This is a genomic window from Corallococcus macrosporus (assembly GCF_017302985.1).
In the GTDB taxonomy this organism is placed as follows: domain Bacteria; phylum Myxococcota; class Myxococcia; order Myxococcales; family Myxococcaceae; genus Corallococcus; species Corallococcus macrosporus_A.
Window position 1 is genome coordinate 1,195,121 of sequence record NZ_JAFIMU010000007.1, and the last position, 57,671, is coordinate 1,252,791.

The window sequence follows — 57,671 nt, forward strand, 5'->3', positions numbered from 1 at the left end:
GAGCGGGATGCCCCGGGGCAGGCGCACGGTGAAGGTGGAGCCCTGCCCCTCCACGCTGCTCACGGCGACCGTGCCGCCGTGCAGCTCCACCATGCGGCGCGCGCTGGCCAGGCCCACGCCGCTGCCGGACACGTCCCGGGACACGTTGCGGCCGCGGTGGAAGCGCTCGAAGACGAAGGGCAGGTCCGCCGCCGGGATGCCGATGCCCTGGTCCGTCACGGTCAGCAGCACGAACTGCTGCGAGTCCGCCTCCTCCACCGACAGGCGCACGGTGACGGTGGAGTCCGCGGCGCTGTACTTCACCGCGTTGCCCATCAGGTTCTCCAGCACGCGCTCCAGGGCGTGGGAGTCCCAGTCGCCGGTGAAGTCGCGCCCGTCCGGGACCTCCAGGACGAAGTGGTGGCGCGACGCATTGGCCTCCAGCTCGCGCACCTTGCCGCGCACCATGGCCAGGAGGTCCAGGGGCTCGCGCTTGAGCGGGCGCTCCTGGCCGCGCGTCACCTCCAGGAAGTGGTCGATGAGCTCGCCCATGCGGTGCGCCGCGCGCACGATGTGGCCCAGGCGCGCCTCCAGCGAGGTCGTCATCGCGGCGGCGGGAATCTGGCGGCGCAGCACCTGGGCGTTGAGCGTCATGATTTGAAGCGGGCCCTTCAGGTCGTGCGTCGCCAGCGAGAAGAGCTCGTCGCGCACGGCCAGGGCCTCGCGGGCGGCGGCCTCGGCACGCTCGGCGCGCAGGCGGCGCTCCTCCAGCTCGCGCGTCATGTGCACCGTCTCCACCGCGGTGCGCAGGCTGCGGCGCAGGCGCTCCGGGCTGAAGGCCTCCTTCACCAGGTAGTCCTGGGCGCCGGCCTTCATGGCGTCCACCGCCACGCGCTCGTTGCCGCTGCCGGTGAGCACCACCACGGCGGGCACCCTCGGCAGCCCCAGCTCCGACAGCTTCTGGAGCAGGGAGACGCCGTTCATGCCGGGCAGGTGGTAGTCCAGCAGCATCGCGTCCACGGGGTGGGCGGACAGGTACGCCAGCGCATCCTCCGCGGAGGACACCGGCACCACCTCCCACTTCATGTCAGGGTCACGCGCCAACGCGCGGCTGACCGCGAGGCGGTCCGCCATGCCGTCGTCCACCAGCAGCACGCGCAGGCTCATGCCTCCGACTCCTGGGCCTCGGGCAGGCGCGCGGCCTTGAACCAGAAGGCGTGCAGGGCTTCCGCGGTGGCCTGGAGCTGGGGGCCGACCTCCGGCTTGAAGAGGTAGCTGTTGGCGCCGCTCGCGTAGGCGCCGTTCACGTCCCCCATATCCAGGGAGGAGGAGAAGATGATGACGGGGATGGAGCGCAGGTCGGGGTCCGCCTTCAGCTGCGCGAGCACGTCGCGACCGCTGATGCCGGGCATGTGCATGTCCAGCAGGATGAGCACCGGGCGCTCCGCGGCCACGTGCTCGCCACGCTGGTAGAGGTAGTCCAGGGCGTTCTCGCCGTCGCGCACGCGCACCACCGGCACGGGCAGCGGCAGACGCTTCGCGATGCGCATCAGCGCCTCGGCGTCCGGATCACTGTCCTCCACCAGCAAGAGCGGCTTCATGAACGCGGTCCTTCCCCCAGCGTGAAGTAGAACGTGGAGCCCTTGCCCTGCGCGGAGTCCACCCAGAGCGCACCGCCATGCAGCGACACCAGCCGGCGCGCGATGGCGAGCCCCGCCCCCGTGCCGCCGCCGTAAGCCTGCGCCGGGTGCAGGCGGCGGAACAGCTCGAAGATGGCTTCGTGGAACTGCGGTGCGATGCCGATGCCGGGGTCTCTCACGAAGAAAAGGTAGGGCGCGGAGATGTGACGCGCCGCCTGCGGCCGCGTTTCTCCCGGCCCCACGAAGCCCACCTCCACCCAGCGCGGCTCGGCTGTCTGGTACTTGGCCGCGTTGCTGATGAGGTTGGCCCACACCTGGCGGATGCGGACGGCGTCACACTCCACCGTGGGCAGGCGGCGAGGCAGGCGGACCTCCACCCTGCCCTCCTGCAGCCGCGCCCCCAGTGTCGTCAGCACGTCCTCCACCAGGGCCTGCTGATCCGTCGCCTCCCACGACAGCTCCAGCCGGCCCAGCCTGCTGTACTCGAAGAGGTCGTCGAGCAGGCCGTGCGTGCGCTTCGCCAGCCACATGAGGGACTCCAGCTGCGCGCGGCCCTCCTCGCCCAGCGTGGGGCCGAAGTCCTCCTGGAGGAAGGAGCTGTACTGGAGGATGCCGCGCAGGGGCTCCTTGAGGTCGTGCGCCACGGTGCCGCCGAACGCGTCCAGCTCCGCGTTGGAGCGGGCCAGCTCCCGCGACAGCTGGGCCAGCTCCTCCGCGTGCCGCAGCACCACGCCCACGAGCGCCCCCTTGAGGGCGCGCGCCGCCTCCAGGTCCTGCAAGGACCATGGTTGGGAAGCGCCCCGCGTCTCCTCGCGCCACACGTCGAAGGACGCGCGAGGGCGCAGCCGCTCATGGCCGGGCTCCGGGCGCACGGGCTTGTTCGGGTTGCCGGCCCACGCCACGGTGCGCGCCACCTCCGGGCGGAACCACAGCGCGAAGTGCGGCACCGCCGGATCCAGGCGCACCGCCAGCAGGCCCGCGGCCACGTCCGCGCGCGAGGCCAGCGGCGGGTACACGTCCCCCAGCCGGTCCACGTGGAGCACGTCGTCCGGCAGCTCCCGCTCCGCCAGCCACGCCACCAGCGCGCGCACCTCGTCCGCGGACGGCGTGCTGCCAAGCAGCAACGGCGATGCATCCGGCCCCGCGCTCGCGCCCAGCACCAGCGCCACGCCATGGGCGCCCGTGAGCTCCATCAAGAGCGGCGCCTGGGCCTCCAGCGCCCGCGCGGGGCTGCGCTCGCCCAGGTTCGGCAGGACCAGCACGTTGAGCAGCGACGCGCGGCGCGCCTGGGCGGCGGCTTCCAGTCCGCGCTCCTCCGCGGCGAGCTGGAGCGACAGCAGCCGCGCCAGCACCTCGCACGCCTGCCGCCGCGCGGCGGACACCTTCCGGGGCGTCAGGTGGTGGCAGGCCATCAGCCCCCAGAGCTGTCCGTCCTTCAGCAGCGACACGCTGAAGGACGCGCCCACGCCCATGTTGCGCAGGTACTCCAGGTGGATCTCGGAGACGCTGCGCAGCGCCGCGCCGGACAAATCCAGCGGGCGCTGGGTGCCGGGCAGGAGCGGGGGCACCAGCCCCACGACCTTCGCGTCCACGTCCGCGATGAGGCGCACCGGGTGGCGCGTGTAGAGGGCGCGCGCCTGCACGGGGATGTCGCTCGCCGGGAAGTGCAGGCCCAGGAAGGAGTCCACGCCCTCGCGCACGCTCTCCGCCACGACCTCGCCGTGGAAGTCCGCGTGGAAGCGGTAGACCATCACCCGGTCGTAGCCGATGACCTCCCGCACCGCTTCCGCGGCGTGCTGGAGCAGCGCGACCGTCCCCTTCGCGCGCGCCAGCGGTGACACCAGCCGCTGCACCGCGCCCAGCGCGGTCTCCTCCGTGCTCGTGCCCGCGTCCTCGTCCGTCAGCGGCTCCAGCTCCAGCACGCGCAGGCCGTCGCTGTCGTGCAGGAGCGCGGAGCAGCGCTGCCCGGACACCTCCACGGTGACAGGTCCCGGGCCCGCGCCGGCCTCCACGCGCGCGAGCAGCCCGTGCGGCAGCACGCGGGAGAGGGGCTGGCCCAGCAGCGCGTCCGGCCCCGCGCCGAGCAGCGCGGCCGCGTTGGCGCTCACGACCGCGACGGCCTCCGTGTCCTGGTGGAAGGCGACGAGCACGCCCCGGGGTTGGATGCCGCCCAGCAGGTGGATGGGCTCACGGTCACAGACGCTGAGGTCGGCATCAGAGACGGACGGGGACATCGTGCTCTCGCATCAGCCAGGCGGCGAAGGTGTCGAAGGTGTCGCGGGCGCCCTGCACGACGGCCGCGTCGAAGGACTCGGAGGCCGCCCGTTCGGACGCCTGGGTGAGGGCTTCACCGAAGGCGCGCCACATGGGGCCCACCTGATCGCCATAGGCCCGGAAGAAGGCGAAGGTCCCCACGCGCGCGTCCGGACCGAAGTGGCGCGTCAGGTGGCGCAGGATGAGCTGGCCGCCCAGCGTGGAGCCCTCCAGCACGTACGCGCAGCCCAGCGCCTCCGCCAGCCCCGGCAGCGCCGGCAGCGGGGACGCACGCGGCAGCCGCGCGAGCGAGGCCGTGTCGTGCCCCATGGCGCGCAGGTCCGCCTCCAGCAGCGGCGCCTTCCAGCGCGCCTCCAGGTTCAGCGCCGGCTCCAGGGCCGACAGGGGCCCCGCGAGCAGCGCCTCCAGGGGCACGTAGAGGCCGTGGAAGGCCTCCAGGTGGCGCTGGTAGTCCGCGGGCGTCAGGTGCGCGTCCATCAGACGCACCACGCCTTCCGTGCGCTCGTGGTGCGGGCGCGTCTCCGTCTTCAACCGCTGCAGCAGGGTCAAGGTCTCGGGAGGATGGGAAGCGCCGCGTCGGGTGGAAAGAACCAATTGCGCTGAATGTTGGCCTTTCATCGCAGGCGACTGTCGCCTTTCCATCCATGCCTGCGGCGTATGGCGCACCGGGTGTGAGGGTTCACGCGGGGCCTGTTTCCCCGGCACCACTCCACGCAGTGATTCAACCCCCTGAGTCACCCTGTCTTTACGGGCTGCGACACGGCGCGTTAGCCTGCATGCTCAACAGCTTGGCTTCCCGCGTCATGCGGGAAAGGGGTCCCGACGATGCCGTTCACCCTCCCTCCGCGCTACGGGCTGTACGAGCCGGAGACCGAGCACGACGCCTGCGGCGTGGGGTTCGTGGCCCACATCCGGGGGCAGCGTTCGCGGGGCATCGTGGAGGACGCGCTGGAGCTGCTCAACCGGCTGAGCCACCGCGCCGCCGCGGGGCGGGACCCGGAGACGGGCGACGGCGCCGGCATCCTGGTCCAACTGCCGCACCGCTTCTTCACCCATGAAGCGCCCAGGCTGGGCTTCGAGCTGCCGCCGCGCCGTCAGTACGGTGTTGCTCAGGTGTTCCTGCCGCCGGAGCCGGAGGCGCGCCGCGCGTGCGAGGCGCTGTTCGAGGACGTGGTGGAGGAGGAGGGGCAGCGGCTGCTCGGCTGGCGTGACGTGCCGGTGGCGCCCGAGGAACTGGGCCCGCTCGCGCGCGAGGCGGCGCCGGTCATCCGGCAGCTCTTCATCGCGCGGCGTCGCGTGGTGCCCAGCGCCTTCGAGCGCAAGCTCTACCGCATCCGCAAGCTGGTGGAGAACCGCGTGCTGGCGCGCGGCGTGGACCCGCAGGGGCGCTTCCACGTGGCCAGCTGTTCGTCGGAGACGCTCATCTACAAGGGGCTCCTGCTGCCCCGGCAGCTGCCGCGCTTCTACGCGGACCTGCGGCACCCGGAGTTCGTCAGCGCGCTGGCGCTGGTGCACTCGCGCTTCTCCACCAACACCTTCCCCACGTGGGAGCTGGCGCAGCCGTTCCGCTTCATCGCGCACAACGGTGAAATCAATACACTGCGTGGCAACCGCAACTGGATGACGGCGCGGCGCGGGCTGCTCCAGACGGCGAAGCTGGGCGGCAGTCTGGAGCCGCTGTGGCCCATCATCGTCCCGGGCAAGAGCGACTCCGCGCAGTTCGACAACATGGTGGAGCTGCTCTACCTGGGCGGCCGCACCCTGCCCCACGCGATGATGATGATGATCCCCGAGGCGTGGGAGGGGAACAAGGAGATGGGCGACGAGCGCCGCGCCTTCTACGAGTACTCCGCGTCCCTGCTGGAGCCGTGGGACGGGCCCGCCGCCATCGCGTTCACGGACGGGCAGCTCATTGGCGCGACGTTGGACCGCAACGGCCTGCGCCCCGCGCGCTACCTGGTGACGGAGGACGACCGCATCATCCTGGCGTCGGAGACGGGCGTCATCGACGTGCCCCCGTCGCAGGTGCGCCGCAAGGGCCGCCTGACGCCGGGCCGCATGCTGCTGGTGGACACGACGGAGGGGCGCATCCTGGAGGACGAGGAGGTGAAGCGGGACATCACGTCGCGCTGGCCCTACCGCCGCTGGCTCCAGCGCAACGTCTTCACCTTCGAGGACCTGCCCGCCGTCCCCGCCCCCGCGCGGCTGAAGGGCGAGGCGCTGTGGCGGCTGCAGCGCGCGTTCGGCTACACGGACGAGGACGTGCGCACCACGCTGGTCCCCATGGCGGAGACGGGCAAGGAGCCCACGGGCTCCATGGGCACGGACACGCCGCTCGCGGTGCTGAGCGACCAGGCCCCCACCCTCTTCAACTACTTCCACCAGCTCTTCGCGCAGGTGACGAACCCGCCCATCGACCCGCTGCGCGAGGCGCTGGTGATGACGCTGGCCACCGCGCTGGGCCCGGAGGGCAACACCTTCGAGGAGACGCCGGAGCAGTGCCACCGGCTGTCCCTGCCCGGCCCCATCCTCACCAACGGGCAACTGGCGCGCCTGGCGAACCTGCGCGGCGACACGGGCCTCTTCGAGCCGCGCCCGTTGAGCCTGCTGTACCCGCACGCGGGCGGCGCGGCCACGGCGCTGGAGGTCGCGGTGGAGCGGCTGTGCACGGCGGCGGTGGACGCCGTGGACGCGGGCGCGAGCATCCTCGTGTTGAGCGACCGGGGCGTGGACTCCGCGCACGCGGCGATTCCGGCGCTGCTGGCCGTGTCCGCGGTGCACCAGCGGCTGGTGCGCGACGGCACGCGCATGTACACGGGCATCGTGCTGGAGACGGCGGAGGCGCGCGAGGTGCACCACTTCGCGTGCCTGTTCGCCTACGGCGTGTCCGCGGTGAACCCGTACCTGGCGCTGGACAGCTTGCGCGCGCTGGCGGACGCGGGGGAGCTGAAGGCGGACGCGGACAAGGCGCAGGCGCAGTACCTCCACGGCCTGGAGGAGGGCCTGCTCAAGGTGATGTCCAAGATGGGCATCTCCACGCTCCAGTCGTACCGCGGCTCGCAGCTCTTCGAGGCGGTGGGCCTGCAGCGAAGCCTCATCGAGAAGCACTTCACCGGCACGTCCTCGCGCGTGGAGGGCGTGGGCCTGCCGGAGCTGGGCCGCGAGGTGGCGGAGCGGCACGCGCGCGGCTTCGGCCCCGGGGCGGACGGCGAGGAGAGCCTGTTGCCGGTGGGCGGGCAGTTCCGCTGGCGCCGGCAGGGCGAGCGGCACAAGTGGAACCCCGCCACGGTGGCGAAGCTCCAGGCGGCGGTGCGCGCGAACGACGCGGCGCAGTTCCAGGAGTACTCGAAGCTGGCGGATGACGAGACGCGCGAGCACAGCAACCTGCGCGGCCTGCTGGACGTGGTGACGGAGGGCTGCACGCCGGTGCCCCTGGAGGAGGTGGAGCCCGCGCTGGAGCTGGCGCGGCGGTTCGTCACCGGCGCCATGTCCTTCGGTTCCATCAGCGCGGAGGCGCACGAGACGCTGGCCATCGCGATGAACCGGCTGGGCGGCAGGTCCAACAGCGGCGAGGGCGGCGAGGAGTCCCGCCGCTACACGAAGGACGCGAACGGCGACTCGCGCCGCAGCGCCATCAAGCAGGTGGCCAGCGCGCGCTTCGGCGTCACCGCCGAGTACCTGGTCAACGCGGACGAGCTTCAAATCAAGATGGCCCAGGGTGCCAAGCCCGGCGAGGGCGGCCAGCTTCCGGGCCACAAGGTGGACGAGCGGATTGCCCGCGTGCGCTGGAGCACGCCGGGCGTGACGCTGATTTCTCCGCCGCCGCACCACGACATCTACTCCATCGAGGACCTGGCGCAGCTCATCTACGACCTCCAGTCCGTCAACGCGAAGGCGCGCGTGAGCGTGAAGCTGGTGAGCGAGGTGGGCGTGGGCACCATCGCGGCGGGAGTCGCCAAGGCCGGCGCGGGCTGCGTGGTGGTGGCGGGCTACGAGGGCGGCACGGGCGCCTCTCCCCTCTCCAGCCTCCAGCACGCGGGCCTGCCGTGGGAGCTGGGGCTGGCGGAGACGCAGCAGGTGCTGGTGCATAACGGCCTGCGCTCGCGCATCCGCGTGCAGGTGGACGGCGGCCTGCGCACCGCGCGCGACGTGCTGGTGGCGGCGCTCTTGGGCGCGGAGGAGTTCGGACTGGCCACGGCGAGCCTCGTGTCCGTGGGCTGCATCATGCTGCGCAAGTGCCACCTCAACACCTGCTCGGCGGGCATCGCCACGCAGGACCCGGCGCTGCGCGAGCGCTACCAGGGCACGCCCGAGAACGTCGTGAGCTTCTTCCTGCTGCTGGCGGAGGACCTGCGCCGGCACATGGCGAAGCTGGGCGCGCGCAAGCTGGATGAGCTGGTGGGCCGCGTGGACCTGCTGCGCCAGCGCGCGGCGGTGGACCACTGGAAGGCGCGCAAGGTGGACCTGTCCTCGCTGCTCACCGCGGCGGCCGCGCCGGCCACCGAGCCGCGCCACTGCCAGACGCCGCACCGCAAGGATGTGTCGGACCACCTGGACCACGAGCTGCTGTCGAAGGCGCAGTCCGTGCTCGCGGGCGGGCCGCCGCTGATGCTGTCCCTGCCGGTGGCGAACACGCACCGCGCGGTGGGCGCCATGCTGTCCGGTGAGATTGCCCGCCGCCACGGCGCGCAGGGGCTGCCGGACGGCAAGCTGCGGGTGAAGCTGAAGGGCTCCGCGGGCCAGAGCTTCGGCGCGTTCCTCGCGGCGGGCGTCACGCTGGAGCTGGAGGGCGACACCAACGACTACCTGGGCAAGGGGCTGTCCGGCGGACGCATCATCGTCTATCCGCCGGAGGGCAGCCGCTTCTCCCCCGAGGAGAACGTGCTCGTCGGCAACACGGTGCTCTACGGCGCCACGGCCGGCGAGGTGTACCTGCGGGGCCTCGCGGGCGAGCGCTTCGCGGTGCGCAACAGCGGCGCGCAGGCGGTGGTGGAGGGCGTGGGCGACCACGGCTGCGAGTACATGACGGGCGGCGTGGTGGTGGTGCTGGGCCAGACGGGCCGCAACTTCGCGGCCGGCATGAGCGGCGGCACCGCGTACGTGCTGGACCGCGAGCGCACCTTCCGCGAGCGCTGCAACCTGGAGATGGTGGAGCTGGAGTCGCTGGTGGACGAGTCGGAGATCTGGCTCGTGCACGGGATGATTGAACGCCACCTGCACCACACCGGCAGCGCGCTGGCGCGGCGGGTCTTGGACAACTGGGAGCTGATGGTGCCGCAGTTCATGAAGGTGATGCCGTCCGACTACAAGCGGGTGCTCCAGGCGCGCCGCGCGGCGCGCAGGCCGCCACCGGCCGCGGGCGTGCAGCAGCTCCACGTCGTCGGCGGGGGGGCCTGAACCATGGGCAAGCCCACGGGTTTCATGGAGTGGCAGCGCGTCCCCGCCCCCAAGCGGGACAAGGCGGAGCGCCTGGAGGACTGGCGCGAGCTGCACCTGCCGCTGGCGGCGGACGAGGCGAAGCGGCAGGCGGGGCGCTGCATGGACTGCGGCATCCCCTTCTGCCACCAGGGCTGTCCCCTGGGGAACCTCATCCCGGACTTCAACGACGCGGTGTACCGGGGCCAGTGGAAGGAGGCGTACCAGGTGCTCAGCCGCACCAACACCTTCCCGGAGTTCACCGGACGGCTGTGCCCCGCGCCGTGCGAGGCCGCGTGCGTGCTGGCCATCGACCGCGACGCGGTCACCATCGAGCAGATGGAGAAGGAGATCTCCGAGCGCGCCTTCGCGGAGGGCTGGGTGAAGCCGAAGCCTCCGGCGCGGCGCTCGGGCAAGCGCGTGGCCGTGGTGGGCTCCGGCCCCGCGGGCCTGGCGGCGGCGGCGCAGCTCAATGCCGCGGGGCACAGCGTGACGGTGTACGAGAAGGACGCTCGCGCCGGAGGCCTGCTGCGCTACGGCATCCCGGACTTCAAGCTGGAGAAGTCGGTGCTGGACCGCCGCATCGCGCTGATGGAGGCGGAGGGCATCGTCTTCCGCACCGGCGAGGACGTGTCCGTGACGCCGGGCTGGCGCGCGCTGCGCGAGCAGTACGACGGCGTGGTGCTGGCCATGGGCGCGCGCAAGGCCCGCGAGCTGGACGTGCCGGGCCGCGAGCTGTCCGGCGTGGTGCAGGCCATGGACTACCTGGAGCACCAGAACCGGGTGGTGACGGCGGGAGCGGCACCGGACGCGCGCCTGGAGGCGCAAGGAAAGCGCGTCATCATCCTGGGCGGCGGCGACACGGGCTCGGACTGCCTGGGCACGGCGCTGCGCCAGGGCGCGGTGAACGTGATGCAGGTGGAGCTGCTCCCCGCGCCGCCGCAGGTGCGCGCGAAGGAGAACCCGTGGCCGCGCTGGCCGCTGGTGTTCCGCACGTCGTCCAGCCAGGAGGAGGGCGGCGAGCGCGCCTTCGCGCTGATGACGAAGCGGCTGGAGGGCGAGGACGGCCAGCTCAAGCGGCTGCACGCGGTGCAGGTGGAGGTGCAGCGCGAGCCGGGCGGCGCGGTGAAGCTGGTGGAGGTGCCGGGCTCCGAGCAGGTCTTCGAGGTGGACCTGCTGGTGCTGGCCATGGGCTTCACCGGCCCCCGGACGGACCGGCTGGCGGAGGAGCTGGGCGTGGCGCTGTCGCCGCGCGGCACGGTGCGGGTGGACGCGAAGTTCGCCACCACCGCGGCGGGCGTGTACTGCGCGGGTGACGCGAGCCGGGGCGCGAGCCTCATCGTCTGGGCGCTCGCGGACGGCCGGGAGGCGGCGCGTGCGTTGGACTCCTGGTTGTCCGGCACCGCCTCCGTGCTGCCCACGCGCGGCCAGGACTGCGCGTTCTAGGCCCTGCGTCCCGTCAGTGGACGAAGGTCTCTGGCGGGCGCAGGAAGTTGAGCGGCAGGTCGCGCGGCTCCTTGGCGAAGCTGGCGCGCGACTCGAACAACCGCTTCACCGTCTCCATGTCGCGGATGGGGCCCACCTTGAACGAGGGCTCCTCCACGCTGCCCGCGATCCTGTCGAAGGGCACCACGCCCGCCAGCTCCTCCATGTGCGCCAGCAGGCCCGCGTCGAGCGCGAAGAACCGGCTGCACGTGCTGCAGCTGGCGATCTGGTAGAGCCGCTGCTGGCGTCGCGCCAGGTCCGCGAACGGCCACGATGCCACCGGGGCCCCGAACTGGGTGTCCGGCACGCTGAACATGAAGCCCACGCCTCCACCGGTGAGGAACTTCGAAGGCTTCGCAGGGATGCCGGACGTGGCGCTGATGTGCATGAAGGCATTGTTGCCGTTGGTGCCGTCCAGGGCGGTGTCCCCGAAGTGGCAGCCGTTGCAGGTGTTGCCGGAGAACTCCTTGCGCGCGCAGACCTGCGGAGCGTCACTCGGGTCCACGGCGAAAGCCTCCCAGTGGGTGGGCGGGTTCACTTGCGCGTGACCGCCCAGGAACGGGTTGCCGTTCACCTTGTGGGGCACCGTGAAGGAGGAGGTGCAAGCGCTGGGCACGATGGTCGGCGAGGAGGTGAGGCCGGGCAGGACGGTGTTCAGCACGGTGTGGTTCACGTCCGGGTCCACCTGGGTGTTGTGGGTGGCGTCGTTGGGCGTGAGCGCCACGGTGTGGGGCCGCAGCAGGCCATTGCTGGAAGTGGTGGTCCCGGCGTCGGGGTCCTCATCCGCCAGCTGGAACTCGCGCAGCTCCCACTTTCCACCGGGGGGCGCCAGGGCAATCTCGTTCGTGCGCAGCTGGTTGAGGGCGCTCCCGTTTCCCTTGGAGGGAGCCTTGTTGGCCAGGACGACGCTCTGGGTGATGGTCTCCAGCTTGGACAGGTAGGCCGCGTCGAAGCTCGAGTGGGTGCCCAGGTCGGCCCACTGCCGGGCATAGTCGATGACCTGCTGGCAGCCGACCCGCGGCACGCCGTACTCCACGATGGTGGTGAAGGGCTTGAGGCCACATGTCGCCTCGGAGCCACCGGGCACGCCCCAGAACTGGGGCTGGGTCACACCGAAGACGAAGCGCAGCTCGCCCGCGGTGGAGGTGCCGCCGTAGCCGCCCGTGTTGCCCGCCAGGTCGATGCGGTTGACGATGGCGAGCAGCCGGAAGGGCGCGATGTCCAGGTTCAGCTCACCGGCGATGCCCACCTGCCACTGGCCGCCGGCGTTCGAGAGGAAGGCGTCCCCGCCGCTGGCCAGGGCCCAGGGCCTGATGACCTGGTCGAACATCTCCTGCCGCCGCTGGGGCACGACGTCGCCGTTGATGGTCTGGTCATTGAGCCAGGTGGACAGCCACTTGAGGACGAACCTATCCGGCGTCACGTTCGGTCCCGCGTTCGTGGCCATCTGCCGCATGAGGTGCCCGAAGGTCCACACGCCGCCCCGCGTGCCCTGGTTGGTGCAGGGGTCCCAGGTGCGCGTGGGGTCCTGCACCACCTGCGGACTCCGGAGGAGCAGCGTCTTGTCCCAGAGCGCCTGGCTGCTCGGGGGACCCGCGGGACACCCGTCGATGAGCGTCATCCCTCCGTTGCGGAAGGCCTGGGCCTGGAACTCCAGCCCCTCGAAGCGGGCGGCCGGGTGGCGCCCGTTGAACAGGATGCGCTCCCGGGTGACCTCCCCGAACGCGCCCGACAGCAGCGCCTCCTCGCTCTGCGTCCGCTGATCCAGGGCTTCGTCCGTCACCTGGGAGAACAGGGTGAAGAACTCCGGGCCCGGGCTCTGCGGGATGACGCCCAGCTCCGCCAGCGCGTCGGAGCGGAACAACACCACGGGGTCGCTCGTGCTGCCCACGACGCGAACGAGGCTCTCGGACAGCTCCGCGTTGGCGGGCGGCGCCAGCTTCACGTGCACCGCCGCCGTCTCCTCCAGGGCCGTGGGCTGCTCCAGCTTCTGGGCGAAGACCCGCGCGACGGAAGCGCCCTCCACCAGGGGCAGGTCACCGAGACTGGAGCCCTGCTCCGCCCGTTGAGCGAGGGCTCCCGATGGTGCCTCCGTGGACTCCGTGGCCTTGGAGCAACCACTGACGGCCAGCAGGGCCCCCAATAGCCAGACCGAACGGCCCTTCCATCCCTTGCGCTGCTCGAACATGCCCACCCCGGCGTGAGGCCATCCTTCCCGGATGGCCGGCACGCACCCTGGGTACGAACCTCCGGAGCAGAAGTGGACACAGCCTTCACACGCCGAGTCAAAGTCAGACGCCACACAGGAATCCCTGGCATCTGACTGTTTTTCCATCCCGGGCCCGTCGGAATCCAGACATGGCCCCCATCCTGAAGGGCCATGCGCCGGACGTAAGGCTTCAGTGGACGCGGGCCGCGGGCGGCTGGAGGAAGTCGAGCGGCCGCTGCTGGAGCCGCGTCCTGAAGCCGGGGCGCAGCTCCAGGAGCTGCTTCACCACGCCCACGTCGCGGATGGGGCCCACCGTGAGCGCCGGGGCCAGCGCGCCGGGCGGCACGTCCAGGGGCACGCTCCCGGCGAGCGCCTCCATCCGGGACAGGTAGCCCGCATCCAGGTCGATGAACCAGCCGCACGAGGTGCAGCCGGCCAGCTCCTGGAGCCGCTGGTGCCGGCGCAGCAGGTCCGCGAACGGCCACGACGTCACCTCCGCCCCGAACTGCGCGTCCGGCACGACGAACATGAAGCCGCTGCCCCCGCCCGTCAGGAACTTCGACAGCCGCGCCGGGATGCCCGACGTGGGACTGACGTGCGTGAAGGCCGTGTTGTTCACGCCCGAGAAGTCATTGGTCCCCGTGTCCTTGAAGTGACAGCCATTGCAGGTGTTCACGGAGAACTCCTTGCGCGCGCAGACCTCCGTCGCGTCCGTGGGATCCACGGAGACGCCCGCCCAGTGCGTGGGCGGCGCCACCTGCGCGTTGGCGCCCACGAAGGCCCTCCCCTGGTGGTTGCGAGGCACGACGAAGCGAGCGGAGCACTGCGTGGGCACGACCACCGGCTGCTCGACGCCGTTCTTCACGAACGTGCGCACGAAGGCGTCCACGTCGGGATCCGTCCGGAAGTCGTGGGTCGCGTCATCGGGGGTCAGCGCCATCGTGTGCACGCGCAGACACCCGTTGGAGGGCGTGTCCTTGCCGGTGACGGGGTGCTCGTCCGCCAGCCGGAACTCCCGCAGCTCCCAGGGGAACCCCAGGGCGACCTCGTTGGTGCGAAGCTGGTTCAGCGCGTTCCCGTTGCCCTTGCCCGGAGCGCGGCCTCGCTGGACGACGCTCTCCGTCATCAAGGCGAGCCGCGCGCGGTAGGCCGCGTTGAAGGTGGTGTAGCTCCCCAGTCCGGTCCACTGCCGCGCCCAGGCGAGGACGGCCGGGCACCCTGCCCCCGGCACGCCGTATTCGAAGATGACGGTGAAGGGCTTGAGGTTGCAGGTCGCCTCCGTCCCGCCGCCCCACGGCGAGGGGCGCGTCAGCCCGAAGAGGAAGCGCAGCTCGCCCGGGTTGGACTGCCGGCCGGGGTCCTCCGCGTTGCCGCCCAGGTCGATGCGGTTGACGATGGCGAGCAGCCGGAAGGGCGCGATGTCCAGGTTCAGCGGCTTGCTGAGCACCACCTCCCAGCGGCCCGTGGAGGCATTGAGCTGGAGGGACGAGGTCGCGCCGCTGGCGGCGGCCCAGGGGGCAATCACCTCGTCATACATCTTGCGGCGCGCGGGCACCGTGTCGCCGTTCGACTGGAAGTCATTGAGCCAGAGCGACAGCCAGTTGAGCACGAAGGCCTCGGGCCTGGAGCCGGACCCCTGGGCCATCTCCCGCATGAGGTACGCGAAGGTCCACACGCCGCCCTTGGTCCCCGCGCCGGTGCACGGGTCCCAGGTGCGCGCCGGGTCGAGCACCACGGCCGGGTCGCGGATCATCAGCGTCCGCTCCCACCAGGCCTGGGTGGAGGCCGGCACCTGGGGGCAGGTCATGAACGGCATCAGCGCGCCCTGCGCGAAAGCGTCGGGGTCCACGGACAGCCCCTCGTAACGGGCGGCCGGGTGGCGGCCGTTGAACAGGACGGTCTCCCGGGTGGGCGTCCCGAACTCGCCCGACGCCATCCGGCGCTCGTTCTCCCTGCGCTGGTGCAGCTCCGAGTCCGGCAGCTGCGAGAAGAGCGTGAAGAACTCCGGGCCGGGGCTCTCTGGAATCACGCCCAGCCGGACCAGCGTGTCGGAGCGGAACAGGACCGTGGGCCGCGCCGGGTCCCCCACCACGCGCACCAGGCTGTCCGTCAGCAGCCGGTTGGCCGGGGGCGGCAGCTTCACGTGCACGGCGGTCGTCTCTCCCAGGGCCGTGGGATGCTCCAGCTTCTGGGCGAACACCTCGGCGACCGACAGGCTCGGCACGAAGGGCAGCTCGCCGATGCTGGAGATGGTGCCCCCCGGGCCAGCTTGCGCCTCGTCCTGGGCCTCCTGCGACGGCGGCGCTTGCGAGGGCGCCGGCTCCTTCGCGCATCCGCTGACCGCCAGCACGGCTCCCAATAAAGCGATTCTCAATTCCTTGCATTCAAGTGACATACAGCTCCCCCGGCGAAGCCAGCCTCATCCAGCCATGGATGGCATTGCCTCAACGCCGTGGGCGCGCGTGCATGAACAAGCGTCCGATACCGGGCCCGCCTCCGTCACTCCCCGGACAGCGGGCTGCCCGCGCGAATGATCCGCGAGGGCCCGGCCCATCCCGTTCCCGACAGCATCCCGGCCTCGCGGGGTCCACACGCTTGGGGCGCGGGCGGCGTGGGCACCGCGAGCGCCACGGTGGGGATCTCGCCCACGGTCTCTCCGTGCTGGCTCAGGTCCAGGCCCAGCTCCTCCTGCTCCGGGGTGACGCGCAGCGGGACGATGCGGTCCACGAGCTTGTAGAGCAGGTAAGAGCCCACGAAGGAGAAGACGGACACGACGACCAGCGCCAGCAGGTGCATGAGGAAGGTGCGCGTGGTGCCGTAGAGCAGGCCCACGTCCTTGGCGAGCACGCCGGTGAGCACCATGCCGACGATGCCGCCCAGGCCGTGGCAGGGGAACACGTCGAGCGTGTCGTCCAGCGCGGTGCGGCTCTTGAAGTGCACGGCGGCGTTGCTGACGAAGCTGGCGACCAGGCCCACCAGGATGCTCTGCCCCACGGTGATGAAGCCCGCGGCGGGCGTGACGGCGACCAGGCCCACCACCGCGCCCACGCAGGCGCCCATGGCGCTGGGCTTGCGGCCGCGCAGCCAGTCAAAGGCGATCCACCCGAGCATCGCGGCGGCGGAGGCCGTGTTGGTGGTGGCGAACGCCAGCGTGGCCAGCGACGAGGCGGACAGCGCGGAGCCCGCGTTGAAGCCGAACCAGCCGAACCACAGCATGCCCGTGCCGAGCATCACGAAGGGCACGTTGGCGGGCGCGTGCGTGGCATGCGTCAGGTGCACCTGGCGGCGGCCCAGGACGATGGCGCCCGCGAGCGCTGCGAGCCCCGCGGACATGTGCACCACGGTGCCGCCCGCGAAGTCGAGCACTCCCCATTGGCGCAGGAAGCCCTCCGGGTGCCACGTCCAGTGGGCCAGCGGCGCGTAGATGAAGAGGCTGAAGAGCACCATGAAGAGCAGGTACGCCTTGAAGCGCACGCGCTCCGCGAACGCGCCGGTGATGAGCGCCGGGGTGATGATGGCGAACTTGAGCTGGAAGAGCGCGAAGAGCAGCAGCGGCACCGTGGGCGCCAGGTCCGGGTGCGTCTCACCGCCCACGCCGCTGAACATGAAGAAGGTGCGCGGGTCGCCGATGAAGCCGTGGAAGCTGTCGCCGAAGCACAGGCTGAAGCCCACCACGACCCACAGCACGCTGATGACGGCCATGGCGATGAAGCTCTGCATCAGCGTGGAGACCACGTTCTTCAGCCGCACCATGCCGCCGTAGAAGAACGACAGGCCGGGCGTCATCAGCAGCACCAGCGCCGTGGCGGTGAGCAGCCACGCGGTGTCCGCCGCGTTGATGGGGCCGCCCTGCTTCACCTGCGCCGCCGGGGTCACCAGCAGGCCCGCCACCCCCACCGCCACCAGCAGGACCATCGCCATCCACTTCTGCATCGCCGCACCTCTCCAGAGAGCTGACGCAACGCAGTGTAGGTCCAGATACGGATATTTTCAATCCACCGGAGCCTAGACTCACGCAGATTAAGCCTAAATTGGACTCCAGAAAGCCCAGAACCTCGGTGTCTCATGGTTCCTGGCCGGTCAGTCCTCGGAGTCGTCGGTCCCGAGTTCCTCAGGAAGCGGGTTGTTCATCAGGGTGAGCCGCCCGGGGAGCTGGACCACGAGGAAGCCCTTGCCGTCGATGCGGATCTGCATGCGGTGGAGGGCCTCACCCGTTTTGAGCCAGGCCTCCGCTTCATCCCGGGTCGCGAAGTCCCGCTCGACCTTGATCTTGAAGTTGGGGTCGAGGCGTTCGCGGTAGTAGTGCTCGAAGTCCTCCAGCTTGTCCGTTTGCTGGACGTAGAGCAGACAGAAGACGGCGGTTTCAAACGCCTTCCACTCCCGAGAGCCCTCCGTTTCGCGCTGCATCGCGGTCCCGAGGACTTCAAGGATGTCCTCCACATTGATTTCCGGATGCTTGCTCACGGCTACACCTCATCGCTCAGATATGGCTGACGACGTAGGTCTTCCGCTCGGGACGCCAGGTGTGCCCGCATGCGGAAGCCATCATCACCACGAGGACGATGACACGGGAGTTCATGCCGGGAACTCCACCAACGAATCCTGCACGCCTTCAATGCGCCGCGGGACTCTGTCCTGCGCCGCTCAGGTCACCTGCGCGAGCGGTCCATCGACTTCCACGTCCTGACCGCTACCTCCTGTCCAGGATGCGTCCCTGCCCATCGATCGCGTAGACGGCGCCTCCATCCAGGATGGGCTCATTCAGGCCACAGCGCGAAGGGTTCGGAGAGAACCACACGAAGAACAGGTCGTCTCCGGATTGGAGGACATGGGTGTTGTAGGAGCTTCGCTTTGAAAGGCACTGCGCCATGCGCTTGTCGGACTCCCGAGTCTGGAGCTCCGACCCCGGAGGCAGGAACTCGTTCATCGCGACCTCGAGGGCGGTCATCATGGGGCCCTCCAGGTGAACACCTTCCTTGAAGGAGTTCGGGAACACCACGGCGGCTGCCTCTTCGGGAGGTGCCCACACGGCCTTCTGGACCTTGTGATACCCGAGCAGCGAGCACCCGGTCAGTGGAACGCAGAGCAGGGCAATCCCCATGGACGTCTTCATCGCGAACCCTCCCTGCGCACGACTACGGCAACCATGACTGCCCCTCGAACAGGTCGAAGCTGAAGTCCCCCGCCGTTCCAGATGCCTTCCCGATGGGGATCCATCTTCCACCTCTCAGTGCCGACACGACCCGGGACGAATAGTTGTAGTCGTACGCAAGGCATCCGCCATTCCGGGGACCATAGAAGAGCAGCAGCTCGTGCTCCCAGACTTGTCCACGAAACGAGCGGAGCCCCAGGGCGACCATCCCGGCTCGTGGTTCGCGCCCATGTCCTCTCGGGAGAACTCCCAATTGTGGGGATGCGGATGCGCGGGGCCCAGGATGACGGGCTCGAGGGTGTTGGCATTCCTGAGCGCCAGCGGCACCTTGCAGTACTTCCTGCCCCCAGGCCCGTCCCCGCCCAGGTCCGAGAAGTAGCTGAGGAAGTAGGCCTCGGCTTGGGGGGAGTATTACCAGAGCGCGCAGTACTCCTTGCCCTGCCGGCCATGCAGGGTCGATGCGCCGGGCATCTGGATCATCCGCTCACAGGCGGTTTGAGCCAGCTCCTCGCGCGTCTTGAAGGGACCCGCCAGGGGCCCGTCGACCTCGTACATGCCATTGGCGAGCTGGCGGACACGGATGTCCGGATGCGGCGCCGAACATCCCAGCGCCACGAACAACACCATCCAGTACAGGTTCGTTGGCATCCACGGTCCCGCGACAAGGTGACCGCGGATGCCTATCAAACCACGCGTGCGCGACTCCAGCGCAGGGGTCAGTTCACCTGCGCGAGCGGTCCATCGACTTCCGCGTCTTCGTTCTCCGGCGCTTCCTCCACCGCGTCCACGCCCTGCGGGATTCCATCCACGTAGGTGACGACGTTGTTCGGTAGCGCGGCCACTCGCGGGCCGGGCGTCACCACGCCCGTGAGGTTCAGCGGATCCACTCCGGACAGCTGGATGCGCACGCCGGACGGGGCCGCGCGCCTCACTGCTCGCGCCATGTCCACCGCTTCCGGTAGCGCGAACTGCTCACCCACGAAGCCCGACACGAAGCGGCCGCCTCGCAGCTCGCCTCGCGCTTCCATGCGCCGGTAGACGAACAGCAGGTCCCGCCACGTGGGCGCCAGCGACTCGCGCATCACCAGGTCCCGCCAGACGATGCCGTAGCGCTGGAGGAACAGCTTCGCCAGCGACTCCGTCACCTCCTCCTGAGACTTCGGCTCCGACGGCGCCAGCAGGGTCCAGCGGCCCGGGCCGCCCCGGTTGAGCAGCTTCTGCCGCTTGCGGTGCGCCGGACTCTGCAGGATGCGCAGGTTCTGCACCGCGTCCGCCGTCACCAGCCCCTTCGCCACCAGCTCCCACAGCGCGTCCTCCACCTCCGCCGGCAGCCGCCGCGCCCGCGTCACCAGGTCCTGGAAGAAGCACGCGCCCCGCCGCTCCAGCACGCCCACCACGTCCTTCGCCGCCGCGCTCAGGTCCGGCGGCGTCCACACGCCACCATCCGCCAGCACCGCGTGCGGACGCGCCGCCGCCAGCATCCACTCCAGGTCCTCGCGCACCGTGAACGTCAACGGCGCGTTGCGCGTGGGCGACGACCGCTTCACCACCACCGGCTCCGGCGGCTCCACCGGCGCACCCCGGCGCGGCCCCGCGGGCTTCGGCGGATCCTTCAGCGTCACCCGCCCCCACGCCACCTCGCCCGCGTAGCACGCGCGCTCCATCAAGTCCGGCGTGTAGCCCCGCATGCGCGCGGGCAACAGGAAGCGCTCCCACGCGGAGGCCGGCGCCTCGTACCCCTGCAGCAGCCGCACCGCCTTGAGCAACCCCGTGGAGCCGCGCAGCGCGTCCACGTCTTCCAGGTGGTGCCACCGGAAGAGGAAGCGCATGAAGTCCTGCGGGCTCAGCGGCTCAATCTCGCGGCGCAGCCGCCCCACCGTCAGCCGGTGGATGCGCTGGAGCAGCCGCCGGTCACACCACTCCAGCACCGGGCTTCCGTCCGCGTCTTGCGCGACCGGCACATCCTCCCGCGCCCGGAACTGGCCACGCAGCACGCTGCCCTGGCTCTCCAGGTTGTGCAGCGCCAGGTTGATGTCGTCCGGATCCAGGAGCGTCAGCCGCGCCAGCTCCGTCACCGTGGTGGGCCCCACCAGCTCCATCCGTCCGCGCACCACCTGGAGCACCGCCGCGTCGCGCTCCACCGGCCGGTCGTACTCCAGCACCGGCAGCACCGGCTGCGTCACCGCGTCCGGGAAGAGCGCGCGCACCGCGTTGCCCCGCTCCGCCGACACCAGGAACCGCCCGCCCTGCCGCTCCAGCCACGCCACGCGGCCCTGCTTGAAGAGCCCTGCCTCCAACCCTCGCGGGACCTCCGACGCGCGCACCAGCACCAACTGCAACAGCGCGTCGTGCAGCTCGTCCTCGTCGCGCATCGGCTGCGCGGCGTCCTCCACCACCTGCCGGATGGCGTTCGCGTCCAGCGCGCCGAACGCCGCCGCGTCCTCGGCCGGCATCGCGCGGCGCAGGGCCACGTTGCGCACGCGGCGCTCCTCGGCCGGCGCGTCGTCCAGGAAGGTGTAGGGCTGGCTGTTGATGAGCGCGTGCGCGAAGACGCTCGGCTCCGGCACGTCGCGCGCGACCAACTGGATGCGCCCGTCCTTCATGCGGCGGAGCACCTCGCGCAGCCCGTCGATGTCCATCGCCTCGCGCAGACAGTCATCCATCGTCTGCTTCACCAGCGGATGGTCCGGCAGCTCCACGTCGCCGCCGCCGTGGTTGTCCTGGCAGCCCACCTGCGCGGGGAACACCGCCGCCAGCAGGTCCTCGCTGCGCGCGCGCTGGAGGTTCGGCGCCACGCGCTTGCCGCCCATCATCCGGTGCAGCGTCAGCGCCCGCGACGCCACCCACCGGAAGCGCGTGCCGAAGATGGGCGCCTGGAGGATGGCCTGCACCAGCACCTCCTCCACGTTGTCCGGGTGCAGGAAGTCGAAGATGTCCGCCAGGGGGAACGAGTGCTGCTCGCCCAGGCTCAGGAGGATGCCGTCCTCCGTGGCCGCCGCCTGCAACTCGAAGTCGAACGAGCGGCAGAAGCGCTTGCGCAGCGCCATGCCCCACGCGCGGTTGATGCGGCTGCCGAACGGCGCGTGGATGATGAGCTGCATGCCGCCCGCCTCGTCGAAGAAGCGCTCGGCGACAACCTGCGTGTGGCTGGGCACCACGTCGCCCAGCATCTTCTTGCCCAGCCGCAGGTAGCCCAGGAGCGCGTCCACCGCGGGCGGCGGCACGCGCAGGAGCTTCTCCAGGAAGCCCGCCGGGTCGTCGTGGCGCAAGAGTTCCTCGCGCAGCCGGCCCACCTGGAGGCTCAGCTCGTCCGTGCGGCCCGGCGCCTCGCCGCGCCAGAAGGGCACGTTGGGCGGAGCGCCCCTCGCGTCCTCCACCATCACCGTGCTGCCCACGACGCGCTGGATGCGCCACGCGGTGCTGCCCAGCAGGAAGATGTCCCCCGGCGAGGACTCCACCGCGAAGTCCTCGTCCAGCGTGCCCACCACCTTGCCTTCCGGCTGCGCGGTGACGCTGAAGTTGAACGTGTCCGGGATGGCGCCGCCGTTGGTGAGCGCGGTGATGCGCACGCCCCGGCGGCCCTTGAGCCGCTGGTTCACGCGGTCGCGGTGCAGGTGGATGCTGCCCCGGCCGCGCCGCTCGGAGACGCCTTCCGACAGCATCTCCAGCACCTGCTGGTACTCCTCCCAGGTGAGGTCCTGGTACGGGTACGCGCGCTGGAAGACGCTGAAGAGGGCGCGCTCGTCCCACTCCTCGCAGGCGCACGCGGCGACAATCTGTTGCGCCAGCACGTCCAGCGGCTTCTTCGGGATGCGGACCGCGTCCAGGTCGCCCTCGCGCACGGCGTTGAGGAGCGCGACGCACTCCACCAATTCGTCGCGCGTCATCGCGAAGAGGATGCCCTTGGAGATGCCCGCCTTGTGGTGGCCGGCGCGGCCCACGCGCTGGAGCAGCACGGAGATGGCCTTGGTGGTGCCCAGCTGCACGACGAGGTCCACGTTGCCCACGTCGATGCCCAGCTCCAGCGACGCGGTGGCCACCATCACGCGCAGCTGGCCGGCCTTGAGGCGCTCTTCCGCGGACAGGCGCATCTCGCGGGACATGCTGCCGTGGTGCGCGGCCACCCACTGCTGGCCCAGGCGTTCTCCCAGGTCGTGCGCCACGCGCTCGGACATCTTGCGCGTGTTGACGAAGACGAGCGTGGTGCGGTGCTCGCTGGAGAGTTGGATCAGCCGGTCATAGACCTGGCCCCACATCTCGTGGCTGGCGATGGAGGACAGCTCCGCGTCCGGGATTTCGACCTTGAGGTCCCACGGGCGCTGGTGGCCCACCTCCACGCGCTTGCACTCGGTGAGGGAGGTGCCGGTGAGGAAGCCCGAGATGGCGTCCAGCGGCTTCTGCGTCGCGGACAGGCCCAGGAGCTGGGGGCGCACGTCGGTGAGGGCCTTGAGGCGCTCCATGGACAGCGCGAAGTGGCTGCCGCGCTTGTCGCGGGCGAGCGCGTGGATTTCGTCCACGATGACCGTGCGCACGTGGCGCAGGGTGGCGCGGGCGCGCTCGGCGGTGAGGTAGAGGTAGAGGGACTCCGGCGTGGTGATGAGGATGTGCGGCGGGCGGCGCACCATCTGGGCGCGCTCGCCGGCGGGGGTGTCGCCGGTGCGCACCTGCACGCGCAGGTGCTGGGGCTCGTAGCCCTCCTCGCGCGCCAGGGTCATCAGCTCCTCCAGCGGCTGGAGGAGGTTCTTCTGCACGTCGTTGCCCAGGGCCTTGAGGGGCGACACGTAGAGGACCTGGGTGCGGTCGGTCAGCGTGCCGTCGAGCGCCAGGCGGAACAGCGAGTCCAGCGCGGCGAGGAACGCCGTGAGCGTCTTGCCGCTGCCGGTGGGCGCGGCGATGAGGACGTCATGGCCCGCGTGGATGAGGGGCCAGCCCTCGATCTGAGGCCGGGTGGGCTCGCCCAGGCGCGAGGCGAACCAGCGCCGCACCACCGGATGGAAGGCGGCGAGCGCCGGATGGGCCGCGGACTCCGAGGAGAAGGCGAGGGCGATTTGAGGGGACATGGCGGGCTCCCAGCAGCCAGCCTGAACACAGGTACAGCGCGGCGTCAACGGACGGCGGGTGCCCTCTCCGGCCTCGGGGTCAGGGGATGTCGGAGGTCCTGCGTATACCCCTGAATCGCTGACGGCTTCGTCTCCCCAGCAGGACGCAGGGCACTCAAGCGGCCGGTGCTTCCGGGTCGCTTCGGATTCCGACACCCGCCCTGGTGGCAGATTGAAAGCAGCTGGGATGTCAGTAGATTTTCACTGACTTTCCAGTAACCGCGCGAACGCCACCCTGCTCCCCTCAAGCCGTCGGCAACGGAGTGCCCACCATGACGACTTCCTCCTACCGCCTGCAGGCCACGCTTCCTGCGCCCTATGGAACCCAACTCGAACAGCTTCGGAGCAAGCTCCAGATCGACAACACCGAGGTCATCAAGGAGGCCCTGGGGTTCTTCGCCAAGGCGGTGCTCGAGGCGAGCCTGGGCCGCCGTGTCGCGTTCGTGGACGAGAAGCATCAGGTGCTCGCGGAGTACAGCTCACCCTCCCTCACCCGGCTGGAGTGGAACGCCCGGGAGGAAGGCCGCGTCGTGTTGCCCGACAGCGATTTCGACCGGCTCGTGGATGAGTTGGAGAAGCCGGCGAAGCCTCTCCCGCGGTTGCGGAAGCTCGCGCGCAAGAAGTCCCGCTGACGCTTCAAAGAGAAGAAGGGAGGCGCCGCCATGACGGCCTTCCTGGCGTTTCCCGAGCTCACCGCCATCACCAGCAGCGATGCGGCCAGTGGCTTCCGCTGCGAGGAAGAGGCCCTTACCCGCTACTTCCAACAGCAGGCAACGCAACAGGGCCGGCGTGAGGAGAACCGGACCTGGGTCCTCCACCGTCCCGATGAACGGCCCGACCTGCCCTCCGTGCTGGGCTTCTACACGCTCACCTGGATCCAGTTGGAGCGCGGCAGCCTGCCCGCGCCGGTCATCCGGCGGCTTCCGGACTACCCCATCCGGGCCATCCTCATCGGGCGCCTCGCGCGTGACGAGCGGTGCAAGGGCATGGGCATCGGGGAGCACCTGCTCGACGACGCCCACCGCCGGGCGTTGCGCGTCAATGCGGAGATTGGCGGTCTCGTCGTCGTCGTGGATGCGAAGAACGAGCGCGCAGCGGCGTTCTACGAAGCCCATGACTACACGGCCCTCATCCGTGCCGGGCCCGAGGCCACGTCATGGCCCCGACGCTACTTCGTGAAGATGGAAGACCTGCGAGCAACCTACGTGGGGACATGAACGAGACCCAGGCGATGCGTCTCATGGGCGACAGCGCTTGCGACCCGGGGGACGGCTCCAGCCGCGGCGGCCAGGCGCAACATGTCTCCAGATGATCCCTGACGTACTGCCCATCTCCAGCGCTGGCCCAGGCCTCCGGCATGTCCTCCTCCTCCGCGTCGAACTTCGCGATTGAAGCCCTCAACCCCGATGGATTCCTCGTGCTGCGGCCGGAAGCGCCCGATGACTTCCTCTGCGAGTACGCCAACCCCGCCGCGCAGACCTTGCTGGGCCACGGCTTGGAGAACGCGCTGTTCCTCTCCACGCGGCGGGCCTGGCTGGGCCTGCGCGCCGCCTGGGGCATGACGCTCGACACGGGCCTGCGCTCGGAACAGTGGATCCACTGGGACACGGGCTCCGGGGTGCACACGCTGCGCGTCCGGGCCGCTCGCGCTCCGGAGGGACGGCTGTACGTCTGGCTCACCGAGCAGCCCCAGGAACACCGTGCGCCCCCGCCCGGACCGGACCCGCGCCGCGACGAGGCGTCCTCCCGGTACGCGACCGCCCTGTTCCAGGCGGTGATGCAGGGCTCCACCGACGCCATCTACACGAAGAACCTGGAGGGCCAGTACACGCGCATCAACGCGGCCGGCGCGCAGCTCATGGGCCGCACGGTGGAGGAGGTGGTGGGCCGCACCGACGCGGAGCTGTGGCCCGCCGAGGCCCGCGCCAGCGTGGCCCATGACCGGGAGGTCATGGCCTTCCGCAGGACCCTCACCTACGAGGAGGCACAGTCCGGCCAGCCGGGCCGGGTGTGGCTGTCCACCAAGGGCGTGCTGCAGGACGAGCAGGGCCGCGTGTTCGGCCTGTTCGGCATCAGCCGCGACATCACCGAGCGCAAGCGGCTGGAGCAGTCCCTCCGCGCCGCGTCCGTGACGCTGTTCGACCTGCGGATGCCAGAGGGGCTCCTGCGCTGGGGCCCCGGCGCGGCGGAGCTCCTGGGCCACCCCTCCCTGCCCTCCGAGGAGCCGCTGACAGCACTGCTGGCGCGGCTGCACCCGGAGGACCGGATGACCGTGGCCGCGCGGCTGACATCCTCCACGCGGACCCCGGTGAAGCTGGCGCTCGACTTCCGCGTGGTGGGCGCGCGGGGCGAGGTGCGGAGCCTGACGCTGTGGGGCGAGGCTCACGCCGATGACGCGCGGGAGCAGCGGATCATCGGCGTGCTGGTGGACCTGACCTGGCGGACCCTCGCGCCGCCGTCCGGGGTGGCCGCATAGGCCGAAGCGGCACGGGCGCCGCCCCTCACCCGCCCCGGGGAAAACCGTGCCGCCGCGCGCCTGCCGTGACACCGCTGCCCCGGTCCGCCTCGGGGTGCGCCCTGCACGTCCCCGGCGTGCGCCCTGGCATCTCGACTGCACAGGGGACGCATCCCCACTCCTGGAAAGGATGCCTCCTCATGAAGCGGTGTCTCCTCGGGGTCCTGGCCCTGATGGCGCTCGCGGGCTGTTCCTCCGGCACGCACAGCTGCGACACGAACGCGGACTGCGCGGAAGGGCTCGTCTGCATCCACGAACACGCGCACGACATCGACGCGGACACCTGTCAGCGCCCCTGCAAGGACTCGAGCGATTGCGAAGCGCCGGATGTCTGCGCCTGCCCCGACTCGCCCGGGGGCTCGGCGTGCAGGACCGATGATGGCGGCTTCAGCGAGTACTGCGGGTTCTCCTGACGAAGCAGGCGCGCGACGGTATGAAGTGGGGCACACTGCCCCCCTCGAAAAGGAGCCACACCATGAGCTGGGATGAAGACCTGCAGGGCCGTGAGCCCCCGCCCTCGCTGGAGACGCTCATCGTCCCGCGCGTGCGCGACCTGGGCGACGGCTTCCACGTCCGGCGCGCCCTGCCCTCCGCGCGCCGCCGCATGGTCGGTCCCTTCATCTTCCTGGACCAGATGGGCCCCGCGGACTTCGACCCGGGCCGCGGCCTGGACGTGCGCCCGCATCCGCACATCGGCCTGTCCACCGTCACCTACCTGTTCCAGGGCGAAATCCTCCACCGCGACTCGCTGGGCTTCGTGCAGCCCATCCGTCCCGGCGCCGTGAACTGGATGACCGCCGGGCAGGGCATCGCCCACTCGGAGCGCACCGCGCCGGACACGCGCGCCGCCGGTGGCCGCCTCTTCGGCATCCAGGCCTGGGTGGCCCTCCCCAAGCAGCACGAGGAGGTCGCCCCCGCCTTCGTCCACCACCCCGCGGACACGCTGCCCGTCATCGACGGCGAGGGCATCCACCTGACCGTCATCGCGGGCCAGGTGCACGGCGGCAAATCCCCCGTGCGCGCCCACTCCGACCTCTTCTACGCGGACGCGAAGATGGAGGCGGGCTCCCGCCTGAAGCTCCCCGCGGAATACGAGGAGCGGGGCCTCTACCTCGTGGAGGGCACCGTGGAGGTGGAGGGCACGCGCTTCCAGCCCGGCGAGCTGCTGGTGTTCAAGCCGGGCAGTGAGATCATCCTCAAGGCGGAGTCCTCCGCGCGGATGATGCTCCTGGGCGGCGAGCCCATGGACGGCCCGCGCTACCTCTTCTGGAACTTCGTGTCGTCCTCCAAGGAGCGCCTGGAGGCCGCCAAGGCGGACTGGAAGGAGGGCCGCTTCGCTGCGGTGCCCACGGAGACGGAGTTCATCCCGCTGCCGCCGGATGATCCGCCCGCGCCCGTGCGCTACCCGTAGAGCCGGCGCACCGGCGCCAGCGTGCCCGCGGGCCGCTGGGACTTCGCCTGCGACCACGTCAGCCGGTACGTCGCCGCCGTGCCGTCGAACGCGATGGGCTTCACTTCCGGGGAGCCCGCGCCCGACGCGCGCAGCGTCTCCGCGAGGAAACCGCAGGCGAAGAAGGGGTTGTCCGCCAGCACGTCCTTCACCCACAGGGTGGCGTCCTCCCTGGACAGCTCCTCCACCCGGACCTCGTTGAAGTTGTTGCCCGCGCGCAGGTTGTACGGCACGCGCTCCAGCGTCTTCTGCGGGCCCAGGTGGGTGACCAACTGCATGCTCGCCCGCCCCACGGACGTCTGCTGGAAGCCCTTCAGGTAGCGCGCCCCCAGCTCCAGGTAGGCCGTCTCCAGGGGCTGGCCGGGGAAGACGTCGCGCGCGGCCACGTCCAGGAAGGTGCGCCACTGCTCCAGCGAGTAGTGGGGGCGCAGCGGCTCGGAGAGGTTCAGGCCGGCGGCCTTGAGCTTCTGGCGTCCGTCACGCGTGAGGTACGGCCCCAGCGCACGCACGAAGAGGGCTTCCACGCTCTGGGCGAAGATTTGCTTTTCGGATGGGACCATGCCCCCAGGGTGGAGTCGCCCCTGCGCATGCGGAAGGGTCGCCGCAACGCATCCGTCCACGAGTCGTCAAACCCGTAGCTTTTTCAGCCTCGGGGCAGACGCACCGTGAAGGTCGTCCCCTGCGCCGCGGTGGACGTCACCTGGACGGTGCCGCCGTGGGCCTTCACGATCTGCTCCGTGATGTAGAGCCCCAGCCCCAGGCCTCCGGCCGCGCCGCGCTCGCGGTCGCTGCGGCCGGCGCGGCGCCACGCGGCGAAGAGGTGCGGCAGCTGCTCCGCCGGGATGGGCGTGCCCAGGTTGTGCACCCGCACCACGGCCTCGGACGCCAGGCCCTCCGCGCTCACGCGCACGGGCGAGTCCGCCGGGCTGAACTTGAGCGCGTTGGACACCAGGTTGGTCACCACCTGCTCCAGCCGGTCCGCGTCCCACGCGCCGCGCCCGTCGCCGCGCATCTCCAGCATCACCTCGCGCTGGGGCTGGCTGGCGCGCGACTCGTCCACCGCGCCGCGCACCACGTCGAAGAGGTCGCAGCGCGAGCGCACCACCGGCAGCCCCGCGCCCAGCCGCGCCCGGGCGAAGTCCAGCAACTGGCGGATCATCCGCTCCATGCGCTCGGCGCTGGTGAGGATGCGCTCGGTGAAGACGCGCTGGCGGTCGGACAGCTCGCCCTGGCGCTGGAGCTGCTGGGCGGACATGGACAGCGCGTTGAGGGGGTTTCGCAGGTCGTGGCCCAGGATGCCGATGAACTGCTCGCGGAAGTCCTCCGCGTTGCGCAGCTCCGTGACGTCCTGGCCGGTGGCGATGATGGCCTCCACCACACCGGTGGGCCCGGTGGCGGGCGACATCGTGTACTCGAAGTGCCGCACGCCCTTGTCCGAGGACAGGGTGATGCGGCCGCGCTGCACCTGGCCCGTGCGCCGCGCAGCGTCCAGGGACTTCGCGAAGGGATCCAGCTGCGGATCCATCGCGCGGATGGCGTCCATGCTCCTGCCTGGGATGTGCACGTGGTGCGAGCCGCGCGCCGTGGCCACCGCCTGGTTGGCGTAGATGAGCGTCCCGTCGCCGTCATAGAGCGCGATGGGGTCCGCCGCCGACGCCATGGCCAGCTCCAGCAGGCGGCGCTGCTGCTGCACCTGGTCGGAGAGGACGCGCACCTCGCGCTCGGCGCGGCGCAGGCGCAGGAGCGCGTGCACCTGGGCCACCAGTTCCTCCGGATCCACCGGCGCCACGAGGTACGCGTCCGCGCCGTGCTCCAGCCCCTGCGCGCGGTCCGCGGGGCCCACCGCCTGCGCGGACAGGTGCAGCACCAGCGCGTTGCGCGTGCGCGGGGAGGCCTTCAGGCGCCGGCACACCTCCAGGCCGCTCATGTCCGGCAGGCGGACGTCCAGGATGACCAGGTCGGTCTGCTCGTCCGCGAGCGACAGCGTCTCTCCGCCCGTGCCCGCCTCCAGGACCTGGAAGCCCGACAGGGACAACACGCGCGACGTGACGTAGCGGCTGGCCAGGTCGTCGTTGACGTTCAGGATGATGGGTGCGGAGGGCATGCGTGCGGAAAGGAAGCCGTGGCCCTCCTTCGTAATGGCTGGCTCACGGCGCGCCAAGTGTCGCACGTGGGAAAATGTCTTCTCTGACGGAACAGCCAGGGGACCGGGCGGCCGCCGCCGCTCGCTGGACGACAGGGCAACTCCCCCCCTGGCGATTTTCGCGATAGGGATATGGGTCATGCGCCCTCCCTGCCGCCCGCTCCCCGCTGATGGCCGCTTCCTCCAGGCCGTGGGGCCCACGCCGCTGGTGCCCGTGCGGCTGGACCCGGAAGGTCCCACCGTCTGGTGCAAGCTGGAGTTCCTCAACCCCAGTGGGTCCACCAAGGACCGCATCGCCCGGTACATGCTGGAGAAGGCGTGGCGGCTGGGCGAGCTGAGCCCGGGCGGCGACGTGGTGGAGGCGTCCAGCGGCTCCACCAGCATCGCCATGGCGCTGGCCAGCGCGCAGATGGGCTGCCGCTTCACCGCGGTGATGCCGGAGGGCGTGACGGAGGAGCGGCTCATCGCCATCCGCGCCTACGGCGGCGAGGTGGAGCTGGTTCCACGCTCGGAGGGCATCCGGGGCGCCATCGCGAAGGCGGAGGCGCTGGCGAAGGAGCGCGGCGGCTTCGCGCCCCGCCAGTTCGAGAACCCCGACAACGCGGAGGCCCACCGCGTGTGGACGGGGCAGGAGATCCTGGCGCAGGTGCCGGGAGGCCTGGTGCACGGCGTGGTGAGCGGCGTGGGCACGGGCGGCACCATCGTGGGGCTGTACCAGGCGTTCGCGGAAGCGGGCTGTCCGGTGACGCCCTTCGTGGCGCGGCCCATCGCCGGGCTGGGGTGCGACATCGAGTGTTGCAGCTTCAGCGCGCGCGTGCCGGGTGTGGTGGACGGCCTGTCGCGGCTGTACCGCGAGGCGGACATGCCGGGCCGGGTGGAGCTGGACGTGTCGGATGACGTGGCCATGCGCACCGCGCGGGCGCTCATCCGCCGGGGCTTCCCGGTGGGCCCGTCCTCCGGCCTCAACTACGCGGCGGCGGTGGAGGCGGCGAAGCAACTGGGCCCGCAGGCCCAGGTGGTGACGGTGTTCCCGGACCGCATGGAGCGCTACTTCTCCACGGAGCTCGTGCAGCGGCCCGCGCCCGCCAAGGCCGGCTGAAGCCCTACGTGCGCATGCGCACGCGCGTCTCGTGCACCGTGTCCGGGGGCGGAGAAGTGCGCTCGCGCTCCTGGGCGCGCATCAGGCGCAGGATGCTGGGCCCCAGGACGTCGATTTCGGTGGAGGCGTAGGCCTCCGTGCCGAAGCGGCGGATGGAGTCCGTCTGCCGCTCCAGGATGCGCGCGTCCTGCCCGAAGATGTGCAGCCCCACCGGCAGCACGAAGGGCACCGCGGCCTTGAGCAGCCAGCGCGGCACGGGCAGCTTCACCGTCACCACCGCGTACACGAGCGTGTCCCAGTCACTCACCGGCGTCATGGCGGAGTTGACCAGGATGTGGCTTTTGTCCCCGATGCGGTACTCCACCTGCGCGATGGAGGGCATCAGGAAGCGGTCGAAGTGCTGCACCACCTGGCCGCCCGGCGCGAGCAGCTTCCCCACGAGCCCCTTGGGCGCGGGCTCGCCCAGGTACTCCGCCTCCACGCGGTCCGCGCTGCGGCGCACCACCACGTCGATTTCGTTCTTCTTCTCCGGGGTGCGGAACAGGCCACCGTGGAGGAAGGCGGTGTGCGGCACGTCCAGCGTGTTCTCCAGCACCGCGTGCAGCGACCCGGGCGCGCGCAGCACGCGGCGCACGGTGGTGTAGTCCGCCGCGTCCAGCAGCGGGAAGCGGAAGGGCTCCGTCGTGGGCTCCACGCCGGGCGTGGAGTAGACCCAGACGAAGCCGTCCTGCTCGCGCGTCGCGTGGGACGAGGCGCAGCGGGAGCGGGCCTCGGGCTCGCCCACCAGGCCGGGGACGAGCCGGCACTGGCCTCCGGTGTCGAAGCGCCACCCGTGGTAGCCGCACTCCAGTTGCCCGTCCTTCACGCGCCCCAGCGACAGGGGCACGTTGCGGTGCGGGCAGCGGTCCACCAGGGCGCCCGGCCTGCCACCCTCGCCCCGGAAGAGCACCAGGGGCGTGCCCTGCAGCGTGCGCGCGAGCGGCTTGTCCCCCAATTCGCGCGACGTGCAGAGGATGAACCAGGAGTGGGGAAGCCGGACGACGGAGATGTGACTGGGGGACGCACCAGGGGCGCGTCCCTCCTCGCGGGCATTCATGGGCCCAGTCTAATGGGCCCGGGCTTCCGTGCACGCCCCCTTCAGGCAGGCAGGTCGGCGGCGCGCTGGGCGGCCTCCGGGTTGAGGGGCTGGGCCATCACCCCGCCGCTCATGCTCCGGCAGGACTCCTGGCAGCGGCGGCACGCCTCCGCGCAGGCCTTCATCATGGCGTCGGTGCCCATCTGCTCGCAGGCGTCCGCGCAGGCGGCGCACACCTCCGCGCAGGCGAAGCACGTGCGCGAATGCAGGTCCGAGCCGCGCAGCATGAAGCGCGCGCTCGTCTCGCAGATGTCCGCGCAGTCCATCAGCATCCGGAGGAGCCTTGGCTCGGCGTGCTTGCCTCCCCGCTTCAGACACTCCGCCAGCGTCTCCATGCAGATGCGGTGACAGGCCATGCAGTTGTCGATGCACTCGCGCATCGCGTCCTTGCTTCGCATTGCTTCGGCGTTCGCCATGGTGGGCTTCCTTTCAGGCCATCGGACTTCGGGCCTCAGGGTGGGCACGCGCGGGACGGCCACCATCCCGCCCCGCGCGCCCGGCTGGCCGTCCGCCCCGGACTAGGACTTCAGCCGCCGCAACCGCAGGGCATTGCCGATGACGGAGACGGACGAAAGGCTCATCGCCGCGCTCGCGAACAGCGGGCTCAGCAGCAGGCCGAAGACGGGGTACAGCACGCCCGCCGCCAGCGGGACGCCCAGCAGGTTGTAGACGAAGGCGAAGAAGAGGTTCTGCCGGATGTTGCGCAGCACGGCCTGGCTCAGCGCGCGCGCCCTCGCGATGCCGCGCAGGTCGCCCTTCACCAGCGTCACGCCCGCGCTCTCCATCGCGATGTCCGTGCCCGTCCCCATGGCGATGCCCACGTCCGCCCTCGCGAGCGCCGGAGCGTCGTTCACGCCGTCCCCCGCCATGGCCACCACGCGCCCCTGCGCCTGCAGCGCCTTCACCGCGTCCCCCTTCGCGTCCGGCTGCACGCCCGCGATGACCTCCGTGATGCCCAGCCTGCGCGCCACCGCGTGCGCCGTCGTCGGGCTGTCGCCGGTGAGCATCACCACGCGCAGGCCCTCGGCCCGCAGCCGCTCCAGGGCCTCCGGCGTGGAGGGCTTCACCGGATCCTCCACGCCCAGGAGCCCCGCCGCGCGGCCGTCCACGGACACCAGCACCACGGTCTGGCCCTCGTGGCGCAGCGCCTCCGCGCGCTCCGTCAGCGCCTCCACCGCCACGCCCAGGCTCCGCATCAGCGCGGCGTTGCCCAACGCGACGTCACGGCCGTCCACGCGGCCCCGGACGCCCTGCCCCGGCACGGCCTGGAAGCCCTCCACGCCCACGGGGGACACGCCCCGCTCCCTCGCGCCCGAGACCACGGCGGCGGCCAGCGGGTGCTCGCTGCCGCGCTCCAGGCTGGCGGCCTGGCGCAGGAGGACGGACGCGTCCACGCCCGGCGCGGGCTCCACCGTCACGAGGCGCGGCTTGCCCTCCGTCAGCGTGCCCGTCTTGTCCACCACCAGCGTGTCCACCGCGGCCATCCGCTCCAGCGCCGCCGCGTCGCGGATGAGCACGCCCATGCGCGCGCCCTGTCCCGTGCCCACCATCACGGACATGGGCGTGGCCAGGCCCAGCGCGCACGGGCAGGCGATGATCAGCACCGCCACCGCGTTCACCAGCGCGTGCGCGAGCCTCGGCTCCGGGCCCCACACGCCCCAGACGACCGCCGTCACCAGCGCCACCGCGATGACCGCGGGCACGAAGACGCCGGCCACGCGGTCCGCCAGCCGCTGGATGGGCGCGCGGGTGCGCTGCGCTTCGGCCACGCGCTGGACGATGCGCGACAGCAGCGTGTCCTGGCCCACGCGCTCCGCGCGTATCACCAGCGTGCCCGTGCCGTTCACCGTGCCGCCCGTCACCTTCGCGCCCGGCCCCTTCTCCACCGGCACGGACTCGCCGGTGACCAGCGACTCGTCCACCGCGCTCGCGCCCTCCAGCACCTCGCCGTCCACGGGCACCTTGCCGCCGGGGAGCACGCGCAGGCGCCACCCCGCGTGCACGTGGGACAGCGGCACGTCCTCCTCATGGCCGTCGTCCGAGATGCGCCTCGCCATGGCGGGGGCCAGCGACAGCAGGGCCCGCAGCGCGCCGGACGTCGCGTGGCGGGCGCGCAGCTCCAGCACCTGTCCCAGCGCCACCAGCGTGAGGATGATGGCGGCGGCCTCGTAGTACACGGGCGCGGTGCCGCCGTGCCCCGTGCGCGCGCCTTCCGGCAACAGGTGCGGGAACAGCGTGGCCGCCACGCTGAACGCGTACGCGGCGCCCGCACCCAGCGCGATGAGCGTGAACATGTTCAGGTGCCGGTTGCGCACCGACGCCCAACCCCGCTGGAAGAACGGCGCCCCCACCCACAGCACCACCGGCGTCGCCAGCGCGAACTGCGCCCACACCAGCGCCGCGGGTGACAGCGCGTGCTGTACCGGCTGGCCCGGCACCATGTCCGACATGCCCAGCAGCATCAGCGGCACGCTCAGCAAGAGCCCCACCCAGAACCGCCGCGTCATCGAGCGCAGCTCGGGGTCCGGCGGCTCCTCCACCGTCGCCGTGCGCGGCTCCAGCGCCATGCCGCACTTCGGGCAGGTGCCCGGCCCGTCGCGCACCACCTCCGGGTGCATGGGGCAGGTGTACTCGACGCGAGTCTGAAGGACGGGCGGCGCCTCCGGCTCCAGTGCCATGCCGCACTTCGGGCAGGCCCCCGGCGCGTCCTGGCGCACCTCCGGATCCATGGGGCACACGTACACGGCGCCCTTCGGGGCAGGGGGTGGCGGCGTCCGGGGCTGGAGGAACTGTCCGGGGTCGGCCTGGAAGCGCTGGCGGCACTTCGGGTTGCAGAAGAACCAGGTGTGGCCCTCGTGCTCCCAGCTGCCGCCCCGGGGCGTGCGCGGGTCCACCTTCATGCCGCACACGGGGTCGATGGCCGGCCCTCCCTCCGTCCCGGGGGGCGGGAGGTGGGAAGGGGCGGCGGGGGGATGAGGATGGGGATGGGAATGCGTCATGGTGGAGCCTCCTTGCCCCGGGCCAACGCGGCACCCGGCGCGCTCTTACACATGCGTAACCCGCCGCTCCCGGCCCGGACGGGCCGTGCTCCTTCCACCGGGGGGCGAGGCACCAGACAGGCCCGGGGGTTTGTCCCCGGAGGGCATTTTCCGGTAGGAGGCAGCCCCGGCGGCCTGGAGTTCCGGGGGCTTGTGCGTCCGGACGGACGGGCTCCGCTCGGGAAACAGCCTGGAAAATCCGCTCGCTCCGTATGGGGTGGGAGGCATGGTCGGGGCCCGACCAGAGAGGGCATCGGATGCGACGCAAGTGGGCGACGTGGGGGGCCGCGATGGCCCTGCTCGTCAGCGGCTGTGATGCCATCGACCTGTCGGAGCTCACCCAGCGCGACGCGAAGACCCAGGTGCGCGTGGAGCCTCCTGGCGAGCACTGCGAGTTCGGCGGGACCGAGATCCAGACCGGCCTGGACCAGGACCGCGACGGGAAGCTGGACGACGCGGAGGTCACCACCACCGAGTACGTCTGCGACGCGGCCCCCTTCAAGATCCGCACGCGCGCGCGGGTGGAGCCGCACGGCGTGAACTGCGAGCTGGGGGGCCGGACCGTGGAGTCCGGTCTGGACCGCAACGACAATGGCCAGCTCGACGACGGCGAGGTGGCCACCGCCGACTTCGTCTGCGCCACCGCGGTCGCCAACGTGCTCCTGCGCGTGCGGCCGGTGGCCCCGGGCGCGCGCTGCCCCCAGGGCGGTCACCTGTCGCACGCCGGCCACGACGCCAACGGCAACGGGCTGCTGGAGGACGCGGAGATCTCCCAGGAGGTGTACACCTGCGACGAGTCGGCCCCCGTGCTGTCGCGCGTGCGCGCGCTGCCGGCCTTCACCGCGCCGTGCGACGGCGACGACGGCGGAGGCGCCGTGCTGGAGTCCGGCCTGGACCTGGACGGTGACTCCGCGCTCACGACCTCCGAGATCGAAGCCACCACCTACGTCTGCAACCTGGACCGGGACGACCTGAAGCTCCGTCAGCAGGCCGAGCCCGCGGGGCCGAACTGCGCCCGGGGTGGCACGCGCGTGGACGTGTTCCTGGACCGGGACGACGACGGAGAGCTGGATCCCAACGGCTACACGTCGTCGGTGTACGTGTGCCAGGCGACGCGCGTGCACGACGGGGACTTCGTGGTGGCGGACCCCGTGGACCTGGTCGCCCTGGCGGGCGTCACCCACCTGCGGGGCGAGCTGATCATCTCCGCGCCCACGCTCATCGACGCCTCCCTGCCCTCGCTGGCCGTCATCCAGGGCAGCTTCACGGCGCGGGGCAACGCCAGCCTGCGGCGGCTGTCCCTGCCCGCGCTGCGCTTCGTGGGCGGCGACGTGGCGGTGCGCTCCAACGCCCGGCTGGACGCGCTGACGCTGGGCACGACGGCGGCGCGGGCCGTCCTGTGGGTCGAGCGCAGCCTCCTCGTGGAGGACAACCCCATGCTCCCCACGCTGGAGGGGTTGGAGGCCGTGCAGCCCCGCGACAGCGTCTCCCTGCGCGCGAACAACGCGATGGTGGAGCCCGGCGTGCTGCCCCACGTCACCGTGCTGCGGGGGTCGCTCTTCATCGAGGACCACCTGCGCATGGACCGCACGCCGTTCGTGAACCTGTCCCAGGTCCACGGCGACGTGCACCTCACGAACAACCCCGCGATGGGCGGCCCCTTCGGCCTGGAGCAGCTCGTGCGCGTGGACGGCACGCTGGCGCTTCGGGAGAACGCCTTGCTGGAGCGGCTCCAGCCGCTGGGTCAGCTCACCTCCGTGGGCATGCTGGAGATCGTCGGCAACCCCCGGCTGCCGGACACGACGGGGCTGGAGCGGCTCGCCTCCGCGGACCGCATCTACATCCAGGGCAACAAGGAGCTGGTGAGCGTGGGGGACATGCCCGCGCTGGAGCGCGTGGGGGACGGCTTCGTCGTGAAGGCCAACGAGAAGCTGCAGCGCGTGCACCACCTGCCCCTGCTGCGGAGCGCGACCACGGTGTCCTCCGTGAGCAACCTCGCGCTGACGTCGCTGGAGGGCTTCAACCGGCTGACCCGGCTGACCACCCTGGAGATGCTGGGCAACCCGTCGCTGACGAACCTGGGCGACCTGGCGCTGCTGCGCGAGCTGGACGTCCTCAGCCTCCAGGGCAACACGGCGCTCACGGCCTTCGGCCTGCCGGAGCTGGCGCGCATCACGCTCAACTTCGTCGTCGTGGACAACCCCAAGCTGCCCACGTGCCGGGCCACCGCGCTCGTGGCCAGCGTGTTCACGGGCGACCCGGTGTCGGGCGTGAACATCGACGCCAACGACGACACGGCGACCTGCCCCTGAGCATCCGCTTCAGCGGCGGGGCTTGCAGGAGCAGTCCAGGCAGCCGTGCGCCGCGCACGCGCCGCAGCCGCGCTCCAGCGAACGCTTGAGCGCGAGCCGCGCACGGTGAAGCCGCACGCCCGCGTTGTTGGCGGTGATGCCCACCTCGCGCGCCACGTCCGGCACGGCGCGCCCCTCCAGGTCCACCTGGCGCACCAGCTGCGCGTACTCGGGCTTGAGGGTGGGCAGCAGGTCCGCGAGGCACGCGCACACCGCGCCCTTGAGCTCCAGGTCGTCGGTGGCGTCCCCGGCGTCGCGCGCCTCCACCTCCAGCGCGCGTCCCTCCGCGGCCTGCCGGCGGTGGTGGTCCACGAGGGCGTTGCGCAGCAGGCGGTAGAACCACGCCACCGCGCCCTCGCCGTCCTTCAGCGCCCCGCCCTTCTCCAGGGTGCGGGCGAAGGCCGTCTGGAGGAGGTCCTCCGCGACGGCCCTGCTGCCCACGCGCCGCTCCACGAAGGCGAGGAAGCGGCGCTGGTGTGCCAGGAGCGCCGCCACCACCTCTTCACGCTCCGGGGGCAGCCCCGCGGCGTCTGGCCCTTCAACGTCCAATGCGCCTCCCTACGGACTACGGAGGGCCGTAGCCCTGCACGCGCGAGTTCAGCTCCACCGCGGTGGCGTAGATCTGCGCCCACGCGCGGAACTTGAACTTGGCCATCGCGCCCTTCTGGTCGTTCGCGTAGTCGAACATGTCCTGGCGGAACTGCGCGTCCGCGGCCTTGCGGGCCTCGGGCTTCAGCGGCGTGCCCTTGCGGTCGTAGTAGCGCAGCAGGTCGTAGCCGTAGTCGTGCGTCTTGGCCGCCGGATCGAACTCCTTGTCCGGGCCAATCTTGCCGGGGACGGACGCGTAGCCGAGCGGATCCTGCATGCGCTGGCCGTGCTTCGTCTGGATGGCGTAGGGCTTGTAACCCATGACCTGCTCGAAGTCCGCCGGGGGCGGGCGCGCGCCGGTGAGGTACTCGCTCATCAGCTTGCCGTGGTCGCCCGGGGGAGCCCCGGTGACGGCGCCCGTGCGCTGGGCAGCGGCGGTGCCGGAGGAGAAGGAGTCCTTCACCACGTTGCGCGCGGTGGGGGCGGCGGGACGCGCGGCGGTGGACTCCGTACCGGAGGTCAGCGGCTGGCGGACGGGGTTGTTGCGGATGATCATGGGGGCCTGGGGGAGAAGTCTTCTCGATTTTTCGGAAACCGCCTCCCCAAAGTTGCGGCCCTTCGACCAAAGTCGCTCAGAATGTGTGCAACACACCGCGTGGTGCACTGGAGGACACCGTGGGAAACCCCCTGTATTCCGAAGGAATCAAGGAACTGCGCGCCGGAAACCTCGAGAACGCGCAGCGTCTGGTGGAGCAGGCGAAGAGGCAGGGGGACGCCTCCGTGGAAGAGCTCCGCGACATGGCGTACGAGCTGGACGAGCACGGCGAGCGCGACCTCGCCACGGCGCTGCTGCGGGAGGCGCTGAGGCAGCAGCCCTCGGCGGCGGAGCCGGCCTGTGTCCTGGCCATGTACCTCCTGGAGAATCAGGAGGACGAACAGGCCGCGGCCGTCCTCAAGCCCGCGCTGGCCGCGTCTCCGGATCACCCGAAGGCGAACCTGTGCATGGCCATGGCGCTGGCGAAGACGGAGGCCGCCCGGGCCCGGACGTACGCCGCCAGGGCGATGAAGGACACGGACCTGGACGTGCGCGCGCAGGCGGAGGCGCTGGACAAGGTGCTCGCGCAGCACGAGCCCCGCTAGGGCGCCCTTCAGTCCCCGCGCTTGAAGTCCTCCGTGCGCACGCCGTAGCGCTTGAGCAGGCGGTGCAGGCTCTCGCGCTCCATGCCCGCGCGCTCGGCCGCGTGGGTGACGTTGCCGGAGAACTCCTGCATCAGCGCGGTGAGGTAGTCGCGCGACACGGCATCGCGCACGCGGTCCACCGCCTCGCGGTAGGGCTGCTTCGCCAGGGCCTCCGCGGGCAGCGGCCCCGGGGCCGTGGGCGTCCGCGCCGCATGGAGCTCCGGGGGCAGGTCCTCCGGGGTGATGCGAGGCCCCGCCGCCACCGCCGCCGCGCGCGCCACCGCGTTCTGGAGCTGCCGCACGTTGCCGGGCCACGGCGCGGCGGTGAGGGACTGGAGGGCCTGGGGCGTGAAGCCCTCCAGCTCCGGCCGGTTCGCGGCGGCGAGGAAGTGCAGGGCCAGCAGCGGGATGTCCTCGCGCCGCTCGCGCAGGGCGGGCATCCGCACCGTCACGCCGCCCAGCCGGTAGTAGAGGTCCTCGCGGAAGCGCCCCTGCGCCACCTCCTCCGCGAGGTCGCGGTGCGTGGCCGCCACCACGCGCACGTCCACCGTCACCGGCGTGGTGGTGCCCACGCGGCGGATCTCCTTCTCCTGGAGCGCGCGGTTGAGCTTCACCTGCACGGGCAGGGGCAGGTCCCCCACCTCGTCCAGGAAGAGCGTGCCGCCGTGGGCCTCCTCGAAGAGGCCGGCCTTCGCGCCCGTCGCCCCGGTGAAGGCGCCACGCGCGTGGCCGAACAGCTCGCTCTCCACCAGCTCCGCCGGCAGCGCGCCGCAGTTCACCGCGACGAAGGGCTTGTCGCGGCGCGGGCTCTCCCGGTGCAACGCGCGCGCGGCCAGCTCCTTGCCGGTGCCCGTCTCCCCGGTGAGCACCACGGTGAGGTCGCGCGCGGCCACCTGCGCCAGCAGCGCGTGCGTCTTCTGGAGCGCGGGGCTGGTGCCGAAGAGGCCGTGGAAGTCCGGCATGCGCGCCGCGCGGGCGGCCAGCCCCCGGGCCTCGAGGTTCTGGCGCCGGCGCTCCAGGGCGCGGGCGACGACGAGCGCCACGTCGTCCGGGTCGAAGGGCTTGGACAGGTAGTCGTACGCGCCCTCCTTGATGGCCTCCACGGCCTTGGGGATGCTCGCGTAGGCGGTGACGAGGAGGACCTCCGTGTCCGGCGCGCGCCGCTTCACCTCGCGCAGCACCGTGAAGCCATCCGCGCCCGGCATCTGGATGTCGGTGACGACCACGTCGAACGCGCGCGCGGAGAGCAGGGCCAGCGCCTGTGCGCCGTCGGGAGCGGTCGTCACCGCGTACGCGTCCCCGAGGATGCGCGCGAACAGCTTGAGCATGTTCTCCTTGTCGTCCACGACGAGGACCGAAGCCTTCGCGTCGCTCATGCCGCTGCCTCCTGTTCACGCGACGGGGCGGGCAGCGACAGCGTGAAGCGCGCGCCGCCCAGAGGCCCGGTGTCCACGTCGATGCGGCCGCCGTGCGCCTCCGCGATGGCCTGGCTCACCGCGAGCCCCAATCCCGTGCCCGAGGGCTTCGTCGTGAAGAACGGCTCGAACAGCCGCGCGTCGGGCGGCACCCCGGGCCCGGAGTCCGACACCGCCACGCGCGAAGCGCCGGCCGCGTCCACCGCGATGCGCACCTCCACCCGTCCGCCCTCCCCCGCCGCTTCCGCCGCGTTCTTCACCAGGTTGAGCAGCACCTGCCGCAGCCGGGATGCCTGCGCCCACGCGGTGCCCTCGCCGTGCACCTCCACCGAGACCGAGCCCTGGGGCCCCAGGCGCGTGGCTTCACGCAGGCGCAGGACGACCTCCTCGCACGCGTCGCGCAGCGCCACCGGCTCCAGCGGCCCGCGCCCTGGCCGCGCCAGGTCCAGCAGCCCCTCCACGATGTCCTGGCAGCGCACCGCCTCCTCCTCCACCACGCGCAGGTCCTCCGCGAGCGCGCCCTCCGCCCGCCGCTGCAACAGCCGCACGTACCCGAGGATGACGCCCAGCGGGTTGTTGATTTCGTGCGCCACGCCCGCCGCCAGCCGGCCAATGCCCGCCAGCTTCTCGTGCTGGACGAGCCGCGCCTGATGCTCGCGCAGCGCGCCGGTCATCCGGTTGAGCTGCGCGGCCAGGTGGCCCAGCTCCCCCGGGTCGTCCTCCGGGATGCGCGCGTCCAGGTCCCCGCGCGACAGCCGCGCCGCGCCCTCCGACAGCCGCGCCACCGGCCGCGCCACCGAGTTGCCGATGTACACGCCCACTCCGGCCGCGAACAGCGTGGCCCCGCCCAGCAGCAGCAGCGCCCAGCGGAAGCTGTCGCGCTCCACCGCGCCCACGTGCGACTCGAAGGCCGCCATCGACGCGTCCGAGTCCGCCGTCAGCGCATCCACCCGCGCCTGGATGCGCGACACCCACTCCAGCGCGCGCCCATGCGCAGCCTCCACGGCCCGCGCGTCCTTCGCCATCACCGCGGGCAGGAGCGTGTCCCGGTAGAGGGTGTCCAGCGCGTCGCCGGACGCCTGGATGTCCGCCACCGCCGCGCGCTCCTCCGCGTCGCGCGCGTGCTCCGCCAGCCGCCGCGTCAGCGCCTCCACCCGCGCGCGGGCCTCCGTGTGGAAGCGCCGGTGGCTGTCGTTGCCCAGGATGATGGTGTGCGCCAGGTGCGCGTACTGGTCCCGCACCGCCGTGGCCAGCTCGCGCGCCTCCCGCGCCCGGCCGCCCACCTCGCGCAGCGCATGCGTGCCCTCATGGATGTCCGACAGCCGGCCGAGCGCATAGCCCGACGCCGCCGCGAACAGCGCCACCAGCGCGCCGAACGCGAGCAACACCCTGCGGGTCGTGGTGCCGGAGACAGGTCCCATGAGAAGCCCTCTTATACGGCGCGCCCCCAAGCCCGCGCCGCATTCCCCTTGCGCACCTCCCCTCCAGCCGAGCATGACTCCCCCATGGCGATGCGCTTCAAGAACCTGGATGGCAGCGGACCGCAGCCCTTCACCCGCGTCTTCAAGTGGGCCGTCACGGACAAGCTCGCGGGCAAGCGCCGCAGCGCGCCCGCGCGCGCCGTCGTGCCGCACGTGGAGCCGGACCTCGCCGTGCTCGCCACCCCGCCCGCCCCGGGCGAAGGCGCCCGCCTGACGTGGCTGGGCCACGCAAGCTGGCTGGTGCAGTTGGACGGCGTGTCGCTGCTCATCGACCCGGTGCTGCGCGACGCCATCAACGTCGTCATCCGCCGCAACGTGCCGCCCGGCGTGCCGGTGGAGAAGCTGCCGCGCATCGACGCGAGCCTCGTGTCCCACAACCACTACGACCACCTGGACCTGCCCACGCTCAAGCAGGTGGGCGCCCGCGTCATCACCGGCCTGGGCCACGCGCCGGTGTTCCAGGGCCAGGGCCTGTCCTTCCACGAGCTGGACTGGTGGGAGGCCACGCAGGTGGGGCCCGTGCGCGTGCACTACGTGCCGTCCCAGCACTGGAGCCGCCGCGGCCTCAACGACGCCAACGAGATGCTCTGGGGCGGCTTCGTGGTGGAGGGCTCCAGCGCGCGCGTCTACCACTCCGGCGACACCGCCTACTTCCAGGGCTTCAAGGAGATTGGTGCCCGGTTCCCCAAGCTGGACGCGGCGCTCTTGCCCATTGGCGCCTACGACCCGGCGTGGTTCATGCGGCTGCAGCACATGAACCCGGAGGAGGCGGTGCAGGCCTTCGAAGACCTGGGCGCGCTGGCCTTCTTCGCCATGCACTGGGGCACGTTCAAGCTGACGGACGAGCCGCTCGACGAGCCTCCCGTCCGCCTGGATGCCGAATGGCTGCGCCGGGGCTGGCCGAGAGACCGTGTGCACGTGCTGCCCGTGGGCGGCACACACACCGTGCGGCACGGTTGAGCGCTGGCGGGGCTTGTGGTCTCAAGCAGGCATGCTCCTGCCCACCCTCGCCGCCCTGGTCCTCACGCAGGCCCCACCCCCCCCTCTCACCACCGTCTCCGAGCAGAGCGGCTGGAAGCGCACCGGCCGCTACGCGGAAGCAGAGGCGCTGTGCCGCGCCTTCCCCAAGCAGTTCCCCGGCAAGGCCCGCTGCGACACGCTGGGCACCACGCCGGAGGGCCGCCCCATGGTGGCGCTCGTCGTCAGCCCCGACGGCACCCTCACCGCGGACGCCGCGCGCAAGAAGGGGCGCCCCGTCGTCTTCTTCCAGGGCGGCATCCACGCGGGTGAAATCGACGGCAAGGACGCGGGCTTCTGGCTCTTGCGCGACGCGCTCCAGAACCGCGCGTCCGTGCCGGACCTGCTCAAGGGCGTCACCGCCGTCTTCGTGCCCGTCTTCAACGTGGACGGCCACGAGCGCTTCAACCCCAACCACCGCCCCAACCAGGTGGGCCCGGAGGAGATGGGCTTTCGCGTCACCGCGCAGAACCTCAACCTCAACCGCGACTACGTGAAGGCGGACGCACCGGAGATGGTGCTGCTGCTGAAGTACCTCAACGCGTGGGATCCGCTCGTCTACGTGGACCTGCACGTCACGGACGGCGCGAAGTTCGAACCCGACGTGTCCGTGGGCCTGGAGCCGCAGAAGTCCGGCCCGCCCGGCTTGCGTGAGCGCGGCACGAAGCTGGTGGACGAGCTCTTCGCCGGCCTCACCGCGGAAGGCCACCAGCCGCTGCGCTTCTACCCGTCCTTCCTCCAGGACGACGACCCCACCAGCGGCTTCGCCTACGGCGTCCCTCCGCCGCGCTTCAGCCACGCCTACTGGTCCGTCCGCCACCGCTTCGGCGTGCTCGTGGAGACGCACTCCTGGAAGAACTACGCGCAGCGCGTGAAGGCCACCCGCGACGTGCTGGAGGGCCTGCTCAAGCTCGTGGGCCGTGACGGCGCCGCGCTCCTGGCCGCCGTGAAGGCGGAGGACCAGAAGGCCCTGGCCGGCGGGGTGCGCGAGGTGGTGCTCGGCTGGGAGAACACGCCCAAGCGGGAGACGCTCGAGTTCAAGGGCTACGCCTACGAGCGCCTGCCCTCGGACGTCTCCGGCCAGCCGTACATCCGCTACGACGACACGAAGCCCCAGACGTGGAAGGTGCCGTTCTCACCGGACGTCCAGCCCGCCATCACCGTGACGCTGCCCGCGGGCGGCTACGTGGTGTCCGCCGCGCACGCCGCGTGGGTCGCGCCGAAGCTGGCCGCGCACGGCATCCAGTTCCAGCGCCTCACCCGCGCCGTGCCCGCCGCGAAGGTGGAGTCCTTCCGCTCGAAGGACTTCCAGTTCCAGGCGCGCTCCAACGAAGGCCACCAGGGCCTCACCGCGAAGGGCGAGTGGAAGCCGGACACGCAGGACCTGCCCGTGGGGTCGCTCTGGGTGCCGGTGGCGCAGAAGAACGTGCAGCTGGTGGCGCACCTCTTCGAGCCCCAGGGGCCGGACTCGCTGCTCGCGTGGGGCTTCTTCAACGCCCACTTCGAGCAGAAGGAATACATCGAGGACTACGTGCTGGAGCCCTGGGCCCGGGAGCTGCTGGCGAAGGACGCGGGCGTGAAGGCCGCCTTCCAGGAGCGGATGAAGGACCCGGGCTTCGCCAAGGACCCGCGCGCCCGCCTGCGCTTCTTCGCCGAGCGCCACCCGACCTGGGATGAGCGCCTGGGCCTCTACCCCGTGTACCGCGCCGCCAGCGCGCCGCCGCTGAAGTAGCGGACAGGAAGAAGCCCCCGGCCCGCTTCCCCGTTCAAGGGGCGTCGCGGAGCGGGGGCTTCGGAAGGTCACCGCCGCGCTCCCGGTCCATGTGGCACCGGGAGCGCGTCTTCATTCAGGCCTAGCCGATGGGCTTCTCGCAGGCGCAGGTGCTGACGTTGCACTGGAAGCCCGGAGCGCAGCCGCCGCAGTCCGGCTTGCAGACGCAGGCGCACAGGCCCGGGTCGGCGCCGAAGCCGGTACCGCAGTTGAGCGCGCCCGTGTCGCAGACGCAGCCGCAGGCGTTGGCGTCGAACTTGAAGCCCGCCGCGCAGGTCGCGGTCTGCACGCAGCTGCACGAGCAGGAGGCCGTGTTGCACGTCTCGAACGTGCCGCACGTGCCGCCGCAGTCCGGCGCGCAGGTGAAGTCACACACCTTGCGGTCGGTGTTGCACACCTGGCCCGCGGGCGCCGTGCCACCGCAGTCCGCCGGGCACTCGCACCTGTCCGTCGTGCGGTTGCAGACGAGCTTGCCGTCGCAGTAATCCGGGTCGTTCGGGTTGTAGTACTCCGTGTCCGACGAGCAGGGCGGCGGGTTGCCGTCCGCCTTGGCGGTGCGGTCGATCCAGTAGCGGTAGGACACCGCCGCCTGCGTCACACCGGACTGCTTCGGACGGCACGCGCCGTAGAAGGACACGGTGCGGTTGATGCCGTCCACGTCGAAGCCGTGGGTGCGGCTGCGCGGCAGGTCTCCGATGTTGGGGCACAGGCCGGCATCCGCCACCTCGGCCACCGCCACCTTCATGGAGGCGCCAATCGGCGGCTTGAGCGTCTTGTAGCCCACGGACGCGATGACGCTGTCCACGATGGCGTTGATGGTGTTGGTGATGGAGGTGTTGTCCCGGATGCTGCCGGACACGCCGCTCGTGGCCTGGATGACGTCCAGGTGACGCGGGTTCGTGTTGTCCTCATCCTTGTTGCAGCGGGCGCCATCCGGAGGGCAGATGATGCCGTGCAGCTGGATGGGAGCGTTGACCGGGTTCTTCGTCGAGCCCGCCACGCTGCCCGTGTTGAGGAAGTACGCCGTGTAGTCCGCCACGCTGCTGCCGGACTGGTCACGCGTGTCCGTGAGGACGACGACCACCACCTTCGCGCCCGGACGGATGCGCGTCGCGGCGGTGCCGCCCGCCGCGGTCAGGTCGTTGATGGCCTTGCGCGCCGCCTCCAGCGAGCGCTCCGCGCCGTCACCGCCCAGGCCCACCCAGCACTCCTTGTCGCTGGCGCAGGTGGTGTTGGGCAGCGCCGTGCCGTTCACCGCGCACATCTTGGACGTCGTGTTGCACACCGCGTTCTGGGTCAGCCACGACTTGAACTGGTCGATGTTCTGCGTGAAGGCGCGGAGCACGCCGTTGTTGGGGCCGCTGCCCGTGTACGCGGTGGTGACCATGCCCAGGCGCCAGTCCAGCGTGGCGTTGGCCAGCTTGTTGGCCACCGCCGTCGCCGCGCCGGCGAGGAAGGTCTGCGACGAGGCCATGGAGCCGGAGTCGTCCACCACGAAGAGGAAGTCCACCACCGCGGTGTTGCCGGTGAAGACCTCGCACTGCACCGCGTCCGCGTCGCCGAACTGCGCCAGCGCGGAGCCGCCCGCCGTGTCCGCCATCGTGAAGAGGCTGCCCGCCTCGTTGTAGCGGGCCGCCGGGGTGATGGCGAGCACCGCCACCACGCTCCCGTTGGAGCGGTGCACGTACTGCGCTTGAATCTTGAACGGGCCGGTGACGTTCGCGTTGCCGGTGAACGCGCCCGCGCTGGCCGGGGCCAGCTGCCGCGCCAGCGAGTTGGTGAACGCCTTCAGGTCCGTCGTGCCGGTGACGCCGTAGCGGGCGACCGCCGCGGGGAAGCCGTCCCACGTGGTGAAGGTCTGCGTGAACTCCACGTCCGCCGCCGACAGCAGCGCCGCGCCGGTGCGGATGCCCGCCTCGTCACCCGCGGGCGTGGTGGAGGCGCCCACCTGGCCGCGCTTGTACGCGATGAACGTCACCTGCTTCGTGTCGTCCCAGCCCATCACGCCCACGGTCTGGCCGTTGGCCGTGAGGTTGACCAGGTTGGCGCTCTTGAAGGTGTTGGGCAGCGCGAGCCGCATGTCCGCGCCGCTGTCCTCCTTGAACGTCACCGTGCGCAGGTTCTGCGCGCTGCACGCCTTGCCGGCGGGCGTGGTGGCCGCGCCGTCCTTGGGGTCCAGCGGGTTGAGCTCGCCCGGATCCACGCGGCCGTTCTGGTTGGAGTCCTCCGCGCCGTCGGGGATGCCGTCGCCGTCGGAGTCCGCCTTGTTGGGGTCCGTCTTCGTCGCGGGGTCCGCGTCGCCCGAGTAGCCGCAGTTGTTGCGCGGCGCCGCGGCCGTGGTCACGCCACGCTCCACGCCGTCGAGCAGACCGTCGCCGTCGCTGTCCGGGTTGGTGGGGTCCGACTCACCAGGGTCCACCTGGCCGTTGGAGTTCGGGTCCTCGCCGAGGAAGCCGTCGCGGCCGGCGCCGTCCTGGAGACCGTCACAGTCGGTGTCCGTCAGGCGCGGGTCCGTCTCACCGGGCTCCACGCGGCCGTTCTTGTTCGTGTCCTCCACGCCGTCCGCCACGCCGTCGCCGTCCGTGTCGGCCTTGTTCTTGTTGGTGCCGGTGGCGTCCTCCACCGAGTCCGGGATGCCGTCGAAGTCCGCGTCGGGCACCGCCGCGGCGCAGTCCGCCACGCGCGGGTTCGTCTCACCCGGATCGAACTGGCCGTTCTTGTTCACGTCCTCGGCGCCGTCCGAGCAGGTGTCGCCGTCGGTGTCGGGCTTGAGCGGGTCCGTGCTGGTCCGCTTCTCCAGGCCGTCCGGCAGGCCGTCGCCGTCGGAGTCGCGCAGGCGCGGGTCCGTCTCGCCGGGGCTCACCGAGCCGTTCTTGTTCGCGTCCTCTACGCCGTCCGCCAGGCCGTCACCGTCGGAGTCCGCGGTGTTGGGGTCGGTCTCCGTGAGGTCGCGCTTGCCGTTGCGGTTGGCGTCCTCCAGGCCGTCCGGCAGCCCGTCCTCGTCCGTGTCCGCCTTCACCGGCGAGGTGCGCGAGGCGGGGTCCTGATCCGGGTAGAACGAACACGCCGGATTCACACTCGTGGTGCGGCCTACTTCCACACCGTCGCGGATGCCGTCGCCGTCCGTGTCGCGCAGGCCGGGGTTCGTCTTCAGGCCGCCGGTGTAGACGGTCGCGAACTCCTCCTCGTCCGACAGGCCGTCGCAGTCCGAGTCCTTCGTCTTGTTGGTCGGATCATAAGGGTCGGTGGTGACTTCTCCAGGGTCGGGATCAGGGTCGACGATGACGCCCGCGTCCTCGACGTAGCCTGCGTCGAAGCCCGCGTCGATGACGCCCGCGTCGCCGTTGCCGCCGGGGCCCGCGTCGTTGGTGGGGTTGGGGTCGCCAGGACCAGGGTCCGGGTCGGTGCCGCCGCAGCCCGCCATGAGCGTGGCGGCCAGCAGCGTGCCGGAGAAGAGTCGAATCCAATTGCGCATACGGGTCTGCACTCCGGAAAGGGGGGTTACGGAGAACACCCGACAGCATAGAGGGACGCGCGTCCGATGCCGATGTAGGTACGCCCTCAGGCCGAGGGTGAATCGCGATTCGTAAACTTCGCGTCCAACGCTGTCGCCTGTTTCCGACTGCACTGTCTTTACGGGGGCCAGGAGGGCTCGGTTATCGTCCGCCCCGTGCCTGTCTTCGGTCTTGCGGCGGTATGGGGGGAAGCGGCTTCGCCTGAGAAGGCGGCAGCCGTGGTGGAGGGCCTGGGCGCGCTGTTGCCGTCCGCGCAGTCCATGCAACTGGTGGTGGCGTTTCGCGACGAGGCCGGCGCGCTCGAGGTGAAGGTGGAGGTGCCCGGCTATCCGCGCGCGGCGGTGGAGCGGCTGGGTGACGAGGTTCGCAAGAGCGGCGGCACGTTCGTGGAGCTGTGGCGGTTGCCCAAGGCGGAGCGGGACGCGCTGCGCTCGCGCACGCTGGCGGGCGGCACGCCGTTCTCCGGCACCGAGCGCACGCAGGCCGCGCAGGAGCTGCGCCAGCACCTGGAGGCGCTGTCCACGCGAGGTCCCCTGCCCGCCGCTTCCGCGCCCGCGCCCCAGGCCGCGCCGCCCGCCGAAGCGCCGGCCGCCCCCACCGCGAGCGGAGGCGAGTCGTACCGCGCGCCGGAGACGGACGCGCCCGCGGATCCGTCGCCGGCCACTGCCGCCGAGGAACCGCAGCGCCGGGCCCGCCGCTTCGCCGTGAAGCTGGAGATGGAGTTCCGCACGGAGCTGGACTTCGTGCGGGAGCACGCGCTGAACATCAGCAACGGCGGCCTCTTCGTGCGCACCGCGCACCGCCCGCCGCAGGACAGCGTCGTCACGGTGGACGTGAAGCTGCCCAACGGCCAGCGGCTGCAGGGCGAGGCGCTGGTGGTGCACGTGGTGGACGCGCCGTACACGGGAGGCGTGGGGCTGGCCTTCCTGAGCGACGACGCCACCTTCGCGGCGACGCTGGACGAGTACCTGGCGAGCCTGGTGGGGGAGAAGGCGTGACGCTGGAGGAAGGCCAGACGCCGGAGTGGCCGCGCGACCTGGGACGCTTCCAGTTGCTGTCGCGGCTGGGGCGCGGCGGCAACGCGGAGGTGTTCCGCGCGCGGATGCTCCAGGGGCCGCTGGCGGGCGAGGAGGTGGCCCTCAAGCGCGTGCGGCCGGAGCGCCTGCGGGACGCGGAGGCGCGCGAGCAGCTCTTGCACGAAGCGGAGCTGGCGCGGTGCCTGGTGCATCCGCACATCGTGGGCTTCCGGGAGTACGGCGAGCTGGCGGACGGGCCCTACCTGGCGCTGGAGCTGGTGGACGGCACGGACCTGGGGCGGGTGCTGGCGCAGTGCCGGCGGCGGCGCATCGAGCTGCCCATCGACATCTCCGTGATGATGGTGCGCCACGTGCTGGAGGCGCTGGCGCACGCGCACAAGGCCACCAACTCCAAGGGCCTGCCGCTGGCGGTGGTGCACTGCGACGTGTCCCCCCACAACGTGCTGCTGTCGCGCGGCGGCGAGGTGAAGCTGGCGGACTTCGGCGTGGCCCGCTCGCGCGCGGGGATGGCGTTGGATTTGCGCCGCGTGGGCAAGCAGAACTACCGCTCGCCGGAGCTGCTGGCGGGCGAGGTCTCCGTGGCGGTGGACCTGTGGGCGGCGGCGGTGCTGCTGTATGAGCTGCTGTCGCTGGAGTCGCCCTATCCGGATGGCACGGCCGAGGAGGTGGAGGCCTCCATCCGGGGCCTGCGGGTGACGCCCGTGCGCATGGTGGCGCCGGAGGTGTCGGATCCGCTGGCGCTGGTGCTGGACCGGGCGCTCGCGCCGCACCCGTCGCAGCGCTTCTCCTCGGCGGAGCAGTTCGCGCGGGCGCTGGCGGCGCTGAGCGACGACCGCGTGGCGACGCCGCTGGCGGTGGCCGCGGTGGTGCGCGGCCTGATGGGCGCGGAGCCGGTGACGGGCTGAGGCGTCAGGCCACCTGTTGATCCAAGGGCACGAGGATGCCCGCGTCCCCTTCGACGACGAGCCGGCTGCGGCCGCCGCCCTGCTTCACCACGCGCACCTGCACGCCGATGCGCTCGGCCAGCCCGCTGACGTGGGAGATGATGCCCACCTGGCGGCCGGTGGCCTGGAGCGCGTCGAGCGTGGCCAGCGCCACCTCCAGCGTCTCCGGATCCAGCGTGCCGAAGCCCTCGTCGATGAAGAGGGTCTCCACCTGCGTCGTCTCCGACGACAGCGAGGCCAGGCCCAGCGCGAGCGCCAGGGACACGAGGAAGCTCTCGCCGCCGGAGAGGCTGGCCACGCTGCGCACCTCGTCGCCCATGTCGCCGTCCACCACCTGGAGGTCCAGGTCATGGCCGGGCACGCGCTCCAGGCGGTAGCGGCGCGCCAGCTCGCGCAGGTGCGCGTTGGCGTGCAGGAGCAGCGCGTCCAGGGTGAGGCTCTGGGCGAAGACCTTGAACTTCTTTCCGTCGTGCGAACCGATGAGGTCGCCCAGCGTCTTCCACACCTCCGCGTCGGCGCGGCGCTGCTCCAGGGCCCGGGCCTCCGCGCCATGGCGGGCGCGGGCGGCGTCGTCGGTGTCCAGCTTCGCGCGCAGCAGGCCTTCCGCGCGGCGGCGCACCTCCACGTCGGTGCGCAGGCGTTCGCACAGCTCCGCGACGTCCGCTTCCGCGAGCGTGGGGAGCCCGGAGGACTCATGGCGGACGCGGCGCTCGCGGCGCTCCACGAGGATGGCGCGGGCCTGGGCCACGGACTCGCGAAGGGCGTTGAGCGCGCGGGCCTCCGCGTCGCACCAGGCGGCGCCGCGAGACAGCAGGGCCTTGAGCTCTTCCAGGGTGGTGCCGTGGCCGGCGAGGCGTTCCGTGAGGACGGCCTGGGCGTTGTCGAGGGCACGGGCGGCCTCGGTGCGAAGGCGCACGGCGTCCTCGGCGCGGGCGGTGGCCACCTTCTCCGCCTGCTGGAGGGCCTCGGAGTCCTCGCGGGCGCGTTCATAGGCGGCCTGGGCGGCGTCGAGCCGGGCCTGGACCTCCGCGCGCACCTCCTGCGTGGAGCGGCCCTGGAGCAGCCGGGCGCGGGCCCGGGAGGCATCCTGGAAGGCCGCGTCCTTGAGGCCCGCGCGGTGGGCGGCGGTCTCGGCGTCCTCGTGACGGGCCTGGAGGCGGACCTCCTCACGGGCACGGCGGCCCTGCTCTTCCTCCAGGCGTTTGCGAGAAGCCTCCAGTTCCGTGAGCTTTTCGCGCCACTTCGTCACGCGCTCCAGGCAGCGGCTCTGGAAGCGAGCGGGATCCTCGGCGAGCTTTTCCTTCCAGGGGGAGGCTTCGCTGGAGAAGGGAGGCGACACTTCGGTGAGGGCGCGCTCGCGGGCATCGCGAGCGGTGTCCCGGCGAAGGAGCGCATCCCGGTGGGACTGGGCCGCGCGGGCCAGGGCGTCCTCGGCCTTGCGAAGGGCATCGGCCGCGCCTTCGCGCCGGGTGCGCCGGGTCTCCAGCAGCGCCCGGGCCTCACGAGCCGCGCTGGCCCGGGCCTCCGCGGAAGCCTCTTCCTCACGGAGCGTCGCGAGCCGGACGCGAACGTCCTCCTGAGCCGCACGGTTCCAGGCCTGAGCGGCGGCAGCCTCCGCGTCCTCGGGGGGCGCGGCATTGGCGGAGAAGTCCTGCACGGCCTCCGCGTTCGCGGCATCCGAGGCGGTGCGTGCCTTCTCGCCGCGCGAGGCCTTCTTCTCTCCGGCCGGGCTTGCCGCGTCCTCACCTGGGAGCACGGCACGGGTCCACCGTTCGCGGGCCGCGCGCCAGGATTCCCGGTGTGCCATGCGCTTGCGGGCCGCCGTGTCCCGCCGGCCTTCGGCCTGGGTCGCGGCGGTGTCCGCCGTGGCCTGCCGCACGCTTGCCGCGCTCTCCTGCTTCGCCGCGGCGTCGCGCGCCGACTCCAGCTCCTGCACCCGGGCCGCGGCCTCCGCGACCAGTCCCTCCAGCGCGGATCCCTCCCGGGCATATGGATGCTCGAGCGCTCCGCAGAGCGGACACGGCTCCCCTTCGTGCAGCGCGGCCCGGTGCGAGGCCAGCCCCTGCGTCGCCTCCGCTCGCGACTGCGCACGGCGTGCTTCGTGGAGCATCGCCTCCTGGGTCGCGCGCCGCGCCGCCGCGGCCTTCGCTTCCTCCGCCGCGCGCAGCGAAGCCTCGCGGTGCGCCTTCACCTCCGCCGCCGCGTCGCCCTCCGCCGTGCCCTCCGCCCGCGCACCTTCACCCGCGAGCGCCAGCGCTCCCAGCGCGTCCTGCCTCGCGAGCAGTGCCTCCCGCAGCACCCGCCTCGCCGCGCCTCCGTCCTCACCCAGCGCGGCTTCCGCGTGCGTCGCCAGGGCCTGCGCCTGCGCCTCGGACTCGGCCGCGTCCTGGTGCTCCTCACGGCGCGCCTGGGCTTCGCTGCCCAGCCGGTCCGCGTCCTTCCCCAGCCGGTCCACGTCCGCGCCCGCCGCCTGCTCCTCCTTCAGCGCCGCCGCGAACCGCTCCAGCTCGCGCTGCCAGCGGGGCCACTCCGTCGCCAGGGACTCCCAGCTCGCATGGGACGCACGCCAGGCCTCGGCCGCGTCCACCACCGCCTGGGCCTTCACCTCCGCCGCCTGCACCAGCGCCAGCGCGTCGCGCGCCGAGTCCTCCTGGCCCTTCGCCTGCTTCGCCAGCTCCGCGGCCTCACGCGCCTCGCGCTCCGCCTCCGCGCGGCGCGTGTCCAGCGTCGCGGCCTCCTCCAGCGCCGGACGCACCGATGCCTCCGCGTCCTGCGCCGCCGCCCTCGCGGCCTCCGCCTGCAACCGCACCTGCCGCTGCGCCGCCGCCGCCGCCAGCGCACCTTCCGCCTGCGAGGCCCGCTCCAGTTGCTCGGCCTCCGCCCTCACGCAGCCCTGCTCCGCGGCCTCCACCGCGGACACCACCGCGCGGAAGCCCTCCGCCGCGCGCACCGACTCCAGCAGCGCTTCACGGGGCGCCGCCGCCTCCCGCTCCGCCTCCGCCCGCGTCACCGCGCTTCCGGCCTGCTGCTCCAGCGCCACGAACTCCGCGAGCTGCGCGTACCAGGACCGGGCCGCCTCCGCCTCGCGCAGCCGCGCCTCCTCGCGGATCCGCGCCGCCTCCTCCTCGCCCAGCTGGGCCCTCGCGCCCTCGCGGTCCGCGTCCGACATCAGCGCGATGGCCGCGAGCCCCTGCGACAGCCGCTTCAGTTCCTCCTGCTCCTTCGCGTTCTTCTCATGCGCGGCGATGGACAGCCGGCTGTACACCTCCGTGCCCGTCATCCGCTCCAGCAGCTCCGCGCGCTCGTTCGCGTCCGCGCGCAGGAACGCCGCGAACTCGCCCTGCGCCAGCAGCGCCGAGCGCCGGAACTGGTCGAACGACAGCCCCAGCCGCTCCTGGATCGCCTGGAGCACCTCGCCCTTGGTGCGGCCAAACACCTGCCCGGAGACCACGTCCGTCAGGCTCAGCTCCTGCGGCCGGAAGCGCCCCTCCGCGCGCTCGCGCGCCCGCCACACGTTCCACCGCGCCCGGTAGCGCCGCCCGTCCTTGCCCAGGAAGTCCACCTCCGCGTGGCCCTTGCCCGCCCCGCGCCGCAGCATGCCGCGCACGTCGTAGGCCGACAGCCGCGCCTCCTCGTCCTCGTCCGCACGGCCCACCAGCACCTTGCTGGGCCCGCCCAGCCGGGGCGTGCGGTCGAACAGCGCCAGGCACAGCGCATCCAGCAGCGTGCTCTTCCCCGCCCCCGTCGCGCCGGAGATGGCGAACAGCCCCAGCCGGTCCAGCGGCGCCCGGTCCAGCTCCAGCGCGAAGTCCCCCGCGAAGCTCGTGAGGTTGCTGCCGCGAATCGCGAGAATCTTCACGACGCGTCCTCCTGCACCTGCGTCAGCAGCGCGTGGAACGACTCCAGCAGCCCCGCCGACGGCGCCTCCTTGAAGTCCCGCGCATAGCGGGCGAGGAACACGTCCTCCGGCGTGCGCTCCCGCAGCGACAGCCCGGGCCGCACGTCCGCCAGCGCGCCACCCGTGCCCGTATAGAACGGCGTCAGCTTCACCAGCCGCGCCGCCCGGCCCTCCAGCGCCTTCTCCACCTTGTGGCGCAGCGCCGGCTCCGGCCGGGGCAGCGACACGCAGACCTCCAGGTACGGCCGCATGGACTCCGGCGCTCCCGCCTCGCACGCGGGCAGCGCCGCCAGCAGCTCCAGCACCTCCGACAGCGGCGCCGCGTCCCGGGCCGGCACCCGCATCATGTCCGTGGTGCGCGGCACCGACAGCGGACGCACCTGCGTGAGCACCCCGTCCTCCACGTCCAGAACCAGCACCTGGTGCCGGTAGTGCGCCTCCGACAGCGACAGCGGCAGCGGCGACCCGCTGTAGCGCACGCCCTCGCGGCCGCCCACGCGCTGAGCCTTGTGCAGGTGTCCCAGCGCCGCGTACGCGACGTCCTCCGGGAACAGGTCCACCGGCAGCGCGTGCTGGTTGCCGCCCAGGATCTTCCGCTCGCTCAGCTCCGACAGTTCGGAGCCCGTCATGTAGCAATGGCCCATGGCCACCAGCGCCTGCCCGGACCTGCGCCGCCGCCGCGCGCCCTCCAGCACGTCCGCGTAGACGGAGCGCACGCCCTCCACCAGCCGGTCCCCCTCCCCGTCCGGCACCGACGGCAGGTCCGAGGGCCGCAGGTACGGCACCGCCGCCACCCACGCGCCCACCTTGCCACGCGCGTCGTGCACCGGCACCACCAGCCGCTCCAGCTCCAGTCCGCCCCGGTGACGGGGCAGTCCGCCCACCACGCGCACGCCCAGCGCATGGAACAGCGGATCCGGCGCGTCCAGGCGCGCGGCGGAGTCGTGGTTGCCGCCCACGACCACGACGTCCAGCTTCGGCAGCGTGCGCCGGGCCCGCGCGATGAAGTGGTACCAGGCCGCCTGCGCCTCCGCGCTGGGGTTGGCCGTGTCGAAGATGTCCCCGGCCACCAGGAGCGCATCCACCTCCTGGGACTCCAGCGTGTCCAACAGCCACGTCAGGAACGCGGCGTGCTCCGCTTCGCGTGAGACGTCATACAGCGTGTGGCCCAGGTGCCAGTCCGACGTGTGCAGCAGGCGCATCCGGCGTTCACCCTCCCTCGTGGCCCGGTGGCGGGTGCGGGCCGGGCAGCCTCCCCCGGTCCCAACCCCGACTCCAAGCGGCGAGCCCTCGCTCCCTTACCCGCCCCCTCTGACATTGTCGAAAAAGGGCGTCATTCCGCGCGCTTGCATTCGTGGCCTGCCCGACGCGTCCCGTCCTCCCCACCCCACGCGCCACGGCGCCTCCCCGCGTGGGACAGGGCCACCCATCAGGACACACCGCCGGCATGAGGGCCCTTGCGCCATGCGTGCACTCCACACGTTCGCGGGCGCGCGGCGTCCCTTCCCCAGGTCCGCGCACCCCATGCAGCAAGCCTGCCCGGCGCGCGGAGGTGCATCCGCGATCGGATTGATGGTTCACGCATCGCGGGGCCAGTGCACAATGCGCCGCCATGCTTTCCGGTGTCTTCTCCCCGCTCGGCATCCTCGCGTCCCTGCTCGTCCTGGGCGCCCTGGTCCTCGCCACGCTGTTCCAGCTCAAGCGCCGTCAGCGCGCCGCGTGGGAGGCGTTCGCGAAAGCCCACGGCCTGTCCATCGCGGAGCGGCGCATGGAGGTGCAGGGGCGCTATCAGGGGCGGCCGCTGCTCCTGGCCACGGGCAAGCGCGGCGCGGGCGGCAAGAAGCGCCACACCGTGACGGTGCTGCGGCTGGACCTGGAGGGCGCGCTGCCCGCGGACCTGCTGCTGGAGCACGAGCGCCCCGAGGACAAGCTCCCCGGCGCCGCCACCCCGCGCGAGGAGGTGCTGGGCGACACGGAGCTGGACGCCGCCTTCCAGGTGGAGGGGCTGGCGCCGGAAGCGCGTCCCGTCATCCTGGAGCCGGGAGTCCGTCAGCGGCTGCTGGGCCTCAAGGGCCACCGCCGCGTGAGCATCAAGGGCGGCTGGCTCCAGGTGGAGCAGCGCGGAGTCCCCGCGAGCGCCGGCGCGCTGGAGGCGTTGATCCGCGCGCCCCACGACCTGGCCCGCGCCATCACCGAGGCCGCGCCCGCGCTGCCCGCGCTGGAGGCCCCACCGCACGCGGAGGCGTCACGGATGGACGAAGAGCTCCCCGGCTCCGAGCACGCCTGAGGGCGACCCTCAGCCCACCCGCGCGAGCGCCTCCACGAACCGCTCGCGCACGTGCGTGGCCAGCGCCGCGGAGTCCGGACCGAACGTCTCCGGCGGCAGCGCCGGCATCACCCGCACCGTCACGGTGGCGCGAGGGCTCATCCACGGCCCGTCCCCATCCACCAGCTCCCGCGTGCCGCGCACCAGCACCGGCACCACCGGCACGTGCTCCTCCAGCGCCAGCTGGAACGCGCCGCGCTTGAAGGGCAGCAGCTCCCCCGGCGAATACGTCCCCTCCGGGAAGATGAGCACCGGGATGCCCTTGCGGAGCCACCGGCGGCACGGGCCCAGCAACTGCTCCATGGACGTGGAGCTGCCGCGCACGATGGGCACGTAGCCCAGGAGCGTCATCATCCAGCCCACCAGCGGCGTGCGGAACAGCGACGCCTTCGCCACGAACTTGTACGGCGTGAACAGCCCCATCACCGCCAGGATGTCCGCGAACGACTGGTGGTTGACGACGTAGACGCACGCCCCCTTTGGCAGCAGCTCCCGCCCCTCCACCCGCACGCGCCAGCCGGGCGAGGCGTGCAGCCACAGCCCGTAGCACCACCGGCACACCAGCACGTGCAGCCACTGGCGGTCGGGGTCCAGCGGGTACGCCACCACGAACAGCACCGCGCCCAGCGTGAACAGGATGGGCGCGGTGACGAGGAACAGCGCGAAGAACCACAGCGAGACGACGTAGCGCATGCGTGAGAGGGCTTCCGTTTCAGCGCGAGGCCGGAGGCGTCAGGGCCGACAGGAGTACCACGTTCCCCTGCCCCCTCTCACGCCCGCCCGCCCGCGCGCTCCTCGGCTGAGCCCGCGAAATTCCTCGGCCCGGGGCAGGCAAGACGTCGGGCCCGCATCATTCTCCTGCAATGCGCTTGCAGGGCCGCCAGATTAGCGCCTTAAGGTGCCCGGTCGGTCACACGGAGGGAGACACCGCATGGACGCGCAGGGAGTGCACATCGAAACCCATCCCCGCGAGGGCGAACCGGTGTTCAGCGCGGGCCGCCCCGACCCCTGCACCCTGGTGCTCTTCGGTGCGACGGGCGACCTGGCCGAACGCAAACTATTCCCGGCCCTCTTCGAGCTCGCCCGCTCCGGCCTGCTCCCGGAGAACTTCGCCATCGTCGCCTTCAGCCGCTCCAAGCTGGAGGACGCCGCCTTCCGCGAGCACGTGAAGGAGGGGCTCCAGAAGTTCGCCCGCACGCAGCCCGTGGACGAGGCCACCTGGAAGCGCTTCGCGGACACCATCGAGTGCGTCTCCGGCGGCTACGACGACCCGGAGACCTTCAAGCGCCTGGGCCAGAAGCTGGACGACATCGCGAAGCGCCACAAGACGGACGGCAACCAGCTCTATTACATGGCCACGCCGGCCTCCACGTTCCCGCAGATCATCAAGAGCCTGGCGGACGCGGGCCTGCTCAAGCGCGAGGAGCAGGCCGGCCAGAAGCCCTGGCGGCGGCTCATCATCGAGAAGCCCTTCGGCCACGACCTGGACAGCGCGAAGAAGCTCAACCAGGAGCTG

40 protein-coding genes (2 of these 40 running past the window's edge) are annotated in these 57,671 nt (G+C 71.8%); 16 read left to right on the forward strand and 24 right to left on the reverse strand.

Features of this window, described 5'->3' with window-relative positions:
* The 4 genes in view from JYK02_RS17185 to JYK02_RS17200 are tightly spaced (each overlapping or abutting the next) and all read right to left on the reverse strand, a layout consistent with a single transcriptional unit that may run on beyond the window.
* Positions 1 to 1,146: the 5' portion of a hybrid sensor histidine kinase/response regulator gene (locus tag JYK02_RS17185; protein WP_207052382.1), read on the reverse strand. The gene continues 72 nt to the left of window position 1, outside the view; the window shows 1,146 of its 1,218 coding nt (coding positions 1-1,146); the start codon lies at positions 1,144 to 1,146; its stop codon lies beyond the left edge, outside the window.
* Complete coding sequence (locus JYK02_RS17190) at positions 1,143 to 1,580, reverse strand: response regulator (protein WP_207052383.1); 438 nt, start codon at positions 1,578 to 1,580, stop codon at positions 1,143 to 1,145. Before JYK02_RS17190 ends, JYK02_RS17185 begins: the two co-directional genes overlap by 4 nt.
* Complete coding sequence (locus JYK02_RS17195) at positions 1,577 to 3,853, reverse strand: ATP-binding protein (protein WP_207052385.1); 2,277 nt, start codon at positions 3,851 to 3,853, stop codon at positions 1,577 to 1,579. The genes JYK02_RS17190 and JYK02_RS17195 overlap by 4 nt, the downstream gene beginning before the upstream one ends.
* The gene (locus JYK02_RS17200; RefSeq protein ID WP_242588779.1) at positions 3,834 to 4,442 is read right to left on the reverse strand and encodes a biliverdin-producing heme oxygenase; all 609 of its coding nucleotides are present in this window, start codon (positions 4,440 to 4,442) and stop codon (positions 3,834 to 3,836) included. The genes JYK02_RS17195 and JYK02_RS17200 overlap by 20 nt, the downstream gene beginning before the upstream one ends.
* A gap of 276 nt (positions 4,443 to 4,718) precedes the next feature.
* Between JYK02_RS17200 and gltB the strand changes: the two genes are divergently transcribed.
* Both gltB and JYK02_RS17210 read left to right on the forward strand, forming a co-directional pair.
* The gene (gene gltB, locus JYK02_RS17205; RefSeq protein ID WP_207052387.1) at positions 4,719 to 9,290 is read left to right on the forward strand and encodes a glutamate synthase large subunit; all 4,572 of its coding nucleotides are present in this window, start codon (positions 4,719 to 4,721) and stop codon (positions 9,288 to 9,290) included.
* Positions 9,291 to 9,293: 3 nt separating this feature from the next.
* Positions 9,294 to 10,754, forward strand: coding sequence for a glutamate synthase subunit beta (locus JYK02_RS17210; RefSeq protein WP_207052388.1), 1,461 nt, complete (start codon positions 9,294 to 9,296; stop codon positions 10,752 to 10,754).
* A gap of 13 nt (positions 10,755 to 10,767) precedes the next feature.
* Here the strand turns inward: JYK02_RS17210 and JYK02_RS17215 are convergent, their stop codons facing one another.
* The 7 genes from JYK02_RS17215 to JYK02_RS17245 all read right to left on the reverse strand — a co-directional run bounded on the left by JYK02_RS17215 (position 10,768) and on the right by JYK02_RS17245 (position 23,214).
* Positions 10,768 to 12,981: a hypothetical protein gene (locus JYK02_RS17215; RefSeq protein ID WP_242589020.1), complete on the reverse strand. Its 2,214-nt coding sequence runs from the start codon at positions 12,979 to 12,981 to the stop codon at positions 10,768 to 10,770.
* Positions 12,982 to 13,192: 211 nt separating this feature from the next.
* On the reverse strand, positions 13,193 to 15,397 hold the full coding sequence (locus JYK02_RS17220; protein ID WP_207052390.1) for a hypothetical protein: 2,205 nt from the start codon (positions 15,395 to 15,397) through the stop codon (positions 13,193 to 13,195).
* Positions 15,398 to 15,501: 104 nt separating this feature from the next.
* Positions 15,502 to 16,935 (reverse strand): ammonium transporter, encoded by a 1,434-nt coding sequence (locus tag JYK02_RS17225; protein WP_242588780.1) that lies wholly within the window; start codon positions 16,933 to 16,935, stop codon positions 15,502 to 15,504.
* Between the two features lie 147 nt (positions 16,936 to 17,082).
* Positions 17,083 to 17,466, reverse strand: coding sequence for a hypothetical protein (locus JYK02_RS17230; protein ID WP_207052391.1), 384 nt, complete (start codon positions 17,464 to 17,466; stop codon positions 17,083 to 17,085).
* Between the two features lie 226 nt (positions 17,467 to 17,692).
* Positions 17,693 to 18,115, reverse strand: a complete 423-nt coding sequence (locus JYK02_RS17235) for a hypothetical protein (protein WP_207052392.1) — start codon at positions 18,113 to 18,115, stop codon at positions 17,693 to 17,695.
* Between the two features lie 450 nt (positions 18,116 to 18,565).
* Positions 18,566 to 18,802, reverse strand: a complete 237-nt coding sequence (locus JYK02_RS39685; RefSeq protein WP_242588781.1) for a hypothetical protein — start codon at positions 18,800 to 18,802, stop codon at positions 18,566 to 18,568.
* Between the two features lie 68 nt (positions 18,803 to 18,870).
* On the reverse strand, positions 18,871 to 23,214 hold the full coding sequence (locus JYK02_RS17245; RefSeq protein ID WP_207052393.1) for a DEAD/DEAH box helicase: 4,344 nt from the start codon (positions 23,212 to 23,214) through the stop codon (positions 18,871 to 18,873).
* Positions 23,215 to 23,525: 311 nt separating this feature from the next.
* On the opposite strand from JYK02_RS17245, the gene JYK02_RS17250 reads away from it, so the two are divergent.
* From JYK02_RS17250 to JYK02_RS17270, 5 genes are all read left to right on the forward strand, one after another.
* Complete coding sequence (locus tag JYK02_RS17250) at positions 23,526 to 23,885, forward strand: DUF1778 domain-containing protein (protein WP_207052394.1); 360 nt, start codon at positions 23,526 to 23,528, stop codon at positions 23,883 to 23,885.
* Between the two features lie 30 nt (positions 23,886 to 23,915).
* A complete protein-coding gene (locus JYK02_RS17255) occupies positions 23,916 to 24,470 on the forward strand; it encodes a GNAT family N-acetyltransferase (RefSeq protein ID WP_207052395.1) in 555 nt (184 codons plus the stop codon).
* A 140-nt stretch (positions 24,471 to 24,610) separates the two neighbouring features.
* Positions 24,611 to 25,729, forward strand: a complete 1,119-nt coding sequence (locus tag JYK02_RS17260; protein WP_207052396.1) for a PAS domain-containing protein — start codon at positions 24,611 to 24,613, stop codon at positions 25,727 to 25,729.
* Positions 25,730 to 25,908: 179 nt separating this feature from the next.
* On the forward strand, positions 25,909 to 26,181 hold the full coding sequence (locus JYK02_RS17265; protein ID WP_207052397.1) for a hypothetical protein: 273 nt from the start codon (positions 25,909 to 25,911) through the stop codon (positions 26,179 to 26,181).
* A gap of 62 nt (positions 26,182 to 26,243) precedes the next feature.
* A complete protein-coding gene (locus JYK02_RS17270) occupies positions 26,244 to 27,179 on the forward strand; it encodes a pirin family protein (protein WP_207052399.1) in 936 nt (311 codons plus the stop codon).
* Here the strand turns inward: JYK02_RS17270 and JYK02_RS17275 are convergent.
* A complete protein-coding gene (locus tag JYK02_RS17275; RefSeq protein ID WP_207052401.1) occupies positions 27,170 to 27,778 on the reverse strand; it encodes a DUF2378 family protein in 609 nt (202 codons plus the stop codon). The two genes, JYK02_RS17270 and JYK02_RS17275, sit on opposite strands and share 10 nt — an antisense overlap.
* A gap of 83 nt (positions 27,779 to 27,861) precedes the next feature.
* Positions 27,862 to 29,322 (reverse strand): sensor histidine kinase, encoded by a 1,461-nt coding sequence (locus tag JYK02_RS17280; protein WP_207052403.1) that lies wholly within the window; start codon positions 29,320 to 29,322, stop codon positions 27,862 to 27,864.
* 178 nt (positions 29,323 to 29,500) lie between these two features.
* Between JYK02_RS17280 and JYK02_RS17285 the strand changes: the two genes are divergently transcribed.
* A complete protein-coding gene (locus JYK02_RS17285; RefSeq protein WP_207052406.1) occupies positions 29,501 to 30,460 on the forward strand; it encodes a PLP-dependent cysteine synthase family protein in 960 nt (319 codons plus the stop codon).
* A 4-nt stretch (positions 30,461 to 30,464) separates the two neighbouring features.
* Here the strand turns inward: JYK02_RS17285 and JYK02_RS17290 are convergent, their stop codons facing one another.
* The 3 genes from JYK02_RS17290 to JYK02_RS17300 form a co-directional block, all read right to left on the reverse strand.
* Complete coding sequence (locus JYK02_RS17290) at positions 30,465 to 31,556, reverse strand: aromatic ring-hydroxylating oxygenase subunit alpha (protein ID WP_207052407.1); 1,092 nt, start codon at positions 31,554 to 31,556, stop codon at positions 30,465 to 30,467.
* Positions 31,557 to 31,597: 41 nt separating this feature from the next.
* Positions 31,598 to 32,011 carry a four-helix bundle copper-binding protein gene (locus JYK02_RS17295; RefSeq protein WP_207052409.1) on the reverse strand — a complete coding sequence of 138 codons (414 nt, stop codon included), beginning with the start codon at positions 32,009 to 32,011 and terminating at the stop codon, positions 31,598 to 31,600.
* A gap of 102 nt (positions 32,012 to 32,113) precedes the next feature.
* Positions 32,114 to 34,594, reverse strand: coding sequence for a heavy metal translocating P-type ATPase (locus JYK02_RS17300; protein ID WP_207052411.1), 2,481 nt, complete (start codon positions 34,592 to 34,594; stop codon positions 32,114 to 32,116).
* A gap of 296 nt (positions 34,595 to 34,890) precedes the next feature.
* Between JYK02_RS17300 and JYK02_RS17305 the strand changes: the two genes are divergently transcribed.
* Complete coding sequence (locus tag JYK02_RS17305; protein ID WP_207052413.1) at positions 34,891 to 36,945, forward strand: DUF7151 family protein; 2,055 nt, start codon at positions 34,891 to 34,893, stop codon at positions 36,943 to 36,945.
* 9 nt (positions 36,946 to 36,954) lie between these two features.
* On the opposite strand, the gene JYK02_RS17310 is transcribed toward JYK02_RS17305, so the two are convergent.
* Positions 36,955 to 37,533, reverse strand: coding sequence for an RNA polymerase sigma factor (locus JYK02_RS17310; protein WP_207052415.1), 579 nt, complete (start codon positions 37,531 to 37,533; stop codon positions 36,955 to 36,957).
* Between the two features lie 16 nt (positions 37,534 to 37,549).
* Positions 37,550 to 38,128 carry a hypothetical protein gene (locus JYK02_RS17315; RefSeq protein ID WP_207052416.1) on the reverse strand — a complete coding sequence of 193 codons (579 nt, stop codon included), beginning with the start codon at positions 38,126 to 38,128 and terminating at the stop codon, positions 37,550 to 37,552.
* 119 nt (positions 38,129 to 38,247) lie between these two features.
* Between JYK02_RS17315 and JYK02_RS17320 the strand changes: the two genes are divergently transcribed.
* Positions 38,248 to 38,712 (forward strand): hypothetical protein, encoded by a 465-nt coding sequence (locus tag JYK02_RS17320; RefSeq protein ID WP_207052417.1) that lies wholly within the window; start codon positions 38,248 to 38,250, stop codon positions 38,710 to 38,712.
* 8 nt (positions 38,713 to 38,720) lie between these two features.
* Here the strand turns inward: JYK02_RS17320 and JYK02_RS17325 are convergent, their stop codons facing one another.
* Together JYK02_RS17325 and JYK02_RS17330 are read right to left on the reverse strand one after the other, a co-directional pair.
* Positions 38,721 to 40,127 (reverse strand): sigma-54-dependent transcriptional regulator, encoded by a 1,407-nt coding sequence (locus JYK02_RS17325; RefSeq protein ID WP_207052418.1) that lies wholly within the window; start codon positions 40,125 to 40,127, stop codon positions 38,721 to 38,723.
* Positions 40,124 to 41,587: a sensor histidine kinase gene (locus tag JYK02_RS17330; RefSeq protein ID WP_207052419.1), complete on the reverse strand. Its 1,464-nt coding sequence runs from the start codon at positions 41,585 to 41,587 to the stop codon at positions 40,124 to 40,126. The genes JYK02_RS17325 and JYK02_RS17330 overlap by 4 nt, the downstream gene beginning before the upstream one ends.
* 84 nt (positions 41,588 to 41,671) lie before the next feature.
* On the opposite strand from JYK02_RS17330, the gene JYK02_RS17335 reads away from it, so the two are divergent.
* Together JYK02_RS17335 and JYK02_RS17340 are read left to right on the forward strand one after the other, a co-directional pair.
* A complete protein-coding gene (locus tag JYK02_RS17335; protein WP_207052420.1) occupies positions 41,672 to 42,607 on the forward strand; it encodes an MBL fold metallo-hydrolase in 936 nt (311 codons plus the stop codon).
* A gap of 31 nt (positions 42,608 to 42,638) precedes the next feature.
* Positions 42,639 to 44,396, forward strand: a complete 1,758-nt coding sequence (locus JYK02_RS17340) for a M14 family zinc carboxypeptidase (RefSeq protein WP_207052421.1) — start codon at positions 42,639 to 42,641, stop codon at positions 44,394 to 44,396.
* 121 nt (positions 44,397 to 44,517) lie between these two features.
* Here JYK02_RS17340 and cglD read toward each other — a convergent pair whose 3' ends face one another.
* Positions 44,518 to 47,910, reverse strand: a complete 3,393-nt coding sequence (gene cglD, locus JYK02_RS17345) for an adventurous gliding motility lipoprotein CglD (RefSeq protein ID WP_207052423.1) — start codon at positions 47,908 to 47,910, stop codon at positions 44,518 to 44,520.
* Between the two features lie 261 nt (positions 47,911 to 48,171).
* Between cglD and JYK02_RS17350 the strand changes: the two genes are divergently transcribed.
* Together JYK02_RS17350 and JYK02_RS17355 are read left to right on the forward strand one after the other, a co-directional pair.
* A complete protein-coding gene (locus tag JYK02_RS17350) occupies positions 48,172 to 48,948 on the forward strand; it encodes a TIGR02266 family protein (RefSeq protein WP_347402589.1) in 777 nt (258 codons plus the stop codon).
* On the forward strand, positions 48,945 to 49,892 hold the full coding sequence (locus JYK02_RS17355; RefSeq protein WP_207052426.1) for a protein kinase domain-containing protein: 948 nt from the start codon (positions 48,945 to 48,947) through the stop codon (positions 49,890 to 49,892). Before JYK02_RS17350 ends, JYK02_RS17355 begins: the two co-directional genes overlap by 4 nt.
* Positions 49,893 to 49,896: 4 nt before the next feature.
* Here the strand turns inward: JYK02_RS17355 and JYK02_RS17360 are convergent, their stop codons facing one another.
* Entirely contained in the window at positions 49,897 to 53,790 is a 3,894-nt protein-coding gene (locus JYK02_RS17360; RefSeq protein WP_207052428.1) for an AAA family ATPase, read from the reverse strand.
* Complete coding sequence (locus JYK02_RS17365; RefSeq protein WP_207052430.1) at positions 53,787 to 55,031, reverse strand: exonuclease SbcCD subunit D C-terminal domain-containing protein; 1,245 nt, start codon at positions 55,029 to 55,031, stop codon at positions 53,787 to 53,789. Before JYK02_RS17365 ends, JYK02_RS17360 begins: the two co-directional genes overlap by 4 nt.
* Before the next feature lie 410 nt (positions 55,032 to 55,441).
* Between JYK02_RS17365 and JYK02_RS17370 the strand changes: the two genes are divergently transcribed.
* Positions 55,442 to 56,116, forward strand: a complete 675-nt coding sequence (locus JYK02_RS17370) for a hypothetical protein (protein WP_207052432.1) — start codon at positions 55,442 to 55,444, stop codon at positions 56,114 to 56,116.
* Positions 56,117 to 56,125: 9 nt separating this feature from the next.
* On the opposite strand, the gene JYK02_RS17375 is transcribed toward JYK02_RS17370, so the two are convergent.
* On the reverse strand, positions 56,126 to 56,848 hold the full coding sequence (locus tag JYK02_RS17375) for a lysophospholipid acyltransferase family protein (RefSeq protein WP_207052434.1): 723 nt from the start codon (positions 56,846 to 56,848) through the stop codon (positions 56,126 to 56,128).
* Positions 56,849 to 57,086: 238 nt separating this feature from the next.
* On the opposite strand from JYK02_RS17375, the gene zwf reads away from it, so the two are divergent.
* On the forward strand, positions 57,087 to 57,671 hold the 5' end (the start) of the coding sequence (gene zwf / locus JYK02_RS17380; RefSeq protein WP_207052436.1) for a glucose-6-phosphate dehydrogenase. 957 nt of this gene lie beyond the right edge of the window; only the first 585 of its 1,542 coding nucleotides appear in the window; its start codon is at positions 57,087 to 57,089; its stop codon lies off the right edge, out of view.

Coding starts and splice junctions, on each gene's coding strand:
- JYK02_RS17215 (WP_242589020.1), bottom strand. CDS start 12,981: ATGTTCGAGCAGCGCAAGGGATGGAAGGGCCGTTCGGTCTGGCTATTG.
- JYK02_RS17330 (WP_207052419.1), bottom strand. CDS start 41,587: ATGGGACCTGTCTCCGGCACCACGACCCGCAGGGTGTTGCTCGCGTTC.
- JYK02_RS17225 (WP_242588780.1), bottom strand. CDS start 16,935: ATGCAGAAGTGGATGGCGATGGTCCTGCTGGTGGCGGTGGGGGTGGCG.
- JYK02_RS17365 (WP_207052430.1), bottom strand. CDS start 55,031: ATGCGCCTGCTGCACACGTCGGACTGGCACCTGGGCCACACGCTGTAT.
- JYK02_RS17305 (WP_207052413.1), top strand. CDS start 34,891: ATGCGACGCAAGTGGGCGACGTGGGGGGCCGCGATGGCCCTGCTCGTC.
- JYK02_RS17250 (WP_207052394.1), top strand. CDS start 23,526: ATGACGACTTCCTCCTACCGCCTGCAGGCCACGCTTCCTGCGCCCTAT.
- JYK02_RS17255 (WP_207052395.1), top strand. CDS start 23,916: ATGACGGCCTTCCTGGCGTTTCCCGAGCTCACCGCCATCACCAGCAGC.
- JYK02_RS17190 (WP_207052383.1), bottom strand. CDS start 1,580: ATGAAGCCGCTCTTGCTGGTGGAGGACAGTGATCCGGACGCCGAGGCG.
- JYK02_RS17245 (WP_207052393.1), bottom strand. CDS start 23,214: ATGTCCCCTCAAATCGCCCTCGCCTTCTCCTCGGAGTCCGCGGCCCAT.
- JYK02_RS17220 (WP_207052390.1), bottom strand. CDS start 15,397: ATGTCACTTGAATGCAAGGAATTGAGAATCGCTTTATTGGGAGCCGTG.
- JYK02_RS39685 (WP_242588781.1), bottom strand. CDS start 18,802: ATGCCAACGAACCTGTACTGGATGGTGTTGTTCGTGGCGCTGGGATGT.
- JYK02_RS17315 (WP_207052416.1), bottom strand. CDS start 38,128: ATGATCATCCGCAACAACCCCGTCCGCCAGCCGCTGACCTCCGGTACG.
- JYK02_RS17270 (WP_207052399.1), top strand. CDS start 26,244: ATGAGCTGGGATGAAGACCTGCAGGGCCGTGAGCCCCCGCCCTCGCTG.
- JYK02_RS17195 (WP_207052385.1), bottom strand. CDS start 3,853: ATGTCCCCGTCCGTCTCTGATGCCGACCTCAGCGTCTGTGACCGTGAG.
- gltB (WP_207052387.1), top strand. CDS start 4,719: ATGCCGTTCACCCTCCCTCCGCGCTACGGGCTGTACGAGCCGGAGACC.
- JYK02_RS17300 (WP_207052411.1), bottom strand. CDS start 34,594: ATGACGCATTCCCATCCCCATCCTCATCCCCCCGCCGCCCCTTCCCAC.
- JYK02_RS17275 (WP_207052401.1), bottom strand. CDS start 27,778: ATGGTCCCATCCGAAAAGCAAATCTTCGCCCAGAGCGTGGAAGCCCTC.
- JYK02_RS17290 (WP_207052407.1), bottom strand. CDS start 31,556: ATGAATGCCCGCGAGGAGGGACGCGCCCCTGGTGCGTCCCCCAGTCAC.
- JYK02_RS17340 (WP_207052421.1), top strand. CDS start 42,639: ATGCTCCTGCCCACCCTCGCCGCCCTGGTCCTCACGCAGGCCCCACCC.
- JYK02_RS17235 (WP_207052392.1), bottom strand. CDS start 18,115: ATGAAGACGTCCATGGGGATTGCCCTGCTCTGCGTTCCACTGACCGGG.
- JYK02_RS17285 (WP_207052406.1), top strand. CDS start 29,501: ATGCGCCCTCCCTGCCGCCCGCTCCCCGCTGATGGCCGCTTCCTCCAG.
- JYK02_RS17335 (WP_207052420.1), top strand. CDS start 41,672: ATGGCGATGCGCTTCAAGAACCTGGATGGCAGCGGACCGCAGCCCTTC.
- JYK02_RS17265 (WP_207052397.1), top strand. CDS start 25,909: ATGAAGCGGTGTCTCCTCGGGGTCCTGGCCCTGATGGCGCTCGCGGGC.
- JYK02_RS17375 (WP_207052434.1), bottom strand. CDS start 56,848: ATGCGCTACGTCGTCTCGCTGTGGTTCTTCGCGCTGTTCCTCGTCACC.
- JYK02_RS17295 (WP_207052409.1), bottom strand. CDS start 32,011: ATGGCGAACGCCGAAGCAATGCGAAGCAAGGACGCGATGCGCGAGTGC.
- JYK02_RS17325 (WP_207052418.1), bottom strand. CDS start 40,127: ATGAGCGACGCGAAGGCTTCGGTCCTCGTCGTGGACGACAAGGAGAAC.
- cglD (WP_207052423.1), bottom strand. CDS start 47,910: ATGCGCAATTGGATTCGACTCTTCTCCGGCACGCTGCTGGCCGCCACG.
- JYK02_RS17260 (WP_207052396.1), top strand. CDS start 24,611: ATGTCCTCCTCCTCCGCGTCGAACTTCGCGATTGAAGCCCTCAACCCC.
- JYK02_RS17280 (WP_207052403.1), bottom strand. CDS start 29,322: ATGCCCTCCGCACCCATCATCCTGAACGTCAACGACGACCTGGCCAGC.
- JYK02_RS17370 (WP_207052432.1), top strand. CDS start 55,442: ATGCTTTCCGGTGTCTTCTCCCCGCTCGGCATCCTCGCGTCCCTGCTC.
- JYK02_RS17210 (WP_207052388.1), top strand. CDS start 9,294: ATGGGCAAGCCCACGGGTTTCATGGAGTGGCAGCGCGTCCCCGCCCCC.